The sequence below is a fragment of the Streptosporangium minutum genome, assembly GCF_002149035.1.
Classification (GTDB): Bacteria; Actinomycetota; Actinomycetes; order Streptosporangiales; family Streptosporangiaceae; genus Streptosporangium; species Streptosporangium minutum.
This window is the reverse complement of record NZ_NGFP01000034.1, coordinates 1-49,335: the sequence shown is the minus strand read 5'-3', so window position 1 is coordinate 49,335 and position 49,335 is coordinate 1. Positions and strand designations below refer to the sequence as shown.

The following is a 49,335-nucleotide window of genomic DNA, read 5'->3' as shown; positions in this document are numbered from 1 at the left end:
CCGTTCATCCCACCCAACCCCCACAGACGGAGCCGGCCTCTTGATCGGGCCACGACACGGGCCGCCGTYCGGGGCGGGGGAAGAATGGGCCAGGAGTCACCCGGTTGACTCCTGGCAGGCGGGGCGGTGCGCGTCCCTCCAGATCCCACACCACCCCGCCCGTCTAACGGGCGCTTCCGGACAGCAACGCCGTCCAGGTCGCCCGAGCTTCAACGATGGGCATGGGAGAGGTCTCGTGGATGTCGGACCCGCCGTCGAGCTGGACCGTCCGCCGCAGGAACGCGCGGCCTCCGCCCACGCACAGCTCGTACACCGTGGCCCGGCACCAGCAGGTCCATGCGACCAGCCGCGCCCGCTCCAGCGACGGATACGGCCGCTGCCACACCAGCCGCACATGCACGCGTTGGAGCATCGCCACATGCGGGCTCATGCACTCATCCAGGACGATCACGGCAGGTTCTCCTTGGAGCGCTTGTGCTTCCTGCGGAGATCGCTGTAGCGGAAGGCGAGCCGGCGAGCGGCCCGAGCAGGGTCTATCGCCGGATGCCAGGCGTAGGTGAACCGCTGCCGTCGATCGTCCCAACCCGTGCGCCACCAGAAACGCTCTCCGTCGCACCAGACGACGAGGCCGATCCAGACCGACACCAGCGCCAAGCCGTGCCCGGCATGGACATCGGCCGGGATCTCGTGCCTGTCCAGGGCCTTACGGAGCTCCTCGGCCGCATCCACCGGTCCCGCATCACCAAGGAAGGCCGCGGTCATGCCTCGCCCCCTGCCGTGTCCGTCATCCGTCTTATGGCATCCAGGCCCCAAGGTCGGAACCGTCCGAGGGGAGCGGTCAAGCTTGAAAGCTTCCGCCTTCCTCTCTGGTGCGGGTCCTTGTCGTCAGCCATGTCCGCATCATAAGCACACCATGCTGTAGTACACCATAGAACACCGCAGTATGTGTTGGTGGAGGGGCCTGCACTGTGGGCTTCTAGCGTGTTCCCATGACCGAGCTGCGCGACGATCTGCCCAGGTGGCGACAGGTGCGAGACATCATCGTCAAGCGCATCGAGACCGGCCAGTACAAGCCGGGCCAGCGAATCCCCTCGGTCGTCGATCTGACCCAAGAGTTCGGGATCGCCACCCAGACCGCACAGAAGGTCATGAACGCCCTCCGCAAAGACCGGTGGATTCGGACCGAGCGCGGCATGGGCAGCTTCGTCACCACCGCCGAGGAGCGGACAGCCGAGGCCGGCGACGCTCCCGAGTAGCCACTACAGGCTCAAGATCACCGGAGGTCGCGCAGATCATGAGACCTGACACGGAGGTCGCGCACTCCGGATGAGAACTTTCTCTACGTCTTTAAAGGCGGCCCGCTCCGCGGTCCGCCGGGCGCGCCGGTCGGCAAGCGTGCCCGGCTGCGGCTCTTCGGCCGGTCCGGGCACGCACCGCCCTGCGCGCCCTGATGCCGTCAGACGTGACGAATTAAGACGGGCACGATTTGTCATTTCGATCTTCGCTGTGAGGGGCGGGGCGATCGCCGCAGCCCTTCCATGTTGGCCTTGCCATCAGCATGCGTGGAACTCTCCCAGGCTCGCGAGTCTCACCGGCAACAGCAATTAAAGGGGGCACTCCAGTGCATCCAAGGGCAATTGTCAACCCCCTATGACGACCCGATCCTCCGACAGAGCGCTACTGGGAAGAGCCCTGCCTAGCCTGACTTGTTCCGACTGAAAAGCGAAAACCGGCTGCCGCGCCACTTCCGGTGCTCGGGCCTGGCGGCCCTGCGCTCCGGATCAGCTTGCCACTGAGCATGAGAGCTGAGGACTGCTCCACCAAGGGCCCACGCTGACTCCCGTGCCTGGCAACTCGTCCACGCCCCGCCTTGCCGATGCCGTCTGTGTCACTGGAACGCTTCCTTTTTGGATATATTTCTTCGAGACCTAGCCACTAAAAGCGGTCAAATCCGGCGAAACCCCCGAGCTTCCCAAGTTGGTATTAATAGGAACAAACATCCCTTCACGGTACGGAGGGTCAGAATCATCTAGTGACCAATCTGTTGCTGATGCTAATATATAAAACATAGAGTAACGAGGTCCCCCTGTGAGTTACCGCAACAAAACGTATGTAGCCTTCGCCAGCGAAGACATCAGGTCCTATAGGCTAATGGAAGCCTGGCGCGAAAATAAGAATATCGATTTCAACTTCTATGATGCGCATGACCTGTACATCTCGCGCGACACCAGTAGTCGGGAGACGATTAAGCGTAATCTGCGAGAGCGGATGAAAAACGCCAAGCAGTTCGTACTGCTCGGCAGCACTAACGCCAAGAAAAAAGGTGGAGACGGTTATTCATTCTTGGCATATGAGATCGAGACAATAGTCAATCTCGACCTGCCGGTGGTAATCGCCAATCTTGATGGTGATCGGAAAGTTGATCGGAACTTCATTCCCAAACCGCTCTTAGACGTCGACTACTACACCGTGTCAGTGTCGTTCCAACCGGCGATCATCAAGTACGCCTTGGACGACTACACCGAGGCGTACGCCCGCAGTTCCAATACCGGGTGCTATCAGTACGAGCCAGGCGTCTACGAACAGCTCGGCCTATGAGCAGGGCACTGCTTAATGACTTAAAGGGTCAGCGCTTCTGGCAACACTTTGCGGTCCATGCCCTGTCGGCAGTTGGTCTTATAGCGGTGCTCGCTGGCCTCTACGATGTCTTCTTCCCTGACGTGGCTGAAGGTGTCGGGACATGGATGACCATCATAACGGTCGGAATCGCACTGATTTACGCTGCCGTCAGGTCTTGGCCTCGGCCGATCGAGCAGCAGTACGAGGCGCCGAATGTGAAAATAAGCCTAGTCCGGGGAGACATCCTTGAGCAGTATGCGGATCACCTAGTGATCGGTATGCAGACAACCTTCGATACGGAGATGCCGCGAATCATCGCTCGGACGAGCCTCCAGGCCCAGTTCGTTGACAAGATTTACGGCGGAGACGTGAAGCGCCTGGATGGTGAGCTAGATCAGGCGCTCAGTGATAAGGTCCCGGTGGGTACGATCACGAAACCGGGTAAGACGAAGGTTTACGAAGTGGGAACGGTGGCGGTATTGGAGCAGGCCACTCGGAGCTTCTTCTGTGTCGCGTACTCAGAGATGGACGCGAAGAACGTTGCGCGAAGCTCAATTGAGAATCTCTGGCGAGGTCTCGATCAGCTCTGGCGCGAGGTCGCCGATCGCGCGAATGGCGGTACGGTTGCTGTCCCGGTTCTTGGTGGCGGACTAGCGAGGCTATCGCAAATTCTGCCCGCCCAGGATTCGGTCCGGTTCATCATCTTGTCATTCGTGTTCGCCTCTCGCCGGGAGCGAGTATGCGATGAGCTAAAGATTGTGGTGCAATCAGAGCAGTACGACCGACTCGACCGCTTGGAAATCCAAGCCTTCCTTATATCGCTGAGGGCGTCGTGATAGCGGATTCAATTCAGCTCCCAGACGATGGTTCTTGTGCATTCTGCGCTTACCTCAATGGCACGCGCCCGTATACCATCCTGGCTCGCGATGAGGTCACGGCCATGTTGATTACACGGGAACAGCGCGGTGTAGCCCACTTGCTCGTCATCCCCGTTCGCCATGTCGAGACCATCCTCGATTTGAGTGACGAGGAGGCAGGTGCTGTGATGATCGCCGTGCGTGAAGCGGCTCGCGTGATCGACCGCGCCGAAAGACGGCCGGGCATTGCGGTCTGGCAGAACAACGGAGTGCCTGCGGGGCAGTCGATCGGCCATGTTCACTTCCATGTGGCTGGCACACTGCCTGGCGGGCGAACCGAGTGGGGTGACGTGCCCGAGTTGCCTATCAGCGAGACGGAAGCGCTCGCTGAAAAACTGCGGGCAGTGCGTGACGATCTAGCAAGCGGATAAAGGTAGGACGTTTGAGGGTTCGCGATCCTGCTTCGGAGCTTCTGCTTTTGGCTGGGGCGATCGCCAGCGAGGCCCCATCGTAGGGTCTTGTCATCGAATGCCTATGGCTCAGGTGACAGTAACGTTCCCCACGCTGACACATTCGCGCCACCGTCGACACGCGGCTGACTACGGTCTAAGCGGAGCAGGGCGATTGCTCGGCCTGAATAGCGGAGCCAGGCTGCCGCGGGGCTTCCGTTCCTCGGGCCTGGTAGTCCTGCGGTACGAGTCCCCTTACCACCGGATAGCTACCTTGATAAGCGATCACACTGCCACCTCATCGGGGTCGACACGCGTAGGGTGCTAGTCGTTGTCTGTCTCAAGAGCGGGCAGGTCGCAGGAATTGGGGGAACGTGATCCGTGATGATGTGGTTAGTGCCTTGCTGGGGATGAACGTTCCGGCCAGGGTTTTGGAGGACTTCCCTGAACTACCTGCGGATGCTGAGGGATTGTTGATCTACGGGAGTCAGGCCCGCCAAGACGCCGGCCCCGATTCGGACCTAGATGTGCTGGCCCTGGTGACAACTCAGCGACCCAGCACTGACGCCGGTTACGTACATGTGAGTTACTACACCCGAAAACAGCTCTCGACTGGCATCGGTACTCTTTTTGGGGCTCACCTCAAGCGTGACGCCAAGATTGTTTGGGACAGACATGGCTATCTAACCCGCGCTGTGGAGGACATGGATGAGGTCGACACTAAGCGACTCCTTGCCCGCGCTCGGAGCCTGTCTGAACTGTTCACGAGCTTGGAGCGAGACTTGCCGAAGTACCTCCCCGGCCTTTTGCGTCAGGCCCGGTACCTGCTGCGCAGCTGCTTATACGCGCAGGCCATCGCTGACGGTGCTCCCTGCTTCTCGGTGCGGGAGCTGGCCGTTCGGCATGAAGATCCTTGCCTGACCAGCCTCCTGGCCTCACGGCAGCCAGGTGAGGCGACTACATCGGACCTTGAGCAATGCCTGTCTCGGCTGCGCAGGATAATCGGCGAGTTCCCGCCCAGCGAACATGGTTCCCTTGAGGCCACAGTCGTCAATGAATGGGCACGTCCCAGTGACATCCTCTCGATGGCGTTCATGGCCCTGGGTGTTACCGGCAAGACCTCCGACTACGCCGAGGTGGAGAAAATCCTGTTGTGAGTGCCGAGATTGCATTTGTAGGCGACATCCACGGAAATCTGAGTGCTCTCCGGGGACTATGCGAAGTCCTTGCTGCGCGAGGTGGACCGCACGCGATTTTTCTTGGTGACTACATCAACAAGGGGGCACAGTCTGCCGAGGTGATGGAAGAGCTTCTTACGTATTCCGGATCCGGACGCGCGACCCTCCTCAGGGGGAACCACGAGGCAGCGTTGCTCGACGCGTTGGACACCGAAGACTTGACGGCCTTTCTCAAAATGGGCGGGGCGATGACCATTCGGTCGTACGTCGGTGCGAAAGTTGGACCCGACGTACTCAGTGACTTTCGCGCTAGGTTCCCAAGTGAGCATTTAGACGGGATGCGGCGTATGCCCGAAACCTACGAGTTGAATGACCTCATCGCCCAACACACCCCTCCGTCAGCCTCGACGCGCAAGTTCCGGGTGAGTGCGCACGTTACAGTCGGCCAGCTTCCAAGGATTGGTCCTAACTCGGCGCAGCTGGATACCGGCTGTGGGTCCGGTGACGGTCGTCTCACGGCTCTGCTGTGGCCCTGCCTCGACTACGTCCAGGTTGATGCTGATGGCGCCATCGTGACCAGCTGACCGGGCGAACCAGTGCTCGGTCACTCGTCCAGCTGATCGAGAAGCCACTGGGCTCGCTGCTCGCCCTCCTTGTTCCCCATCGCCCTGTTCACTTCAAGACAGGCGCGCGCGTGCTCTCCCGCCTTGCGTCCCATACCGGCCGCGCGGCAGCACTGCGCAAGCAGGAGCAGGGAGATGGCCTCCCCTCGTCTGCTCGCGATCTGCCGGTTTAAAGACAAAGCGCGCTCGGCATATGGCACGCCCTCGTCAGGCCGGCCTTGGCGGAGTCGCACCTGCGCGGCCAACACCTCGGCATTGGCATGTAGTGCCGACGGCGGTGTGCCACGTAGAGTCGAGACCACTTCGTCCGCATGGGAAGCCGCGGTCTCTAAGTCCCCCACGCCAACCTCAAGCCTTGCCAGATTAACGAGAGACTGACACACGTTTAGATGGTCTTCCGAGCTGCGCCTTGCATCGAGAGCCTTTTGGAAGGCACGCCGAGCTAGCTCCAGTTCGCCGATTCGCTGGTGCGCAAGGCCGAGGTCGTCAAGAATCCGACAGCGGACTTTCTGTGCATAGGCATCATTCTCGTCTAGAAGGGTCAATGCCTGATCGAGCCGTCCTATTGCATCGACGTCGCGTCCCTGCCTGCGCAGCACCCCTGCCTGGGCAGCGAAGGCTTCGGCTGCGAGCGGTGAGTGCAGGTGCGAGGCTGCACTGATGAAGTGTTCGATGGCACGCTGCGTCGCGGCGTAAGCCTCGTTGAGCTCACCGTAGCGAGCCATGGACCGAGCGTAGGCCAAATGTTCGGCCGGACCGCCCATCGCGGCTGCCTCTCGGAGGTTTGCCCGTCCCGCCTCAGCCTGACCGAGGTCGATTAACTTCTCACCGCGTAGGCGCAGGTTCGCAGCCCGCAAGACATCTTTTCCTGACGACGGCAGCAGGTCGACGTGCCTAGGTATCTTCGATCCGGCCAGCGCTTTCCACGCCTCAAGACGCTCAGTCAGCTTCGTCTTGAGGTCACGCATGTCCGCAATGGACTCGTACATCATCGCGTGGTGCCGGGACATCTGCTCTCGGAGCTTCACGATCCGCTCGGCGGGCGCAGGATGTTTGAGGAAGGCTACCCACACATCCCGCATCGGCTGCTCGGTGCGACCGAGCTCAAGCAGGCCCGTGAACAGTTCCTCTTCGCTACCGGACGTGTATCCCCATGGACCGCCCGACTCGCTACCCCAAGATCCCTTGAACAACGCGACCAGGAAGTGGCTCTCCCCAATGAGTTCATTGATTGCCTCCTGCGGTCGCCGGGCAGTTCCTCGCGCGCGCTCCCAGCCGACGATTTCGTAGGTCACGTTGCTCTCGCCTCTGCAACGAGCGTTGTGCTCGTCGACACAGGCGCGAACACTTGCCCGCTCGTCCGGGAGATCGCCGGGCGAGGCCAGAAAAATGCGGAGCGGTAGCGCATCAGCCATGCTCCGACGATATCCGGTGTATTGACGGGACACTGGCGAGAAGCGAACGTGTGTAGCCTAGTTGAGGGCCTCGTAGTCCCAAGCCTCCCAAGAGCTGGGCACTCGCTCGCACGAATCGGTTTCCTCTCGCCGTTCGGGTAGAGTTCCGTGTCTTCGAAGGTCTCGATGACGAGGCCAAACAGCACTCCGTCGACGTCATGGCGGAAGGGCCGGATGGCGATGTCACCGAAGCGGAGGCCGGGAAGTTCGCTGAGCCATCCGTTCAACCGGTCGCGTGCGGTGGTGACGGCGGCCCAGTGATCGTCATCGGTCCCGGTGCACTCGACGTGGGAGTCGAGGTGGCGGCCGGCGGCGTCGAAGGTATGCAGGACGGCATGCCAGCGCTTATGCGGGTGACAGCAGCGCTGACAGTAACGTCCCCACACGCGGACTCACTTCGGCTACCGTCCACCACCCTCTGACCATGGTGTCCGCCACCCCACCAGGGTGATTGGTCCGACTGAAAAGCGGAAGGTCGTGGGCAGGATTGCGGCGTCGCTTCTGGGAATTTCGTACGACGTCCAGTCGCCTGCGGTAGTATCTCGGCAGGTGCATTCGGTCACCTGCCTGTGCTAGTGCTCCCGGTCATTCACTGGCGGTCAGGCCCACAACCGACATGAGTTGCTCCACGTAGGCCGTCGTTCCTGATTGCGACTGAGACCGGGCAGTCCTGATCGGTGTGCGATGGTTGCCAATCCGCAGCTCCCTGACCTTTTCCAGCCGCAGGCTATTCTCGCAGCGGCGTGGGCACGTACAGCTGTTGCTGTTTTCGCCCACATTCCCCTTGTTCTGATTATCCTGCCGATGCTTCCCGCTCTCGCAATTCTCCCTTTCATAGGGAGTCGGAGGAATGACCTCAAGGCGATCATCAATCTCCTCCAGGGGTGGAGCGCAGATATTCTGGACCGCTGCTCACAGGGAAAACCGCCACGACGATGAAGTACGTCCACATCCACGACATGGCGCGGAAGCGAGCCGCATACACAGGGGAGCCGTTTCGCGCGGCGCTTCAGTCCCTCGAAGGAAGCTCCCCACGCACTATTCCAATACCGTATGCAAATTCCCTCGATCAAGAAATTCTGGAAACAGATTTCTTGCTTGCCATGCGCAGAACGCTGTCAACCAGCATTTTCGCGAACGACGCGCCAGAGTCGAGTCGTAGCAATTTGGCCCTCATATCGTACGTGCAGCCGGAAGCTGAGCGTCTAACTGTAGCTGTAACTAGGGAGGATCTCCCGGGAGTTTTATCCGCAATCATCCCTAACGCTCAATCGGCAGACGATGACAATATAATTGGCATACCAGGTTTAAGATTTGAGATTCATGAGCGACATATGAGCCTCTACCGCCCTGGCAGCAACTCATATATATGTCTTCGCGGTGCTCGTGAGACGATCATGCGATCACAATGGCGCAAGGCATTGAGAATCGCGGAGGAACTTCTCCAAAGTCCCTACTACATTCATAGAGAGTCGCCGGATTTAGTGACGAAGCATGAAGCTGAGGCTATCGAGTTCTTTCGCGACGATCGTATAGGCAGTTCTCGCCTCTGTAGCGGAATTATGCGCAGAGTACATGTCTTCTATCCGGAACTGAGAGGCGATAAGAAGCCTAGATGGATTGATGTATGGGACAACGGCGGAATGAGGCATGGGGTGCTTTTGCAGCTTGAGTGGATTAACGGCAGAACAGCGCCGGAAGTCTGCAGAGAGTTGCTGGACGAAAAATTTGGAATGTCTTTTAAGGTCTCACGCAGTACATCTAACTGGACGACCAAGGACTGGATTATCTTAGAACAGCGTGGAAAGCATACGAGAATGCGCGGGAATGTATCGCTTCGCTACAATCGCGCACTGAACGACTGAAGTGAAGATGAAGTGTTCCCTTTACATGGAGGGCTACTCCAGCTCCAGTAACCGTTCTCTCTGTCCCAATGAGAACGGCAGCACTCCTTTAAATTATTGCGGATGAGGTTGAATGGGCGCGAGGCAGTTGGCCTCGATCTCGCTGATCGCAATAACCGGGCGACGTCTGACCTAAGAGGATTGAGACTTGGAACTTTCGAAATTCGCCGACGTGTAGACACGGTCGAACAAGTCCAGAACTCGAAATCCATCGAGATCATTCGCTGATAAACAGCCTGGCAGAGCGGACCAGAACTGCGAGTTGTTCTTTTGCGAGTACTGTCGATTCCGGAGCGCTAAGTGTTCCGTTTGCATGAGGATGCAGTCCGAGTAAAGCGCCCTGGATCGGGGCAGATAGTTGCCGCAACTCGTTGATGAGGCCGCGCAAATAATCTTCCGCAATGGTCAAGATATCCATACCCCACTGCTGGACTGCCTGCTCGCTGGTGTCGACAGTCGCGTGGTCGTCATCGCCGGTAAGCACACCATCGTCGGCCAGGAGATCGAGTATGCCATCGAGATGGGGCTTGCCATCGGCCAGCTGGAGCTGGCGGGTGATCGGATCGTAGGAGGCGGCCAAGCAGTGTACGCCTCGGCGCAGCAGCGACTGCTCCATGCCGCCTTCCCACGTCGCTCGCTCCAACTCAACCCAGCCGTCGCCCGATAGCTCCGCCTCCAGGCAGTCCAAAACGGGTTCCGAGTAATCATCGACGCCGCGAGTGCCATACAACTGCTGGTAGGTCTCTCCGGCCCAACCCTTGTCCTGGTCGGCCACACCGGTGACGTCGCCGATGGTGACGATCGACGCGAGCAGCGCGTCCGCTTCTGAGAACTCGGCCATGGGACAGCCGCCGCGGTGGCACCAGTGCTCCCCTGGACACGAGAGGATCGCTCGCTGCACCGTGTCGACTGTGTCCGTACCGTCGGCAGAGCGGCTCACGCACAGCAGGTAGCTGTGCAGTGGACCAGGAACGCCGATCAGACCCTCGGTGCCGTGCAGGGCCCCGCCATACACGTACACGATCAATCCGCTTCGGCCCTCACCCGCCCAGCCGGCGATGGCCGCGCGGGCGGTGGCAAGCGTGCCCACATCCATGCTGGAGTCCCATGCGTCAAGCAGCCAACGGGCGCTGTATCGCCAGTCGCCCGCGGCCCCGAGAGCGATGGCCAGCGTCTCGATGTCTTGGTGCGTGTTGTCGGTGACTGACAGCCCGCCAAGGCTCGTCGAGGTGGCCAGCAGCTCGCTTGCTACTCCTGGATCCTGCGCTGCTGGCAGCGGCTGTGCCGGTTCGGTCGACCACCAGCGCACACCCTCAGGAATCAGCGCCTCGTTGGCCTGCGCGTCGATCGCAACAGTCGCAGCGGGCCCTTGCTCGCTGGTGACACCCAGGACCGTGTACAGAGCCGCTTCCCATTCCCCGATCCCGCCGGGCATCATGGCCAGCTCCGGCCGCTCCCAGTCAGCAGCGGGAAGAAGGACTGTCACCTCCCCGAGTTCGGCAAGGGCAGTGACCGTCAGAGGCCGTCCGGGAAGAGCCTCCGCGTCGGACGAGTCAGTTTGTGGCTCCCGAATGGGCTTGCCGTGTCGGTCCAGGCGCGGGATCCATGGTGGGCGCCGCTCCTGCCGCCGGCGGATCCGGTCTGCCTGGTGCAGCAGTTCGTCCTTGGTCGGATATGAGCGAAGGAAGCCGTCGGCGGCCGGCCGTACCAGTGCGTCCAGATCGCCTTTGTGAAGTTCCTCGGGGCGCTCGGGAACGTCAATAAACAACTCTGGTTCGACCAGCTGAGCAAACCGTGCCTGTACCGCAGCGGTGAACTTCGCCGTGAAGTCACCCTTGGTGGACTCGAACGCCTTCCTGGCCGGCTCCAGGTCAACGCCGTCCCCAACCAGGCATTCCATCATCGACAGCAGCATGTTGTTCTGGCTGTATGCGCTGAGCATGACCACGACCATAGCGGCCAGCACCGACACGGACAGGGAAGTTCGCGCCACCGCACCACTGGTTGCCGCCTCAGGGCCCGGCGCTGCCACCCCGGGCAGCCTCGGGCCCTGAGCTGTACGGCCAAATATTCGGCACTCGCAACCTCATTCAAGGGGTTGGATGGTATAAGCGATGGGCCACTGAATGAGCTACATCACGGGTTGAATTCTCTGCATCCTGGAAGTTTTCGACAGACAGGGAGGCGCCATGCCATACCTCGGAAAGATCACGATATCCAGCGGGGGCCCAGCTCCGGTGGATGTAGATCGTTTGATGGATACGGTTGCAGCGGTCATCCGGGCAGGATGGGATTCGCCGCGGGTCATATCTGAGGATGAGCCGGACGACGAGCACGAGGAAGGCGGGTCGATCCAGGATTACCGCATCCTGGGGTATCCGGGTGGGGCGATCATCTACGTCTTGCTGGTGGGGGCCGAATTCGAGCAAGCCGCGCTCGCGGTTGCCGCGTTCGGCCGCCACCTGACCACGTGGAGCCCTGAACTGCTCGCCTACTCTGTCGCTGAGATGAATGTTTCTCGATACGACGAGCCCTATGACGCTGACAACTGGCTACCTCCATTCGATGACGACGAACAGCAACCTCGGCCGCATTGGCCACCGGAGGCGCTTCTGGACAAGGACCTTCTGGCGATGAACGCTCGATACCTTCTCGCCGGTGCCGTTCGGTCACTGTGGGAGCCCGGCCGGCGGGTGGGCAGTCCGGCGGTCGATCCGTACGACATTGCCGCAGGTGCCGCTGAGCATCCATGGGGAGGTGCTTTCGTTCAAGCTCTGGGGACGCTGCTAATCCGTGCTGCCCGGCTTGACGCGCGGTTGGGCGCTTCCACCAAACTGACCGCCCAAGGGGCGGGGGACCTCGTACTCGCTGCCGACCTGTTGCGCAGAGCTCGCAGAACGGCTCGTGGGAACGCAACGGAAGGTTGGACCGACGACGATATGCGTGGTCACCTGCTTATCGAGAGGTTCATGGAAAAGCATGAACTCGACTGGAACCGAGTCCGCGAGGGTGAGACATCCAGGCAGGTTGACAAGCGCAGTGCCGACCAGCTGAGACAGCTGCTGTGGGCAGGGCTGAGAACGCTGGCGACACTCGCCTCCCCTCTTGCTCACGTAAGCAATGCTTGGGAACTGCTGAATGATCTGGGCGACGACGATGTTGTGACACTTTTGGCCGAGCTGGAGACCGAACGAATTAGCGCGGTCATCGACCATGATCAAGAGCAGCTGGAAAGCGCGGCTGCTGCTCACGCCGCAGTTTGGCTTGCGATCAGCAGACCCGGACTGTTGAACACCGAACAGGGCCGGTGGCTCATCAACATCGTTGTGAGTGACATCGGCACCTTTCATCAGCTCGTGTATTCGGCACTGGTGATGGCGGGGGCAGGGCCGGTCCGGGCAGCTGTTGACGGCGTTGACATGCCAGCGACTACACATGCTGCCATGAGGGAATTCGTGCGTGCGCAGGTGCTGACCGACCCAGATGACGGGAGTTCGTACTCTTTTGATGAGGACGGCGATGCGTATGATGATATGCACCGCGCACTTGAAGCGGCTCTCGACGGTGACGGTGATCTCTATGGGTCGGTGCGCGGGATCTTGAATGTTGTCGGTCAGGCAGCCGAGCTGACGTCGACCAAAGTGAACGCGCATCTAGGCAAAGACGGTTATATCTGCACGCCACGTGAACTGGCCAGAGGATTGCTCGAAAGAGCCGGAGAACATGCGTCTATCATTATCGGCGAGGAAGAGCAAGACGATGACGGGAGCGTCCGGCTCAAGGCTTTGTCGATCATTGCCCAGATCGCTCCGGACGGGACAGGCGAAATGGCAGTAGATTTTCCAGACCTCGTCAGCGACGATCCCCGCGATGAGCCCGCAGCCCGGTCGCGGGCACGCCAGTGGATCATAGACGCGCTGAGGGCGGTGCGGAATCATGGCGGCAGCGATCGACAGATCCAGGTTAATGGCAGCCCAGACGCCAGGATAGTCATCAATGCCATCATGGCGAATCAGAAAATTCCTGAGTGGCCAATTCAAAGAATGGTAGCCGCATCAGCCGACGCAGCAGCAAACCTGCTGAAATCCGCCGCTCTCTCCAGTTTGGCGGCCGAGATTTTCATGCGAACATGACATCTCACGGCCGCCGATTGCGTCGAGCGGCAGACGGGGCGAAGACCGGCGCGTACACGCCGCGGGCTTCTACCTCCTTCGCGCCGACCTCCTCCCACCGCCGCCACGGCGGCCCGGAGGGTTCCGGGTCCACCGCGTAGGTCCCAGGCTCCATGAGCACGGGAAGTAGTTCGTGGCCGTACTTCCGATGGGCGTGAGCGGGGAGCGCGACCTGCGACACGGGCAAGGTCAGCGAGGCGTCACAGCCCGCACACGTGAACACAATCATGCGCCCTCCCACGTCACGGTGCTTGGATCATCTTGGCTCAGAGCCGGTCTTGGGGGAATCGCTCGACGCCGATTCGGCGTAAGGCCACGCCGCATCTCACGAGGGATGAGGAATGCTGTACAGCAGTCGATACAGCAACACCGCCTTACACGATCACCCTCCACCGACCCGCAACCATCACCTGAACAGGGCGAGACGCCGCTGACCAGGCATCTGCCCTTGCCTACGGATCAGAAGGTTGGGGTTTCGAGTACCTCCGGCCGCACAGCGCGAAGGCCCAGGTCATCACCATGATGACCTGGGCCTCTTCGTATCTGCGATCAGTTCTGATGTCCGACTGTGCCCGGTCGTCCCCGAGTAGCGGCGGTTGATCCTTCCCAATGCGTTCCCACGCTCCAGAGATCGCAGTAGCGGCACGCTGCGGTACAGTCCTCGGTCCGCCGGCCGGGTTATGGCGTGGACGGCGTAGATCATCGCTGCTGTGACCTGCCTGCGAGCCCTCGCGTGGCAAGTAGCTTCGGCAGACAGCACCGTGGTGTGCTGTTACACAGATAATTGCCGAATTGTTCTTAAGGGGTATTCAAGGGCGCCGCTGCGCGCCGCCTCGCGGCCTCCTGCCGCTCGGCGGCCGGGCATGCGGCCTGGGGGCCGGTCCCGGCCGCCGGACGGCCCGGCCGCACCAGCGACAGGATCTTGACCGCATTACTACTTGCGACACCACCGAGACAGAGCGCGGATCACGGCTGGAATGTCCTCCGGCTGAGCTCTCTTCAGCGCGTAGAACCCCAGGATCAACCACACCAGCAAAAATCCGATCCCGACAGTCACACTTGCAGTAGCGAACCATGCAAGAAGTCCAGGCATAGAGCACTCCGAAAGACCATGACGATCTTTCGGGCTCTCGTGTGGGTCACGATCCCCGCCTTGCCCGATGCCCTTCGGGTGGATTCCATGGCTACCTGCGGCTTTATGATCGACCCCAGGACACGGTACCCAGCCGTTACGCATAGTCCTGTCGTCCAAGATGGACGAACTACGGTCGTCACTTTCAAGGTACCTCAATTGTCTTCGGCAGGGGCGCTCCGGCTCCGGGATGATTGCCGCGTGGGCCCGGGGTTCGTAGATGGCGGACGGGATGATCAGGCGGGCGAGGTAGCGCAGGAACCCAGGCGAGTGCTGCCGGGCTCGGCATTATTAGGCCCTTGAGCCGTCCACCCACGCCCAAACGATCACCAGCGCTTCAGGATTGGTCGCTGCCCTGTTGATGGCTTCCAGAATCTCCGGCTCGTTCTCCAGGTACATAGGGTCGAATGGGTGCAGAACGAGTTCGTTAGTTTCCCAATTGGGGGATTCCATGGTCACGGACACGGGGAGGTTGTCATCGGTCGTTTTCCACCCACGGCCGCCCAAGTGTTTCATGGCTTTCTTGACCGAGTCCGTGCCGTTCTTGCCTTGGGTACCGACTACAAGTGTGGTGATGACATCAGTCGTGCCCTCGTAGTAACCGTCTGAGGTCGACTCGCCCAGGACTCCTCCGATGCTGCGCGCCTCATTAAGTACTGCAGGGTCTACCCGAAGAGTCGTGTGAGTGAGCCCGCAGCTTGAAACCAGCACGCCGCCGATCAAGAGGGCAATGGCCGCCATCCGGACATGGCCTACCTGTCTCCGATGGAGGCGTACGCGCTCAGATAATGACATGGCAGGCGTGCTCGCTTCCGACGGCGCTACAGGAGAAGGGAGCACGATCATCTCGTGCGCCATCGACCTGGACAAGCCACTGGAGCGCGAGGCCAACGCCTGCTCGGTACGGCTGACCCATTGGCGAGCAGGTGATTCACCGAGCTTTCTGGGAGCCATCTTGGGAGCCACCGGAACGGACGATCATGAACTGCGGCGAACGGCGACGTACGATGAGGATGTCACCAGACGAGGTGGCGGAGCCTACGAACGTCTATAAAGATTGTTTGGGGACCTACGGATCAGAAGGTTGGGGTTTCGAGCACCTCCGGCCGCACAGCAGGTCAAAGGCCCTCCGGGATCATCCCGGAGGGCCTTTTTCGTGCCGGTACAGCAGTGAAATGCAGCAACGGGGTCTGACGGCCGCTATCGATCGAGTGCCCTGGGTTCTGCTCCACATGAGAGGTATCCGCCGCAGAGGAGAGGGAGAGCGTGACCGGGACTCGCATCCTCACGTTCAAAGCCTGGCGAGAGAAGCGCTATGTCGGCCTGGCGGAGGTTCTTACCTCCCTCGGTCCCGTGCTCGAAGGCTACCGCTGGGAATTGGTCATCGACTGGCTGGTCTCTCCGCAGGCTGAAGCGATCACCGGGGCCACGGCGGGCTCGCTGGTGACCGCGGGGCGTCTCATCGAGCTGTTCAGCGTGGAGTGCCAGCTCATCGACGGAGAGCTTGTCGGCCACGGCGACAGTCCGTCGGCGCCGGAGGTGAAGATCCGAGCGTTCGACAGCGGCCACTGGGATGTGCAGACAGGCAGCCCTGAGCTGTTGGAGAAGATCGTCACGCTCTATCCCGACGCACAGGAGCTCCCCGAGTGGTGAATCCGCGAGACATGCTGCGGAAGGCCCTCCAGGAGCGGCGCGGCGGTTTCAAGGGGCCTTTTGCCAACGCCCATGCCAACGCCGGTGGATCCACTGGCGTTGGTGGCATCGTCGCCTGGATCGAGTTGGGCACCTGCTTCACGCCGCCACGCAAAGCGCAACGCCTACGGGCGCCGACTGCGTGTTCACGCCACGGGTGATCCTGCTCTAGGGAGGAGGCGAGGCCTCGCCGCGTGTTTTGCGCCGCGAGGCTTCATCTCATCTCATTCAAGGAGTGAGTGGTTCCGCTGAGGCCGGACACCGGCCGTCCCGGGCAACTCATTTGAAGTCCTCACAGCGCACCTGTCCCTGGTCCGGTACGGTCACCCGCACGTCATCCACGTCCACGCCGCGCTTGGCGGCAGTGGCGGCGGCGATCGTGCAGACGAGTTGCCCGGTCGCCATCCGCGACAGGCGGGAGACCGGCGGCAGCCATCGGCCGCCCACCAGCATCGAGACGCTCTTGTCCAGCGCGAACCCGTCGTCGTTCACCCGGACGGCCATGTTCTTGGACAGGCGGGTGACGAAGGAGCGCTCGCTCTCCTTCGAGGTGGGCCCGCCGGCCAGCAGCTCGACGGCTTCGGCGGCCTCCAGCGGACCTTCGGGGCGGCTGACGGAGACGAGGCGGTCGTCCTGCACGAAGTACAGACGGGTGCCCTGGATGAAGCCGCGGGCGGGCTCTCCGGCGTCGATCACGCCGGTGGGGCCGACTCCGCAGGCCGTACAGGCTGCCAGGAGCAGGGCGAAGGGCCAGGTTCTCATGGGCGGTTCCCCGGTGGGGTGGTCATGACGGGCGGTTCCCCGGCAGGGTGAGCGTGAAGACGGCTCCGGGGCCGGGGGCGACGGTCAGGTCACCCCCGTGCAGGAGGGCGTTCTCGCGGGCGATGGCCAAACCCAGGCCGCTGCCTTCGGAGCGGGCGCGGGCGGCGTCGGCCTTGTAGAAGCGCTCGAAGACGTGCGGGAGGACGTCGGCGGGCAGGCCCGGCCCCTGGTCGGCGACCTCGATGGCGACGGCCTGGCCGGTGGCGCGCACCCGGACCGTGACGGGCGGCGCGCCGTGCCGCAGCGCGTTGCCGACGAGGTTGGCGACGATGACATCCAGGCGGCGCGGGTCGAGGGGAACGCGGATGTCCGGCGGCAGGTCCGTGGTGACGCCGGAACTCCAGCCGCGTGAGCGCAGGCAGGCGGCGACGGCGGCGCCGACGTCCACGTCGTTGAGGTTGAGTACGGCGGCTCCGGCGTCGAAGCGGGAGATCTCCATCAGGTCGTCGACGAGCTTGGTGAGCCGGGCGATCTCGGCGGTGACCAGCCGGGCGGCGGTCCCGGCGTCGGCGTCCAGCCGGTCGGCGCCGGCTTCGAGGACGTCGGTGACGGCGGTGGCGGCGGCCAGCGGGGTGCGCAGCTCATGGGAGACGTCGGCGACGAACCGCCGTGACCTGGTCTCCATCTCGCGCAACTCGCCGACCGAGCGTTCCAGCGCGGCGGCGGTCTCGTTGAACCGTCCCGCCAGCCGTGCAAGCTCGTCGCCGCCGCGCACGGGCAGGCGGGTCTCCAGTCGCCCTTCGCCCAGCCGCCGGGCCGCGAGGTCCAGGTCGGCGACCGGGCGCAGTACGCCGCGCGCGGCCAGCAGCCCGGCCAACACCGCCAGCAGCACGGAGGGCAGGGCCGCCGCCTGCGCGGCGCGCAGCACGGCCGCCTCGTCGGAGGCGGCCTGCGCGAGCGACTCGACGAGATAGACGGTGATCCCCGACGGCGTGCCGCCCGCGAGGAGCATGACCCTGCTGCCGCCCACGAGGTACGGCACGCCGTCGCGGGCCACCCGCTGCCAGGCCAGCTCCGGCCGGCGCAGAACTCTCGCGCGCAGTTCGGCGGTGATGCGGGCGTCGCTGGGGATGGCGCCGTCCCTGACCACGTACACCTCGCGGTCGCCCACCTCGAGGTCCTCGGCCAGCAGGGCGAGCTCCGCGTCGCCGGCGGGCAGCGCGACGTCGCGCGACAGCAGCAGCACCCGGTTCTTGAAGTCCTTCAGCAACCGGTTCTGCACCCCGGCCAGCAGGTTGTCCTGCGCCTTGTAGTAGGTCAGCCCGGCGGCCCCCACCGCGCTCAGCCCGCCCACCAGCACGAACGTGATCACCAGCCGGGCCCGCAACCCCCGCAGCCAGGTCATACCGGCCCGAAGCGGTAACCGAATCCGCGCACGGTCTGCACGTACCTCGGCTCGGCCGGCACGTCCTCGATCTTGGCTCGCAGCCGCTGCACGCACGCGTCCACCAGCCGCGAGTCGCCCAGGTAGTCGTGCTCCCACACCGACTCCAGCAACTGCTGCCTGCTGAAGACCTGGCCGGGCGAGGCCGACAGGTACAGCAGCAGCCGCAACTCTATCGGCGGCAGCGCGACCTGCCGTCCGCCCCTGCTCACGGTCAGGGAGGCGCGGTCCACGCACAGCGCGCCGTAGGTCTCCACGGGCGAGGGCACACCGTCGGTACGGCGCAGCACCGCCCTGATCCGGGCCTCCAGCACCTGCGGCCGCACTGGCTTGACCACGTAGTCGTCGGCACCGGCCTCCAACCCGCCGACCACGTCGAAGTCGTCGCCCCGCGCGCTCAGCATCACGATCGAGGTGGAGGAGGCCGCGCGGATGCGCCGGCAGACCTCGAACCCGTCGATGCCGGGCAGCATGAGGTCGAGCACGACCACGTCGGCGGCGAAACGTGCCAGCCGTTCCAGCCCATCCTCCCCGGATGCCGCCGATTCGACCTCGTGATCCCTGCCCTTGAGGGCGAGCGTCAGAGCGTCTCTGACGCTCGGGTCATCCTCGATCAGCAACACGCGGGCCATGCGTTCCAGTATCGGCGGCTCCGGCTTGCGATTTGTTCGGACTTGGAAGCTATTACAGGTTCATGACATGGCGCGGACAGTCCGCTCACAGGGGCGGGCCAGGGTGTTGGGCAGCCAGCCGACCCATTGGAGAAAACCGTGTTGATCACCAAGCGACGCCTCGCCGTCCTGGCCGCCCTTCCCACCCTGGCGCTGAGCGCGGCGTGCGGAGCCCAGAGCTTCGCCAGCGCGTCGAGTCCCGCTCCCGACTCCGCCAAGCCCAGCTGGCACGAGACCGCGGTGAAGTTCGCCGGGTGCATGCGGCAGAACGGGATCGACATCCCGGACCCGGTCAAGGGCCAGGACATCGACACCAGCGCCGTCACCAAGGTCACCCAGGCCAAGCTCGACGCCGCCATGAAGGCGTGCAAGGAGTGGGACTCGGTGCTCCTCGGCAGCGCCGAGCCGTCCTCACCCGAGGACGACGCCAAGTTCGCCGCGTGGGCCGAGTGCCTGCGTAAGGGCGGCGTCTGGCAGCCCATCGACAAGGACGAGGAGAAGCCGGCCGGGTTCAAACAGGTCAAGCCCGGCTCGGCCGCCGAGAAGCGGGTCTTCGACGGGTGCGCCTCCCTGCAGCCGCCCGCGCCGTACGAGGAGGACTAGCCACCCCCGCGCTCTCGCCAGGCCATGCCCTTCCCTCCGCGGGGACGAGGGGAGGGATGGCGGGAACGCGGGCCGGTCCCGGCTCCTCACGTCAGGAACCGGGACCGGCCGAGCACTCCTGACAGGAGTTGGAGCTGTGAAGAGCCGTGCACACCGCCGCGTCCCTGACAGGAGTGCGCCGCCTTCCGCTCATTCAGGGGTGACGCCGAACGGCGGACGCGGCCCTGAAGGCGAAGCCGCCCAGTAGGCCATTGCGGTCGGCGATCAGGCCGGCCAAGGTGGCGACGGTGATCTCGGGAGGAATGCGCGACCGGCGCCGGCAGCAGCGGCCGGCGCTGCCTGACCCGGTCAAGGGGGCTGAAGTTCGATTTCCCAAGGCGGCTCCAGGTCGAAAGGCTCCCACCGGGTTCCGGTGGGGGCCTTTCGCTGACACCCTCGCCAACAGCATTCAATTTGGTGTGCCCCTGGTCCATGAAACCCGGCGCGGTTCGGAGCCCTATCTGCGGCTGGGGTCCGGAATCACCGGGGAGGCGGCGGCGGGGGCCTTCGAGTTCGGTCGGCCGCGTTGCTGAATGAGCCGGAAGCCCGAGTAGATCTTTCCGCGCCATAAGTGCCAAGATCTTGCGCATGAGGAGCTCACTTGTATTTGCGGCATTGGCCTGTGCCCTGCTAGCACCAACCGCCGTAAAAGCGGAGAGCGTGGATCCGGTGGCGGCAGTGAAGCGGCTGATGGCCGGCCAGTTCACCGTAAAGGTGACCGAGGTGGGCAACATCAGCCCCGGTTCGCTCTCGCGGGTGGTCAACAACACCGCCAAATGGTTCCAGTACGACGTCAAGCGTGCGGGCTCGATCCAGCTCGGCAGCAAGGGAGTCGTCGCCTCCGATCTCACCAGGCGCGTGATCTTCACGCGAGAAGACTCCACCGTCATCCTGAAAGACCTGGTCAGCAAGGGTGATCCCGTTGGCCGGAGCCTCCATGTCCAGAGGCGGACACACCGTTCCGTGGCGGCGAACGGCAAGCTCTACACCACCGGACCTCTGTACACGAAGGGGCATGGCTGGGCGCTGCGCGGCCCGGTGCACGGAGGGGGAGCCTTCAACGACCAGATCATCAACCTCTTCGAACCGACCACGCTGCAGCGGCTGCTGGCCGATACCGACAGCAAGAAGCGGTGGCCGGGCCGGATGGGCGGTGCCCCCGGGCACAAGTACGTCATGGTCTACGGCGGGACGCTCACCTTCGCCGACCTCTACGCCGCATCGCCCACCTTCCGGGCGACCATCGGACCAGAGCTCGATGCCATCCTCGCCAAAGCCACGGTGACGTGGTGGCTGACGACCGGCATGGACGGCAGGCCGCTGAAGATCAGCTCCATGTGGGACACCTGGATCGCCGGCCGGCCCATCCAGCCGAAGCGGGTCGAAGGATCAGCGACGACCGAGTTCCTCTCCTGGCGTTCCGGCGTCACTATCAAGGCACCGCAGAAATTCACCAAGGTCGACGGCCCGGCAGGCGGCCTCCCCGAGTTCGACGACCCGATGGAGGTCATCCGGGAGAGGGAGAAGCGTGAATAACCATTGACCTGGGTGAGGGCTTGAGGCGCTCCGCCCTTTTGGGGCGGGTGATCCTGGTTCTTGAAGGCGTATGCCTGCCTGCCGAAGGTCGTGCCGTGTCCACGAGCGGCTTTCGGGCCCGTCGGAATCCTGCTGTCTGCTGCCCTCCTCATCGGGGTGGCAGTCGAACTGCAATAGGGGACACCGGCCCCTTCGTAGTAGCGCTCGAAAAACCTGTAGAAGTTGCGCGGCTCGACAGGGGACCGTTCCTCATGGTGAACACGGGATCGGAGTACTGACACCTCGCCCCGGCGTCCTGGCGGCTTCCTCCTGAGTTCACCGGCGATTCGGCCCTCGCAAAATTGTCGGCCGGCCTGGCTAGCATCTTTTCCTCCAAGGGAACGGGCTGATCCGTTGTTCCTTGTACGTCCAGATCTGTCGTCGCAGATCGCAGGAGAGGAATATTGTGGGATTATCAGGTAGGGTTGGGCGCCGAATCGGAGTGCTGGTAGCCGTTATTGCCATGGCGTCCGGAGTCTTTGTTTCAGGAGCGCAGGCCGCCCCGAATCCGGTTGTTTTCGGTACGGCTTCCGCTTCACCAAAGGCTCATACCGGTGCCTGCCCGGCGACCGTGACGCTGTCCACCACCGTGAAGGTCAAGGCGCCGGTGGCGCTGAAGTACGCGTGGACCTTCAGCGATGGAGACAGGAGCCGCGTCAAGACCTACAAGGTCGGCGGCAAGGGCCTCAAGACCGTTCGGCTGTTCACGTCGATCAAGGTCACCGGTGACGCTCGTGGCTGGGGCGCGGTTCGCCTGGTCAGCCCGGTGAAGAAGACCTCCAGGAAAGCCTCGTTCGCCGTCACCTGCGCCGGTGACGTGGAGAGCACGGGCGACGTGTGGGACAGCGTGGCCACCTCCGCTGAGGGATCCGACACGCCGGCTGACTCGGCTACGCCGCCTCCTGCCGGGCAGGACGACGACAAGCCCGCTCAGAACTCGGTGCGGAAGGCCACCATCGTCTTCGAGCGGACCACCGCCTCGAAGTGCCCGGTGACCTTCAAGATCCACGGCCACTTCGAGGGGCTTCCCGCCGGCGCGCAGGCAGTGCAGTATCGCCTCGTCGGCACTCAGGAGTGGAAGACCGTCAACGTGCCGGCCGACCACGGCGCCGTCTTCACCACCGTGCTGGAGACGCTCAACTGGGACTGGGAGACGGACGAGACCTCGGTGCAGATCCAGATCAGGCAGCCGGACGGCCTCACGTCCAACACCCTCTACTACTTCAAGTGCGGTCCGCCGAGCAACAGGGAGGGGTTCGGCGCCACCGCCGAGAAGATCACGCTGACCGCCGCCGGCGGCCCGCTCGTCGAACTGGTCGCCGACGCCTACCTGGACGCGGTCCAGGCCGTCTCTGGCGCACAGGTCGCCCTCGTCAGCAGGCACGGGTTCCGCACGGAACTGAACGCGGGTCCGGTCACCTACGAGGAACTGTGGGCCACCCAGCCTGACGGGCTCGCCGTCGACGTGCACGCGATGACCGGCGCACAGCTCAAGAAGCTGCTGGCGCACCCGAACCCCTCGGGCTGGGTGCTGACCCCCTCGTCCTCGCTTCGCTACACGTTGCAGGGCGGGGCGGTGACCGAGATCACGCTGAACGGCGCTCCGGTGGCCGACACCCAGGTGATCAAGATCGCGGCCAACTACATACTGATGGGCGGCTGGCAGGGCTTCCCGAAATGGGAGGGGAGCACCAGCGTCTACCACGGCGGGCCGGACGATACGGGAGCGCTGGCCTCCTACATCGTGAAGAACTCGCCGGTCAGGGCGCCGAAGGGGGACCGCGTCACTGTTCGATGAGTGACCCGACCGGCCGGGCGGCATGACGCCGCCCGGCCGGGCCGGATCACGGATTTTCCCGGTGCACGGATTTTCCCGGTGCGCGGTCAGGTGATGGAGATCCTGTACGACGAGCACTGACCGAGAGGCCAGGGGCGGCGATCCTCCATCGCGCCCATGCTCAATGAGCCTCCGCATCGCGCCCATGCTCAAGCGGGAGAATCGCGCCATTGCCCGAGCGGGAGAAGTGCCGGAGGCCTTTCCCCAAGGCTGACAGATCATCACCTTGAGGGGGATCCATCTTGGTGCGCTCCTTTCCGCGGACCCCCAGCGCTCCGTCGTGGGGGGTGCGTTCCCGTGACCGTCAGGGCGCCTCAGGTGTTCTTGTCGTCTGGGGGAATGGGCGTGTTCTGGATGCGGATGTACTCCAGCAGATCATCTTCGTCGATGACCTCGCCCGCGGGCGGGGCGGTGATGACGAGACGGAACCCCCACCTGGTGTAGCGCGTGTCGCTCCGCTTGACCAGCGGATCTTTCCCCGCTCCCACGGTGTCGGTGGTGATCAGGCGCTTGAGCAGACCGTCACGGCCGGCCCAGAGCTGCCAGGAGATCTTGCCTTTGGTCTTCTCGCCGATGGGCCGCCCCGAGGCCCAGTTGATCAAGGTGTCCTTGGAAACCTTGCGTAGTTCCTTGTAACTCATCGTGCCCCGGTAGAGGAAGCCGCCGGAGACGGGCTTGCCCGCCGAGCACTTCAGCACGGCCTTCATCATGAACGGGTCGTACACGTCGATCGGCTGCAGGCTGGCGTCCCGGGCCATGTCCCGGTTCATCTGCCCTCTGTGCTTGTTCGGGAACCGGATCCACTTCTTGCCATCCGGAACCGGCCCGGGATACCGATCGGCGGCGTCGTACACGTTCTTGCCGACGCGGATCACACGGTAGGGGTCCGGCTTCTCGGCCGGGGACCTCCCGCCCGTCGGCCGGGGAAGGTCCCACCAGGTGAGATCCGCAGCCACCGGACCCGATGGGGACAGCTGGAGGCTGCCGCTGCTCCGGGTCCCGCTCCCGGAGACCGTCGACTTCGCGCCGAAGAAGTAGCGGTTGGTCTCGGAAATCCGAACGCCATGCTCGTTTCGGAGCTGCCGCTTGAGCGCGCGCGCCGGATCGGGAGCTCCCGCCTGCGCGGCGGCGGGATTCGTGGCAACCGGTACGGACGCGATCAGTACGGCGAGCGTCAGAGCAGCCCATCGTCTCATGGGGGATTTGCCCTTCTTGTTGAGCTTTTGGGGCATTCAACGGAAAGGTGAGCTCAAATGCGATGGTAACGGCTGCATTCCATTGTTGTCTTTGTCCGCTCAGGTGTTGGCCCCGTGCTCCACTCCGTGGCCGGCTCCTCCGGCCGAGGAGGTCTTCTCGGGTCCATCAGGCGCGACGGACCATCTGCCGGGAAGGGATGGCCAGGGCCAGCCAGACGACCACGGTGATGGTGAGGACGACGGCCGGCGCGAGCCAGACAGGACCCGCCGGCCAGGGCCGGGAGAGAAAGCCGATGCTCAGCATGGTCAGCGGGGCGGTGGACAGGAGCAGCCCGGATCCGGCGGCCGCGGCGGCGATGACCAGGGCTTCCCAGCGGATCATGGTGCGGAGCTGGCGGGGAGTGGCGCCCAGGTTGCGCAGGGCGGTCAGTTCGGCGGTCCGCGCGGTGGTGGTGGCGACCAGGCGGTTGACGACCGCGACCAGGACGTAGCCCAGGAGTACGGCGAGGACCGCGATGTTCACGAGGATCTCGCCCGAGGGCCTGCCCATCTCCGGGGCGGCGGGGTCGCCGGACAGGACGGTGCCCGGCCACTGCTTCAGGAGCTCGGGAAGGGGCGACGGACCCGGCGCGAGCCGTACAAGGATCGTGGAGTCCAGACCTGTGGTGGTGTGCCCGGAGGCGAGGTCACGGGAGACGGCGACGGGCCCGAAGCCGAGCGCGCGGGTGTAGGTGGCGACCACGCGGGCCGTCACCGCGGTGCCGTCGCCCAGGGTGAGGTTGACGTGATCGCCGAGCTTTCCGGCGCGTTCGTCGACGGCGATCGTGTCGCCCTTGAGCGCGGCCAGGCTGCCGCCTACGATGCCCAGATCCACCAGGCCTTCGGCGTCGGGGCCGAGCACCATGGCCGGCCGGGGTTCGAGCCGGTGGGAGTCGTCGCCGACGGCCGGCGAGCCGGTCAGCACGGTGGTCGTGGTGAACGCGGTGGCGGCGGTGACGCCCCGGGTGGCGCGTACGTCGGAGAGCAGGCCGTGCGGGATGCCGCCGAGGACCGGCGCGGTGATCGTGGCGTCGGCGCGGATGCCCTGGGCCGCCTCGTCGCCGGAGGCCTTCGCGATCGTGGTCTGGGTCAGCACGACGCTGAGCGCCAGGGTGACGACCATGCCGAGGGCGGCGATGGCACCCGCGGTCCTGAGCGCGTAGCCGTGGGTGTTGCTCACCGCGAGCCAGGCGGGCGCGGACAGACCGGGCGGCAGCCGCCTGGCGAGCAGGCCCGTCGCCCGCTGGACCAGCCAGGGGCCGGCCATGGCGAGCCCGATCACGGCCACCAGCGCCGCGGTGGCCGGGCCGACGGTGGCTATCTCGGTGCGGATCAGCAGCGGGGCCGTGGAGAGCACGACCGAGGCCAGTATGAGCAGCAGCCCGCCGTTCGTGCGGATGCGGGAGGGCGTGCGCGGCTCGCTGGCCGACTCCGCGACGGCGGCCACCGCCGGCATCCGCGACGCGCGCAGGGACGTGCCCCACGTCGACATCCTGACCACGCCGAACAGCAGCAGCGCGGCGGCCACGGCGGGCAGCGGGCTGTAGGAGAGCGGGAGATCGCCGGGCAGCGTGCCGACCGACACCAGCAACTCGCCGAACCGGGCGGCCAGATAGTAGCCGAGCGCCGCCCCCGGTGCCATCGCCGCCAGCGCGGCCACGGTCCCCTGCACGGCGACCAGCTTCCGCACCTGGCGCGGTGTGGCACCGGCCGCACGCAGCAGCGCCAGGTCGCGTCGCTGCCTGTTGATCGACAGAGCCAGCCCGCCGGCGACCACGAACCCGACGACCATCAGGCTGATCCCGCTGATGGAGGCGGGCAACGCGATGAGCATGCCGCGGGCGGCGGCCGTACCGGGGGCTTCGGCGTCCCCTCTGGCCCGGCCGGTGGAGATCTCGTACCGGTCGCCGAGCCGCTTGGCGAGCTCGTCGGCGAGCGCGGCCGCGGTGACGCCGTCCTCGGCCCTGAGCGCGACGAGGTCCACGGTCTTCGCCCGCGGCCCGGCGTCCCTGGCGGCGAGCTTGACCGCGGTCTCGTCGCTGAAGTACAGGCCGGGCGCGTCGACGAGCGCGGTGACGCGGTAGTCGCCCGACGTCCCGCCCGCGATGACACGCACCGTCTGCCCGATCCGTGCTTTTTCCATGCTGTACGGCAGGGCGATCTCGTCGCCCGTGTCCGGCGGGGTGCCGGTCACCTTCCTGCCCGCGTCGGCCAGCGCGGCAGAGGACCAGCCATGACCGGACGTGCTTGCCGTGATGGGAAGGACGGTGGCGGGAAAGCTGAGATCGCCGACGGCGGCCGCGACGCCCGGTACGGCAGCGAGCTGAGCGACCAGAGAGCCGGGCACCACGGCCCGCTCGGGCAGAGCGACCGGCAGGTCGTCCTTCTGCGGAATGGACTGCCTGGCCGAGACGATCACGTCGGCACCGGGCAGGCGCTGGGTGGAGACGCTCGACCGCAGGCCCGACTCGATGATCACACCGGAGCCGGTGAGCAGCGCCATCCCGCCGAACACGGCGAGAAAGGCCACGACGAGGCCGCTGAGCCCGGCCAGGGAGAGTGCTGTCCTGATCACCTGGCTCCCTCCGGTACGGCGGTGAGCTGCGTGAGTCGCTGCGCCAGATCCCCGGCCGTGGGGGCGGACAGCAGGTCCACCACCCTGCCATCGGCCATGACGAGCGTGTCGTGTGCCCTCGCCGCGGCAGCGGGGTCGTGCGTGACCATGACCACGGTCTGACCGAGGTCGTCGACCAGCTCGCGCAGCAGGTCCAGCACCTGGGAGGCGCTGCGCAGGTCGAGAGCGCCCGTGGGCTCGTCGGCGAAGACCACGTCGGGGCGGGCGGCGAGCGCGCGCACGATCGCGGCGCGCTGCTGCTGACCGCCGGAGAGTTCCGCCGGCCGGTGCCGCAGCCGTCCGCCGAGGCCGACCCGCTCGACCAGTTCGCGCAGCCAGGCCGGGTCGGGGCGGATTCCGGCCAGGCGAAGCGGCAGCGTGATGTTGTGCTCGACGCTGACGGCGGGCAGCAGGTTGTAGGACTGGAAGACGAAGCCGATGTGCTTCCTGCGCAGCTCGGTGCGCTTGGTCTCGTTGAGCCGGGTGACGTCCACGCCGCCGATGGCGACCGCGCCCGAGGTGGGCGTGTCGAGCCCGGCAGCGCAGTTCAGCAACGTGCTCTTGCCCGAGCCCGACGGTCCCATGACGGCGACGAACCGGCCGCGCGGGAAGGTGAGCGACACGTTGTCGAGCGCGACGAGCTCACCGTGCTTCTTGACGACGTCGGTCAGGGTGACGACTCCACTCATGACCGCCGCCGGAGGAAATGGTGGGTGATGAGGCCGGCGATGCAGGCGACGGCGACGATTCCGGCGACCGTGCCGAGCACAGTGGCGGTCTCGCTTCCGAGGGTGTTCAGGACGATGTTGATCGAGGCGCTCACGATGAGGACGACCCACAGCAGCGCGCGAAGCGCGGTGCCGCCACCACGCGGCCTGGAGACGGGTGCGGACGGACGGCCTGACAGATCGAGGCGGTGGGGATCGTTCATACCGATCACTCTAGGAACCCGTCTCACCTGCGAAAATCCCGTCAGCTACCCAAGGCTTGGTAGTGCAGGCCGGAATGCCCCCGTATGCCCACCCTGAGGTGACGGGGTGACCCGTGACGCCTTCGAGGCACTCGAACGCCTGGCGGGCGGACTCGGCACCGCCTGCCTCGTTCTGATGACCCTGGTCTGCCGGGTCCTGGTCGGAGCCGGTGTGAACAAGGGGGCCGGGGGTTCGATTCCCCGAGGCGACTTCAGGTCGGAGGCCCTCCCGGTGACTTCCATCGATGATCGCATACAAGACGGCGCCGATTCGTCGATGCGTGCGACTCCATACTCAAGGTCGAATACGTGCATCGGCATCGCTTCCGCACGCGAGCCGAGGCCCGGCTGAAGATCGCCACCTGGTTCGCCGACTTCTGCAACGCCCACCGGCGGCACAGCGCCGCCGACGGGTTACCCCCGATCGTCTACGAGCAGCAAGTCATGGCCGCGCGAACCGTGACCAGGGCGAGGCTTCGGGAAGCCATCGCCGCATAACGGAGTCTCCACGTTTTCAGGGAATGGGCACTCACGGACCCTGAATTCGATGCACGCGATCGATGATCACCGCTTTAACCTGCACGGATGAACTATCGGCACCCAGAGATCCCAGTCCCCAGCACGAGACGTCACAACGGCATAAGAGGTTGATATGCACATCAAGGCGAACAAAAGAAAACCCCCGCCCGTGATGGGCGAAGGCTCTCCGCGTTGTACGGCTACAGGCAGTTGACCGACTCGACCCGGGAGCTGTTGTACGAGCAGGAGTCGATGAGCTTTCCAGACGGGTTGCGGATGTACCCCGTGTCCGAGGCCTGGTTCCAGATGTACGCGAACGTCCCCCCGGACCGACCCCAGTAGCGGATGGTCGAGGTGTTCGTACCCTTACCGGTCCGCACCGTGACCGTCTTCCCAGCGCCGAGGGTGAACGTACCAAACGTGTAGACGTGATCCGACGCAGACGTCTTGTCGCGGAGGGTCCACCCCTCGAGGTCGATCGCCTTCCGGGTGGTGTTCTTGAGTTGCGCCCACTCGCCGTTCAGGCTGCTGTTCGCCCCGTTGTCCGGTGACCCGGGCGAGTTGTAGTAGATCTTCACGAATTGGACCACGGGGAGCACGGTGGCCTGCGCCGGCACAACGGGGACGAGCGCCACAGCCAAAGCGGCAGCGGACAGAGCCAAGGGGAGGGAGCGCACTGGTGGATCCTTCAATATGTGAGATATGGGGCAAATGTGAGACGGCTGGCCTGCGGTGCAGGTTGGCATGTGAATTCGGTTTCCTTGGCGCGCCAGGACGTGACGACGCCCCATCTGATCGAGGAGTGAGGGCGTCGGCGTAGGTGCGCAAGAGGACTTCCACGCTGTTGCCTGCTCACTCAGCCACCTGCTTCGGTGGGACGCCCGCGTACAGCCAGATGGACAGGCATGCGCGCCGAAGGTCGTAAGGCCGTTTGGCCAGCGGAGAGCCGTACTCCTCTAGGGTTCGCGCGAGCTGTCGGGCTTCGCCCTAGATCCGTAGGGCCGGTGGCCGAACTCCTGCTGTGCATAGGCGGTCATCGCCGCCGAGGCGACTCATGAAGACCTACGGCGCGCCGGTCACCGGAGTGGCATCTCACCGCTCGGCGACGAGGTTCAGGAGAGAGCGTTGCTCGGGGGATCCCTCCAATCGTCCTGCTCCGCTGTCTCGTCGGCGGAAGGGACGGGGAGGTCGGTCTTGGCGCCCCAGCCGGTAAGGCGAGCGTCAACGACATGGAAAACCCAGACACTGGCGCCGTTGGCGAGCCACTCGGCCCAGGAGGTCTGGACCCTGCGTACCAGCTGATCCTTGCCGAGCCAGAGCCGCCACGAGACCTTGGTCTTCGCGTCTCTCCCGGTGGGCGGCTTCCTGCCGTACTGGTCGCGGAACGCGGGAGAGGTCTTGTAGAGCTGGGCGTAGGTGATCGTCCCCTGGTGGATCGTGGTGGGGGTGCCGTCGTAGACGCCGCCCGGGCGTTTGGCCTCGGTCGTGGTCAGCACCGCCTGCAACGCGGCCGGATCACCGAGATCGATCCCACCGGACTCCAGGAAGGGACGGGTCTTCTCGTCCTCGTAGAACAGGACCCAGGTCTTCCCCTCGGGAACGGGGCAGATCCAGCCCTGGCAGTACGTCCGGCCCGTGAACGTGAGGAACCGCATGGAAGGCTGGGGGTCATCGGATCCGGCGACGTCTCTGACATCGGTGGCCGTCACCGTGCCCTTGCCGAACTCGGCGCGGGTCTTTTTCCGAAAACTGTTTTTCTCTCCGTCTCTTCTCCAGGTGGTGACCTCCGACATGGCCACGCCCCGGTTCTCGACGAGCTGACGCCTGAGCGCGTCGATCGGGCTGATCGGGCCTGTCTGAGCGCCCGCAGCGGTACCGAGTCCGGTGACCGCGATGGACGTGGCCACCGCGACGGCCAGTGGGGCGATCCATCGCTTCATCCGAGTGGTCCTCTCTCGATGTCCCGTGCCGGAAAGGCATCGCTGATCTTCTCGTCCCGAGGTCTATTTTCGATCACCGGATTATGGAGGAGCCAAGCCAATTGGTTCGGCGGCCGGCAATTCAGCGAACGCCGTGCACGTTAATCACCGCGCTTGTCACGGCTGGCAGGTGTTCGTAGCACGCCAGTGACGCATGGTCCGAATGCTTGTCAAGATGCTGAAGGTATTGCCGCAGCGCTGCGTTATGGCCCCCTTGAGTGTTCTTGTTGTGCTCCCATCCTGGCGTTTGGATCTAGGGGTGCTCTTCTGCGGTGTGTCACAAGCGGCGTGTTCCAGGCGCCTCACCCGTGCCGCCGCCTGTTCTGCCCGGCCTGGTCCTCTCGTAGTACGCAGGGCATCGACCTGTGCTGTCTGCCAAGAGAAGGAGTCGTGACCTTGACTGCGCTGACCTACACCATCCTCACCGACCCGACATCCCTGGAGGCGTCAGTGGACGGGCGGTCTCCGTCCACGGGGACGGCGTATCTGGTGGTCACCAACACCAGACAGACAGTGCCCTGGTTGAGGATCGAGGTGAAGGTGCCCGTCGGTGACGGCGCCGGCCACCTCACCCGGGACATCAGCACGATCAAGCCGAGGGGCGAGTACACCGACACCCAGTCGGGCCCCCAGGCGGCCACCCAGCCGGTGATCGTCCAGCCACAAGGCACCGATGTCTTCCAGGTCACCACCCAGAGCGGTCGCTTAGAAGGTTTCGCGCCCGGTGACTACATGGTGCTGACACTGGAGAACGTCACCGTCGCTCCCACCGCCGGGTTAGCCGTGCTGACGGTGACCGAGACCACCAAAACCAGTAGAGGGTGGCAGACCAGCCACGCGGCGGTGCCGGTGGTGAAGGCCGCTCCCAAGGAGATTCCGGCACCGCGCGATTTCCGCCCGGACAAGGCCCTGCTGGACGCCGGAGAAAGCCTCAGGCTGAGCTGGGATGGGTCCAACGACTTCAGCTACGAGATCCGGTTCCCCGGCGGGCATGCGGCCATCCCCGGGGGCACGCGCACCTGGTCACCAGCCGAAGCCCCGAAGCGGGCTACCACCTACATCTTGGTCGCCACCGACCCCACCACTCAGAAGCAGCACTTCCTCACCACGACCGTTCAGGTGCGCTATCCCGTCCTGGAAACCCTCACCGCCACGACTGGCATCGACACCCCCTGGGTCCAGGGAACGGCGGACAAGGGGCGCGTCACCTTCACCGGCACAGGGGTGGGAATCTTCAACAACTCCGGCGGGCAGGGGACTGTGACGGCCGACAGGGCCGATCTCAACGGTGTGAACACCGAGTGGGTGCAGGGGAGAAGCACCGACGACGGGAAGGTCACTTTCCCTAAGGATGGGCTCGATGTCCGTCAGGGGAGTGGGGCGTGGGGAACCGTACACGCCGACAGGGCCGATCTCAACGGTGTGAACACCGAGTGGGTGCAGGGGAGAAGCACCGACGACGGGAAGGTCACTTTCCCTAAGGATGGGCTCGATGTCCGTCAGGGGAGTGGGGCGTGGGGAACCGTACACGCCGACAGGGCTGACCTCAATGGTGTGAACACCGAGTGGGTGCAGGGGAGAAGCACTGACGACGGGAAGGTCACTTTCCCTAAGGATGGGCTCGATGTCCGTCAGGGGAGTGGGGCGTGGGGAACCGTGCACGCCGACAAGGCCGATCTCAACGGCATCAACACCGAATGGGTGCAGGGGAGAAGCGCCGACGACGGATGGATCAGCTTCCCCAAGGAAGGCCTGAACGTGCGCAAGGGGGCCGGACAAACCTGGGGAACCGTGTTCGCCGACAAGGCCGACGTGAACAGCGTGATCACCAGTCAGGTCCAAGGATCAGGCGAAGGCAAGGGGTATATCCAGTTCCTGGAACAGGACAAGGGCGTGCGGATATTCGGTGGTGTGTCCGCCGGTTGGATACGGGGACTTAACGATGACGAAGCCTGGATCCGCTTCAATGAAAAGGGTATATGGGTGCTCAAGAACCAGAACGGCAAGCGTGAGAGCGCGAACGTGGGTTGCGCAACGGTCAATGACCGGCCCGCATGATCACGGTGTAATCAGCGCTGTCGGCGGATGACGGGGACAGGGGTCAAGGTTGTTCGGACGTAGGGTGCTCCACCTTGACCCCTGTTGTTGGCCTGCTCCCTGGAGGGGTGGGACGACGGCGACGGGATGATCGGCCAGGGCGGGCTTCCGAGTACCTCCGACCGCACAGATACAAGCGGGCTCCTGAGTAGAGGCGCGGGCTCCTAAGTAGACGGGCTGACGCGCAGCAAGACGCGTCCGCGGTATCTGTGGGCCTTGCCCTGGGCTGCGGTCTCCATGTCCTCGTGTGCCTTGCGGGCCTGTGCCAGTGGGAGGACCGTGGTGTCCAGGCGGAGGTCGTTGCGGGACAGTCGCCGGTTGATCCAGGCGGCGGCCTCGGCCAGTTCCGTAGTCGTGGCCAGGCTGATCGCGAAGCCGACCACGGACTGGTCGTGGACGTAGAGTCGGCCGACGTCGAGGGAGTCCCCGCCCGGCGCGCTCGCCAGCCCGGCCATCACCAGGACACGTCCCCGGTCGGCGAGCGCGTCGACCGCGGAGCCGACGGAGCCGCGCCCGGTCGTGTCGCAGTAGACGTCCACGCCCTGCGGGGCCGGTCCGCGCAGGGCGGCGACCGGGTCGGCCGCGGTGGAGTCGATCACCTCGTCGGCGCCCGCCTCGGCGCAATACTCGGTGTTGCGGGGGCCGCGGGCGGCGGCGATCACGCGGACGCCGAGGTCCTTGGCCATCCGGATGAGGCATGTTCCGACGGCCCCGTTGCCGCCGGCCACGAACAGGGTCTCCCCCGAGCGCATCCGGGCGTGGTGGACCAGGCCCGTGTAGGCGGTGGCAGCCGGATGCAGCACAGCGACGGCGACGAGCGGATCCACCCCGTCGGGCAGCCGGTAGAGCCGGTCGGCGGGCACGCACGCAAGTTCCGCCGAGGCGCCCTGGCGCCCGCCGTACCCGAGGCTGTTGGACCAGACGCGGGTGCCGGGCGCGAGCCCGGAGGCGCCGGGGGCGGCCACCTCGCCGACGAGGTCGCGGCCGAGCACCAGCGGCAGGGGGATCGGCGTGTGGTAGGCGCCGGAGCGCACGAACGTGTCCACCCGGTTGACGGCCGTCGCGGTCACCCGGACCAGGACCTCGTCGGAGGCGGGCACCGGGTCGGGGAGCTCGCCGTACCGGATCGAGGACGCGGGGCCGCGCTGTTCGACGTAAGCGGCACGGATGGTCGTCGCCTCCTTCGTTGATCTCCCCATCGTCTCAGATGTCGGTTTTCGGGTATTTCTGTGACCCAGGTCGGGCGTGCTCGTCGACGCCGGCCGGTGAACCGGCCGCGGAAGCGAACCTGGGATTCGCCGCCGGGGTGCTGTGCGGAACCAGTACCCCGTCCAGCCGACCAGCGCGCTGAAGAACTCCTACGCTGCCGGACCAGGGGCAGCAGGAAGTGGGGCCGGTTCCACACCCAGTTCGCCCATCGCCTCGATGTACATTCGGTACCGCCTGCGGGCTTCCCCGTGACGGCGAGCCATGGTCAATGTCCGGACCAGATCCAGGTGCGCCCTCTCGTCATAGGCGTCCCGTTCGAGAAGCCGCAGGAGATAACGGACCGCCCTGTCGTGTTCTGCGGTCTGCTGTGCACGGGACGCCAGTGTCCTCAGCAGTGCCTGGTAGACGGCTCGAGCCTCCTCTCGCAATGGCTCCAGCCATTCGGAGTAGGGGGAGTCCTCGCAGACGTCGCCTGTGTACCGCGCCTCGGCAGAGGCGAGTTGATCGTCATCTTGCGTGGCAAGCGCTTCGGCGGCAGCAGAGAGGAACTCCTCGACGTCCACTCGGAGGCCGACAAGCTGGATGGTGTGCTTGTCCCCTCGAACGAACTCCCCGGCGCCGAACTTACGCTGCGGATCAAGGACGGAGCGGACGGTCGACAGGGCGACCGAGAGCCGGTTGGCGCATCGGCCGGGGTCTTCCCCCGGCCAGAGAGCCTCCATCGCCACCTCCCGGGCGACGGATCGCCCCCGCTGGCAGACCAGCCATGTCAGCAGATCGCGAGCCTTCCGTGACTGCCACTCGGCGGCGGGGACGGAACGTCCATAGCGGCTCAGCCGTACCCCGCCGAGCACACAGAAGCGCACCGCGCCGGGGTCCAGGAACGTGACCGCCCGCAATAGTCCTGCGCCGGAGTCGTGCGGACCACGGATCCCAGCGCGACGCAGCTCACGCTCCGCCTCGCGGAGGCCATCACGCCGGCTGACAGGATCGGTGCATCTGAGGGCCGCCCGGGCGAAGCCGTTGCGTGCCGAACCCAGCGGGCTGCCGATCTCCACCCAGACCTCGCCGGCGGCCGCGAGCAGCTCCTCGCGATCTTCAGGCGAACCGGCCACTGTGATGGCCGACAGTTCCAACGCCTCGGCCGTGGCCGCCTGATCTCGTCGGTTGGCGGCGGCCACACGGGCGGACCGCGCGTAGGCGGCGGCCTTGGCCCGATCGCCGGCTTCCGCCCATACCCAACCGGCGGCTATAAGCGCCCCGACCTGGCTGGATCCACCGCCTACGGCTACCGCGCGTTCGGCAAGCCGGACGGCTCGCTCGGGGTCGTCGACGACGTGGATTCGAGCCAGCCCGGCCAGGGTGGATTGGATCAGATGCACGTCCTGGAGTTGATCGGCATGCTTCAGCGCGTTCTCATAGCTGAACTTGGCGCGCGGCAGGTCTCCGCGCTCCAGGTAGACCTTGCCGAGGCCGGCCAATGGATGGCCCAGCTTGTCGCTGCCGACCCGTCCAAGGATTTCGCACGCCTCTCCGAAGTCGGCCAGGGCTTCGTCGAGCCTGCCGAGTCCCATGAGTGCCTCCGCGCGGTTGTGCAGGGCGATCGCCCCGTTGACCGGCGCGCCTGCCAGCTCCGCCCGCCGTACCGCAAGCTCCAGGTCGGCCAGGGCCTCGGCGTACCGCGCCTCCTCGGTGCGGTGCGAGGCTCGATTGGCCAGGACGCGTACGGCCAGCAGCAGGTCACCCGAGCTCTCCGCGGCGGCGAGCGCAAGCGTGCTGTGTCGTTCGCTCGCGGCTCGGTCACCCTCATCGTGGGCGGCCATGGCCAGCGCGGTGTGCGCGCACGCCGCCGACCGTTCATCACCACAGACCGTCGCGATGGAAAGGGCACGTTCTGCCAGATGCGCCGCGGCCGAGAGGTCGCCGACGAGCCAGCGGGCGCTGGCGGTCCAGGCGAGAAGCATGGCCTCGTGGGGGGAGACTTCATCGGTGAGGACACCGCGCTCGAACGCCTTCAGCGCGGCCCGGTAGTCGCCGCGATGATAGTGAATCATCCCGATCCGCCACGCCACGGCGGGATCTGCGGCCGTGGCATGGCGTAGACACTCCAGTGCTCCCGCCCAATCGCCCTGCACCTGCCGAGCTTGGCCTTCGGCCAAGTCGACAGTGGACGTCCGCAGCTCCGCCGGAACCGCGCGGCAGGCCCGCGCCACCTCCACGGGACGCCCTTCGGCCAGCAGCGTGTCCCACCAACGTTCGATCATCGTGACGAGGTGGACGGGGTCGCTCGAAACGGCCAGGGCCTCCCTGATGAACCCGCGTTCTTCATACCAGCGGGCTGCCCGCGACGCGCGCTTCCGGTCGGCGCCTCCGACGCATTCCCGGATCAGGGTCGTCACGACATAGCCGTCCTTACACTGTGTGATCAGGATGTGCTGGGCGGCCAGAACGCTGATCTCGTGGCGGGAGATGTCGAGGCCGATCGCCGTGCACAGCTCCGGGGTGAACCAGGGCAGTGCCGCAGCCGCGCGTAAAAACTCGTTCATTCGCACATCACCGTCATTGAGCACCTCTTCGACCAGGTAGTCGAAGAGTGGCCCGGCGGGCGCGGCGAGGCGCTTCAATCGGTCCTCGGCCGGCAGGCCACCGAGCCAGCTCAGTGCCAGACGCACGGCGACCGGCCAGCCGATAGTGAGCTTCTGGACCTCCTCCGCCAGCACGTCGGCGTCTTCCGCCAGTACGAGGCGGGCCAGCGATCCCGTCTCCTCAAGCGTGAAGGCCAGGTGTTCCGCCGAGACCTGGAACACATGACCCAGGCCGCAGAGCCGCTGAATCGGAAAGGGCGCCCCCGAACGCGAGATCAACACCAGATGCAAGTTCTCGCCCCCGTGCCGGCACAACCCCTCGAGCAGGCGGCTTCCGACCGTATGCGGGGCGAGCCGCTCTACCTCATCGATCACGAGAACCGCGGAGTACGGCAGCGCAGCACCAAGTTCAGCGGCGAGTGCAGCCGTACGGACCGGGTCGTCCGCGGCGGGCCCGATCGATCGGGTCCATGCCGCAGGTGCCCCCAAGCCCTGGCAGACCTCTTCGACCAGGGTTGCGTCGTCGGCCTGTGTCACCCATGTCACAGGCACATCCGGCCGCGTCCGCGCCCATGCGTGGACGGCCGACGTCTTCCCGCCGCCCGGTCCGGCGGTCACCACCGTGAGGCGGTGCCGCATGATCTGATCCAGGGAGCGCATGAGCTGGGGGCGTGGCAGCAGGTGCTCGGTCGCCGTCACAGGCGCAGTATCCGCCGAGCTCACCTTTAAGGCAACTGAAAGATCAGCTCTTACCGTTGTCCCTGTTCCCGGTCTCCAATACACAAGGAGAGATCATGAGATTCACCCCAGCCCTGCTGGCAGGAATTGCGGGCACCCTGATTCTCGTCCCTACCCCAGCCACGGCCGGCGACGAAGAGGCCGACGTGGATGTACGGCTGGCTCAGCTTGAATACACCAGCGGCATGATAGTGACCTTCACCGACAGTCGGCCGTCGGATGACATCGGAATGGTTCAAACCGGAATGATCGGCCGTACCCTGCTCATCGCCCGTGATGAGGGCGACACCTTTCTGGAGACCTATCTGAAGATCACCCCAAGGGATGTCGCGGTTCCGCGGCGTCTCGTTGATGATCATGGAACCGATACGCCGCCGGAGCTGCAGCTTCGCAGGATCACCGCGTCGCCGGTCGTCGCCGACAGTCTGGCCCCGCCGCGGAGCGCGGTCATCTCGGGCGCGGCCGCATGCAATTTCTCCCACTTCAACTGGTTCGACTGGCATGACGCGGGGGTCCCGGGAATGGCTCCCAAGTCCTACCTCGCCTCCCAGTTCGGCGGCAAGAAGCGCTATTCCGATAGCTATGTCGCCAACTGCACCCCGGAAGGCTCGCCAAGCTATCTCTACGCCAGGCATCGGATCTACTACATGAACGCGTTGGGGAACTACGTCAAGCACTTCGACTCCAAGCTGGCGCCGTGGCAGCACCAGGCGATCGAGAAAGGATCCATTAAGCGCTGGCGCAAGGTCCATTACGACGACGGCTGGAACTCCAGCCCGAGCTGCGGCGGGGGCAACTGCGTCTACACGCGAGAGGGACGCTTCCACGACTGACGGTGTGGGTGCCGAAAACTGGTCCACCCGCGTTGAGCCGGAGTCACCCAAGCGCGGGTCACCACCGGCTGAGCGAGCGTTCAAGGGGTTGTCGTCTTGGCCGTGCCATACGGAGAAGCCCGGGCCATCAGTCGATGGCCTGGGCTTCTCCGTGTTTCGGATCAGTCGCCGACGCCCGGCTGCCGTCTGTTGACTCTGGTCGGTCGTGCCGTATACGTGCCGAAGTCCAGCCCAGGAGAGGCGTCCTCCGGGGTCGGCAACCGGGCTCTTGCCGTGTATGAGGCGGTCACCGCTGCCGGGCCGGCTCATGAAGATTCACGGCGGGTCGGTCACCGGAGTGGTACTTCACCCCTCGACAACCAGGTTCAGGAGAGAGAGCTTTTGGGGGAATCCTTCCACTCGTCCTGCTCCGCTGTCTCGTCGGCGGAAGGGACGGGGAGGTCGGTCTTGGCGCCCCAGCCGGTAAGGCGAGCGTCGACGACATGGAAACCTCCGACGCTGGTGCCGTTGGCGACCAACTCGGTCCAGGAGGTCTGGACCCTGCGTACCAGCTGATCCTTGCCGAGCCAGAGCCGCCACGAGACCTTGGTCTTCGCGTCTCTCCCGGTGGGCGGCTTCTTGCCGTACTGGTCGCGGAACGCGGGAGAGGTCTTGTAGAGCTGGGCGTAGGTGATCGTCCCCTGGTGGATCGTGGTGGGGGTGTCGTCGTAGACGCCGCCCGGGCGTTTGGCCTCGGTCGTGGTCAGCACCGCCTGTAACGCGGCCGGATCACCGAGATCGATCCCACCGGACTCCAGGAAGGGACGGGTCTTCTCGTCCTCGTAGAACAGGACCCAGGTTTTCCCCTCGGGAACGGGGCAGATCCAGCCCTGGCAGTACGTCCGGCCCGTGAACGTGAGGAACCGCACGGGAGATTGGGGGTCATCGGATCTGTCGATGTGTCTGACATCGGTGGCCGTCACCGTGCCCTTGCCGAACTCGGTGCGGGTCTTGCGCCGAGAACTGTCTTTCCCCCAGTCTCTCCCCCAGGTGGTGACCTCCGACATGGCCACGCCCCGGTTCTCGACGAGCTGACGCCTGAGCGCGTCGGCCGGGCTGATCGGGCCTGTCTGAGCATCCGCAGCGGCGCCGAGTCCGGTGACCGCGACGGACGCGGTCACCGCGACGGCCATCGTGGCGATCCATCGCCTCATCCGGGCTGTCCTCTCTTGATCCTTCTCACCTCGAGAAGGCGCCGTTGATCTTCTCGTCCCGAGGTCTCTTTTCGATCACCGGATCATGAAGGAGGCAAGCCGACCGGTTCGGCGGACGGCAATGTGGTGGCTATCGCTCACGTGCCGTCACGGAGCAGACCACCAGCTCGGCAGATCTTGCCAACGCCGCTGCCGACGACGGCCCTGGACATCGGTGTACGTCTCGTGGACGTCGTGCTTGCCGTCGAATTGGACCGTCCGCCGCAGGAACGTACGGCCCCCGCCCACGCGCAGCTCGTACGAGGCCGGCCGATCACCACTTGTCCCACCCCGACCATGCGTACCAGGGACCGGAGATCGGATCGAGCCGATCCACGTCGTCCTCGGGCATCTGACCCGCCGGGCTCCATACGAAACCTGCCGATGTGCGGACCAGCCAGTCGTCGATGCTGAATCGGGCTCCGCCGCCAGGCGTCGCCTCTGACCAGCAGACCGGATAGAGACCCACCCGCCGGCACTCGTGCGAGGAGGCGCCGCTTCGAGCCACGGCCTGGGCGTGCTCGGCCAGGGCGGACTGCGACAACGCGAACCGTACCCGGAACGGGACGTCGGCGGTGATCGCCAAGAAGGTGCAGCCGACGATGATCCATGGCATCAACCAGCGGAACTGGTTCGCGGACACCGCTTCGAAGTCGGCTACAAGCGCCACGACACTCCGCATGATCCCCAGTAGGCAGAGCGAGCCGCCCACGAAGAACGCCCAGAGGAACAGTTCGACGTACAGGTACGGCGCGCTGGCCCACCACAGGCACACGAGCGCCGCGAGCGAGAACGCCGTGAGCAACGGCCATCCCGGCGGCTTGGTGATCACAGCGCCACCTTAACCATCAGATGATCGAGTCCACGGGGGTTTGGCCATGTTCGGCGGTCATGGGCGATCAGGGATCGTTTGATCGGCCGGCCGGTCCTGTCGTTGCGCCGGATCGCGGCGGTCAGCGCGGGGGTCCGGATCAGGAAGCGAATGACGACGCCCGCAGCCGCGCGGCTACGAACCGCGGTACACCTCCCGGGACCGCTTGGTGATGCGCCGGTCCGCCTCCGGCGCCCGTTGCTCAACCGCCGGTCACCGTCCGTTTTCCCGTGCTGACAGTCAGGAGCGGGCCAAGGCGGGCTGATTGGTGTTCTTCGCGGGCATCGGGGAGGCTCTTTCCGGCACCTGACAAGCATCCCGCGAAGGATTCGGACGTCGTCCGTCGGCACGGCGCGGATCGCACCGGTCAGAATCTGCCAGTAGGCCCGCGTCGGGTGTGAGGGTGGCGCGGTCGGCGAAGGAGGCGTGTGGACGAGAGCGTGTCGTTGGCCCAGCTTGCCCATCGGCTGGAGGAGGTGGTCGATGAGCTACGCGGCATCCCCGTCGACGTCGAGCGGCTGGAGGACAGCGAGCTCGTCCGGCAGCAGATCGCGCAGGCCACCCACTCGGCGGGCGAGCTGCGCGCCATGCATCCGGTGGGCTCGCGGGAGAAGGGCCGCCAGGAGCAGAAGAGCAGGCGCAGCGTGCTCGACGTCCTGCGGGACGGCATGGCGATGCGGACGATCGTTCACGCGAGCGTGCTGGACGACCCTCGTAAGGCGGCCCGGATCAGGGAGCTGCATGCCGCGGGCAACCTGCACCGGGTCGTCGACGAGCCGATCCAGCAGATGCTCGTCTTCGACCGCACGGTGGCGTTCATCCGGATCACCCCCGTCGCCTACTCACCGGGCGCCCTGATGATCAGACAGCAGAGTCTGATCACCATCCTCATCGACCTGTTCGAGCAGACCTGGGCCAGGGCCAGGGAGGTCACTGAGCCGACGCACCGGCTGACCCCGCGCGAGCGCGAGGTGCTCGCTCTGATCGCCGAAGGGCGCTCCAACGGCGCTATCGCCCGCGCGCTGTCGATCACGGAGGCGGCCGTCGGTAAACACGTGGCCAGCCTGTTCGTCAAGCTTGAGCTACCCGCGACTCAGGACGACAACCGGCGGGTGCTGGCGGTGCTCGCCTATCTGCGCGGAGCGGCGCGGTAGTGCCAGACCGACCTCATCCTCGCCCTAGCCCCCGTGCCGACGGAGTCCGGCACGGATTTCAATGGCGTCATGCAACGAATGACTGGATTACTGGTTGGTGCGATCTTCGGTGCGGTCTTCGTCGTCGTCAACGCGCAGAGCCCGCTGAACACCGTGACCGTGAACCTCCTGCGGGTGCTCGCCTGCCTGGGGGCCGCGAGTGTCATCGCCATATGGTTCGCCACAGCGCGGAAGGAGCGGTCCACCGCGGGCCCGCGACGGAACATGTTCGGCCGTGGCTACCTGATCATCGTCGCCGCCGAGGCGATCCTGCTCTTCGGCGGGATCCAGGTGCTCGCCGCCTGGGGACGTCCTGAGCAGACCAACGTGGCCTGGGTGGCGTTCGTGGTCGGTGTGCACTTCATCGCGTTGGCGCCTGTCTGGAAGGACTGGAGCATCGCCGTACCCGGTGTGGTTCTCACCCTTCTCGGCGTCGCCGGTCTTGTCATGGCGTCGACGGCCGCTGTCGCCTGGGTGCCGTTCGTCAGCGGTGTGCTGTCCGGGATGGTGCTCCTGACCGGCGCCGCCACCTTCGGCTGGCGCACTGTGACAGCTCGGACGGCCTAGCCGGGCCGCGGCCGTGCCGCCCGGGTCGCGGACGGCGATCGACGGCGCCGGTGCGGACGGGGGAGTGGCCATGACGCCTGAGCTGGTGTGATCGGCGGCCCGGAGCGTTGTCGCCGGGCCGCCGGAGCTTCATGTACGGAGACGTCCTCCGCCGCTCACGCCACCAGGGGCTGCTCGGCCAGTTCGGTCAGCTTCACGGTGTACAGGCCGCCGCGCGCGGCCTTCACGTCGGTCACCTTGAGCTGCGTGCCGGGGGCGAGGATGAACTCCTCCTCGCCGGTGAACGCGGAGAAGCCGCGGATGCCCACGGCCCGCATGGGGAGCACCTCGAAGAGCGTCCGCTTGCCGCGGCCGAGGAACGCCTGGGCCACGCTGAGCTCCGACGTACACGAGGACACGCCCCACCACGTCACGGTCCGGCCGAGCGGGTACTGCGCCCGCAGGTCCAGCGACACCCCGCGCCACAGCGGCTCCTTGCGGGCCGGCAGACGCGACACGGCCGAGAACAGGAGGCGCAGGTACGACAGGTACGGGACGATCCGGGTGCGGTCCGGGTCGCGCAGGACGGCGTTGATCTGCCGGTAGAACGCCGACTCGCAGGTGTAGAGGTAGAGGGCCGCGATCTCGTCGGCGGACAGGCCGCCGGCCGCGCCGTCCGCCTGCTCCTCGCCGAACCGGTGCGACTGCTCCGTGTGCCGGTCGAGACCCGACAGCAGCTTGGCCACCGGGGCGACGGCCTCGCGGAAGTCCATGAGCGGGGTGTCGAACACGCCGGTGATCGCCGGAAGTTCCAGCCCCTCGTCTTTGACGCCGGCGAGCCGTTCGAGGTAGAGCTTGTGCAACTCCATCGTGGAGGCGATGAACGCCCCCATGCGGTCGGCCGTGTCCGCGTCCGCCCCGCCGGCCTGCGCCGCGAGCGTGTTCCACCCCTTGCTGGGCAGCCAGTCGATCTCGTCGGTCCCGAGCGCCTTGAGGGCCGTGTTCACGGCGGCGAAGTGGTTCCCGTCGCAGAAGATGTCGCCCTGTGCCGCGGGGTTGGGGTGGTCGATGTGCCAGACCTCCACCCCGGGGTACTTCTGCTGGAGCCGGAGTACGACCTCTTTCAGGCTGCGGGCGTGCGCTCCCCACCACGCGAACACCACGCCCCGATCCTGCTCGTCGGCGTCCTGTTTGGCCTTCAGGATCTCCTCGACGAGCTTCTCGACGACCGGTCGCCAGAACGCGGTGTGCCGGTCGGTGGCCATCGCCCCGTCGCCGCTGGCGGTGAGTGCCGCGTTCAGAAGCAACACGCCCTGCGTGAGCATCGCCTGGAACCATTCCGGCGGCTGCACGGTGTCGTGCCTCTTCAGGAGCGCGCGGATGTCGGCGATCGGCGTCTTCTTGGGGATGCCGTGCTTCCACATCGCCGCCGCCTTGATGATGCAGCGGATGGTGATGACCTTGCCGAACTGGCTGTCGTCCCAGTTGTGGAAGGTGTTGTCGAACATGGCGATGCCGGTGGCACTCTCGGCCCGCGGGTACGGGTTCTGGCCGAAGACGACGACCTTCCACTTGTGCGGCGGGTGGGGTTTGAGCGCCTGGAAGGTCAGTTCCCGGACGGGCACGACCCCGGGGCCGCGGCCCGGGCCGATGAACGCGGCCGCGGCCGGTTGCGCCTCGATGACCGGCTTCAAGGGCGGCAGCCATGGCTCGCCGCCGCCCTTGAAGAGTTCGGTGAGAGCCAGCGGGTCATTCGGGTCGGGCGGGGTGGGGGCGTTGGCGTCTCTCATCGTGAGCTCCCGGATCGGCGAGCCGTACCGGTGACGGCACGGGTGGTGGAGGTGGGGGAATTGTGCCGTGCGAAGACGCCGGACGCGATGTCGGGGAACCGGCGGGCCCACCCGCTGGAGTGGGCGGGCTCTCCGGTATGAGGGGCGGCTCGCCGTAAGGCCTGGTCCGCGGGAGGTTCAGGGCGGGGCGATCCGGAGCTGGTGCGTCCGCGAACGCGAGGATCGTCCCCAGATCTCCAACCAAGATCCCGTTCGCCCGCGTGGCACGGTATCTTCGTGGACGTTGGAAACACCCCTCCCCGCGCCCGGAGTGAGCCATGACCATCAAGCATGTCAAGCCGCTGCTCAAGGTGGTGCTGGTGGACATCAACACGGAGGTGGTGCAGGCGGGACGGGCGGCGTTCGCCGACACCCCCGAGGTCGAGATCCACGAGGGGTCGATCCTCGCCCAGCACGTCGATGCCTGGGTCAACCCGACCAACTCCCGCGGGCGGATGGACGGCGGGGTCGACGCGGCCATCAAGCGGCACCTCGGAGCGGGTATCCAGTTGCGCGTCCAGCGGGCGATCCGCGATCAGTTCGGCGGGTCGCTGCCGGTGGGAAGTGCCATGTGCGTACCGTCCGGGGCGACCAACCCGAAGTTCCTGATCTCGACGCCGACGATGGTGGAGTCGGTGCAGGACGTGAGTGAGACGCTGAACGTGGCTCTGGCGTGCGCCGCCGCGTTCCAGGCCATCCACATGCAGAACGAGAGGGAGCCGGGCAGCATCGAGTCGGTGGCGCTGGTCGGCATGGGCGCGGCGACGGGCGGGGTGCCTCCGCGGGTGTGCGCCAACTTGATGTGGACCGGCTACACCCTGTTCAACGACTACTACTTCCGGGACTACGACGACCTGCGGAGGACGATCCGCGAGCAACTCGACGACATCGACAGCCGCCCCGAGGAGGAGCGGGTGCGGATCAATCCGCCCGCCGCCCCGTCCCGTGGTTGACAGGGGGAACGCGACCCGATCGAGCGGAGCCTGATCACCTCGCGCGTCATCGACCCGGGCAAGCCCGACGAGGGCTCACTTCGGTTCATGTACTCAGACGAGGGCTCATTTTGGTTCATGTACTCAGACAGGGTGGGTACGCGTACTCAGGCGTCCGGCCGGCTGGTGCCGGACCCTTGACGGCATGAACAAGCCACTCCAGCCCGTCATGACCGCCGCTTACTTCGCGCAGTCCGTCATCTCTTTCGGCGTGGCGCTCGGTAGCGTGGCGCTCGGCATCGTCTTCCTGCCGATCGACCCCTGGGTGCGTGCCTTCCTCGCGGTCGCCGTGCTGTACACGGTGACGTCGGCCTTCGGCCTGGCCAAGTGTGTGCGCGACCGGCAGGAAGTCGTCAGCGTGTCAAGCCGCGTCGACCAGGCGCGCCTCGACAAACTGCTCTCCGAGCACGACCCCTACAAGGTCGACAATCCCTGAGCCGCCCCTCCGGACCACCTATGCCTCGTCGAGTCCCCGCTCGATCGCGTAACGGACGAGCTCGACCCGGTTGTGGAGCTGGAGCTTGTTCAGGGTGTTCTGCACGTGGTTCTGCACGGTCCGGTGGCTGAGCACCAGCCGCTCGGCGACCTGTCTGTAGGACAGTCCCTTGGCGACGAGGCGCAGCACCTCGGTCTCCCGGTCGGTGAGGCATGGTCCGTCGTCGGAAGGCCCCTGCGTGGCGAGGCGGCGATACTCGCCGAGCACCAGCCCGGCCAGGCCGGGGGTGAAGACCGGTTCCCCCTCGGCCGTGCGCCGGACGGCGTCGAGGAACTCCTCCCGGCTCGCGGACTTGACCAGGTAGCCGGAGGCCCCGGCCTTGACCGTCTCGAGCACGTCCTCGTGCTCGCCGCTCGCCGACAGCACCAGCACGCGGGGCGGATGGGCGGATGCGGCCAGCCCTCTGGCCACCTCCACCCCGGGCAGGTCGGGAAGCCGCAGGTCGAGGATGACCACATCGGGGCGGACGGCGGCGGCGACGCGGAGCGCCTGGCGGCCCTCGCCCACGGTCGCCACCACCTCGTACATGGCGTTCTCCAGGTCGCGGGCGACCGCGTCCCGCCACATCGGGTGGTCGTCCACCACCATCACCCGCAGAGCGCTGGTCATGCCGTAACTGTAAACCGGCTAGGCCGTGTGGGTCTGCTCGTGGGCGGGAGGCCGTGCGGGGACGGGGATGATCAGCTCGACCTCGGTTCCCTGGCCGGGCACGGATGTGAAACCGGCGGTGCCGCCAAGGCCGGCGATCCGGCCCCGGATGGACTGCGCGATGCCGAGCCTGCCCTCTGCCTCCGCCTCCGGGAGACGTCCCTCGGGGATGCCCGGACCCTCGTCCCGGACCGTGACGGTCATGGAGACGTCGTCGTTCTCGGCGAAGACCCAGGCCCTCGCGTCTTCGCCGCAGTGCCGCCGGACGTTGTCGAGCGCCGCGCCCACGGCCGCGACGACCTCGTGAGCCTGACCGGCGGGGAGCGGCAAAGGGGTCGCGGGTGTCGACACGGTCACCGTTGCCGTGGTGTACCGGCGTAGACGGGCCCCCACATCGACGAGGCCCGCGCCGTCCTGCCCCGCCATGGCCGGCCCGCTACGGATCATCTCGCGCAATGCCGCTTCCTGCTCTCCGGCGAGCCGCCCCAGTTCGACGGCTTCCCCGCCGATCTCCAGCCCGCGGCGTTGCACCAGCGCCAGCACCTGGAGAACGGAGTCGTGGATGCCGCGGGCGAGCCGCTCGCGTTCTCGGCCGGCCGCCTCTATCTCGACGGCCCGTTGCAGCCGTTCTTCCGCCTGTTTGGTGAGCCGGGCCACATGGCCGACGACGGTTCCGGCGAGGATCAGCAGCACGGATCCGTTGACGGGGACGGAGAGATCGAATCCGTGCCGACCACGCAGCCACAGGTCGCCGAGCGACAGCACGACCGCTGCGACCCCGCCCGCCCGCCGCCCGCCGTACACGGCCCAGGCGAGGACAGGTCCCCCGATCCAGGTCGCCGTGACCGGCATCACGCCTGCCGGCCCGGCACCAGGTCCCTGGACGTACGGCGAGGCCAGCATGCAGCCGAGAGTGACGAGAACGTCCATCACCAGCAGAGGGCGGCTTCTCGCGGTCGAGTACGCGATGGTGGTGGCCGCGGTCCAGACCGTCATCAGGCCGAGGACGAGCCAGCCCGCGACGGGACGCTGGTAGCCGCCGGCGCTCGCCAGCAACAGTGCGGCGTAACCCAGGGAGGCGATGCGGTAGACCGCGATAGCGCGCCAGAACGACCCCTCGATCCCCATGCGGCCCCATCACGCTCGATCGGCGCTGTTCCTGGTGAGCCCGACTATACGGCGGCTCGCGCCGGCCGCATGTCCCGCTGGAACGGCGGCTCGCGCCGGCCGCACATCCCGCTGGACCCGGGGTTCCGCTCGCTGCCCGCCAACCGGCCGGCCGAGCGGACGTGGTGGTCGATGCAACACTTTGCCCGGTAATTCCATCTGGGAGGTGACAGAGCCGACGGAAGGCGGGGGCAGTTGGAAGTGGATCCGCGGTTCGCGGAGTTCGTCGCCGAGCGTGGTGATGCGCTGCTGCGATACGGCTACGTGCTGGCCGGGAACCCGCATGACGCGGCGGACCTGGTGCAGGAGGCGCTGCTGAAGCTCCGCGCCGCCTGGCCGAGGCTCCTGGCCAAGGAGAATCCCGAAAGCTACGTGCGCACCATCATGGCCAGGCTGCACACGGCCGCCTGGCGGTTGCGCCGTCGCGAGCTGCTCAGCTGGGAGTTGCCCGAACACGGCCACCACGACGCGCTGCCCAGCGGTGACGAGCAGGCGATGTGGGAGGCGCTGGCCGGGCTGCCGCGCAAGCAGCGGGTGGTGCTGGTGTTGCGGTACTACGAAGGGTTCAGCGACGCGGAGATCGCGGCGACCCTGGGGATCTCCCGGGGAACCGTGCGGAGCCAGGCGTCACGGGCGCTCGACAAGCTTCGCTCCGCCGTACCGGCGGACAGTCACGGCATTTCTGAAGGCGTCAGGTCGGAGCACGGGGAGCGGCGATGAGCGACTTCGAGGACACGTTGCGCACGACCTTGGGGCGTGCGGCGGAACACGCGCCCCGGCTGCCCGGCGCGGCGGCGGGGCAGCTGGAGATCGGATACCGGCGGCGCAGGCGACGCCTCCAGGCGCTGCTCGCGGCGGCGGCCGTGGTGGTGGTCGCGGGCGGGGCCGCGGTGGGTCTGCGTGCGGGCGGTGGTGAGGGAGCGCCGCCGGCCGTCAACCCGTCCGGCGTTCATTCTGTGGTGGTCACCCTCCCGGAGGCCGCGCCTGAGCCGATCGAGAAGGTGTGGCCACAGGCCGTGTGGAAGATGCCCGCGAAGGGGGCGGACGGCCGGGAGCTGTGGCCGGTCGCACTGATCGACGACCGGACGTTGCTGGTCAAGGCCTGGCGTACCTTCGAGAAGACCGACGTGCTCTACGCCTACGATCTGATCGGCCGGAACCTGCGGAAGATCGCGGACGTGCCCGCGCCGAAGGGAACCGTCCGGTTCGCCTCGGACTTCAGCCTCGGCGACGGGCAGGTGGCCTGGTGGACCACCACGAAGGGCGTCACGCACATCTGGGCCGCCGCGCTGGACGGTGGAGAGGCCCGGCTGGTGGCCGACCGGAGAACCGAGGGCGACGATGTCTCCCCTCTCGACGGCCTCGGCGTGGCCAACGGCAACGTCGTGCTCTCCCTTTCCACGGGCGGGGTGCTCAGCGTTCCACTGGCCGGGGGGCCGGTGACGCCGGTCCAGACCGGCGCCGGCCTGCACCTGCTGTCCTGGCCGTGGGCCGGTTCGCCGGGCACCGGCGGGCCGCCCGGCCGGCCGCCCTTCAGCAAGCTGGTCAACCTGGAGACCGGGCAGACCAGCACGGCCGCCGTCCATCAGGGCGAGCAGGTGTACGCCTGCGGCGTGCGGTCCTGTACGGGGACGACGGCCGACGGCCGAGCCTTCACCCGGCTGCGTGACGGCTCACAGCAGAAGGACATTCCCGTGGGCTATCTGATCCCGGAACCGCCGACGCAGAGCCGTTTCCATGTGCGCAACATCAGGAGCGACGGGCCGGGGCTCGGTCTCTACGACGTGGACACCGGTACCTTCGCCGATCTGGGCATCCGGGAGGAGGCGGCGACCCGCGGCGAGGTTCCCGTCGCGGACCGTTCCGGTCGGCTCATGACCTACCGGCTCAAGAACGATCGATACGTGATCGATCTGTCCAAGATCCCGTAGCCGCCGCGGTGGGGGTGCGGCCGGACGTGATCGGGGGTGGGCGGATATTTACTGTTAGTAAAGTTTCCTTTATATTTGGCCTAACCCCCCAGCAAAGGAAGCACGACATGCGCAAATTGATCACAGTCTTATCGGCGACGATCATCGCGGTCGCGTCCGTGGTGTTCGTCGCCTCGCCCGCCCTGGCGCACGGTTACATCACCTCCCCTCCGAGCAGGCAGGCCCTCTGCGCCCAGGGGAAGGTCGCCAACTGCGGCCAGATCATCTGGGAGCCGGCCAGCGTCGAGGGCCCCAAGGGGCAGCGGAACTGCAGCGGCGGCGATGCCCGCTGGGCCCCGCTCGACGATGACAGCAAGGCGTGGCCGGTCACCAACGTCGGCGACTCGGTCACCTTCAACTGGCGGATCGAGGCCCGTCACGCCACCAGCACGTGGGAGTACTTCGTCGGCGGCACCCGCATCGCGGTGTTCGACGACCGGGGCAAGCTGCCGGGCTCCACGGTCTCGCACGCGGTCAGCCTGGGAGGCCGGACCGGGCGCCTCAAGGTGCTCGCCATCTGGAACGTCGCCGACACCGCGATGGCCTTCTACAACTGCGTCGATGTCAATGTCGGCGGCGGCGGCCCCGACCCGACCCCGAC

The 49,335-nt window shown here is 65.8% G+C and carries 44 protein-coding genes; 22 read left to right on the top strand and 22 right to left on the bottom strand.

Going from position 1 to position 49,335, the window contains the following annotated elements; translation table 11 throughout:
- Positions 1–163: 163 nt before the first annotated feature.
- Both CA984_RS10515 and CA984_RS10510 read right to left on the bottom strand, forming a co-directional pair.
- Entirely contained in the window at positions 164–451 is a 288-nt protein-coding gene (locus CA984_RS10515) for a hypothetical protein (protein WP_086570716.1), read from the bottom strand.
- A complete protein-coding gene (locus CA984_RS10510) occupies positions 448–762 on the bottom strand; it encodes a hypothetical protein (protein WP_086570714.1) in 315 nt (104 codons plus the stop codon). Before CA984_RS10510 ends, CA984_RS10515 begins: the two co-directional genes overlap by 4 nt.
- A 227-nt stretch (positions 763–989) precedes the next feature.
- Between CA984_RS10510 and CA984_RS10505 the strand changes: the two genes are divergently transcribed.
- From CA984_RS10505 to CA984_RS10480, 6 genes are all read left to right on the top strand, one after another.
- Complete coding sequence (locus CA984_RS10505; protein WP_207620811.1) at positions 990–1,256, top strand: GntR family transcriptional regulator; 267 nt, start codon at positions 990–992, stop codon at positions 1,254–1,256.
- An 832-nt stretch (positions 1,257–2,088) separates the two neighbouring features.
- Positions 2,089–2,598: a TIR domain-containing protein gene (locus CA984_RS10500; protein WP_086570712.1), complete on the top strand. Its 510-nt coding sequence runs from the start codon at positions 2,089–2,091 to the stop codon at positions 2,596–2,598.
- Positions 2,595–3,455: a macro domain-containing protein gene (locus CA984_RS10495; protein ID WP_086570709.1), complete on the top strand. Its 861-nt coding sequence runs from the start codon at positions 2,595–2,597 to the stop codon at positions 3,453–3,455. The genes CA984_RS10500 and CA984_RS10495 overlap by 4 nt, the downstream gene beginning before the upstream one ends.
- Positions 3,452–3,907, top strand: a complete 456-nt coding sequence (locus CA984_RS10490) for an HIT family protein (protein WP_207620810.1) — start codon at positions 3,452–3,454, stop codon at positions 3,905–3,907. The genes CA984_RS10495 and CA984_RS10490 overlap by 4 nt, the downstream gene beginning before the upstream one ends.
- Positions 3,908–4,299: 392 nt before the next feature.
- The gene (locus CA984_RS10485) at positions 4,300–5,082 is read left to right on the top strand and encodes a nucleotidyltransferase domain-containing protein (protein ID WP_165781193.1); all 783 of its coding nucleotides are present in this window, start codon (positions 4,300–4,302) and stop codon (positions 5,080–5,082) included.
- Positions 5,079–5,687, top strand: a complete 609-nt coding sequence (locus CA984_RS10480; protein ID WP_086570707.1) for a metallophosphoesterase — start codon at positions 5,079–5,081, stop codon at positions 5,685–5,687. Before CA984_RS10485 ends, CA984_RS10480 begins: the two co-directional genes overlap by 4 nt.
- 20 nt (positions 5,688–5,707) lie before the next feature.
- On the opposite strand, the gene CA984_RS10475 is transcribed toward CA984_RS10480, so the two are convergent.
- On the bottom strand, positions 5,708–7,141 hold the full coding sequence (locus tag CA984_RS10475; RefSeq protein ID WP_086570706.1) for a tetratricopeptide repeat protein: 1,434 nt from the start codon (positions 7,139–7,141) through the stop codon (positions 5,708–5,710).
- 923 nt (positions 7,142–8,064) lie between these two features.
- Here CA984_RS10475 and CA984_RS45415 point away from each other — a divergent pair.
- Positions 8,065–9,045 (top strand): hypothetical protein, encoded by a 981-nt coding sequence (locus CA984_RS45415; RefSeq protein ID WP_133061613.1) that lies wholly within the window; start codon positions 8,065–8,067, stop codon positions 9,043–9,045.
- Positions 9,046–9,301: 256 nt separating this feature from the next.
- On the opposite strand, the gene CA984_RS10470 is transcribed toward CA984_RS45415, so the two are convergent.
- The gene (locus tag CA984_RS10470; protein WP_133061612.1) at positions 9,302–11,026 is read right to left on the bottom strand and encodes a hypothetical protein; all 1,725 of its coding nucleotides are present in this window, start codon (positions 11,024–11,026) and stop codon (positions 9,302–9,304) included.
- A 247-nt stretch (positions 11,027–11,273) separates the two neighbouring features.
- Between CA984_RS10470 and CA984_RS45410 the strand changes: the two genes are divergently transcribed.
- Positions 11,274–13,217, top strand: coding sequence for a hypothetical protein (locus CA984_RS45410; RefSeq protein WP_133061611.1), 1,944 nt, complete (start codon positions 11,274–11,276; stop codon positions 13,215–13,217).
- Positions 13,218–13,221: 4 nt separating this feature from the next.
- Here CA984_RS45410 and CA984_RS10460 read toward each other — a convergent pair whose 3' ends face one another.
- Both CA984_RS10460 and CA984_RS10455 read right to left on the bottom strand, forming a co-directional pair.
- Positions 13,222–13,485: a hypothetical protein gene (locus CA984_RS10460; protein WP_242675857.1), complete on the bottom strand. Its 264-nt coding sequence runs from the start codon at positions 13,483–13,485 to the stop codon at positions 13,222–13,224.
- 1,194 nt (positions 13,486–14,679) lie between these two features.
- The gene (locus CA984_RS10455; RefSeq protein WP_133061610.1) at positions 14,680–15,354 is read right to left on the bottom strand and encodes a hypothetical protein; all 675 of its coding nucleotides are present in this window, start codon (positions 15,352–15,354) and stop codon (positions 14,680–14,682) included.
- A gap of 300 nt (positions 15,355–15,654) precedes the next feature.
- Here CA984_RS10455 and CA984_RS10450 point away from each other — a divergent pair, with 300 nt between their 5' ends.
- Positions 15,655–16,041 (top strand): hypothetical protein, encoded by a 387-nt coding sequence (locus CA984_RS10450; protein WP_086570697.1) that lies wholly within the window; start codon positions 15,655–15,657, stop codon positions 16,039–16,041.
- A gap of 318 nt (positions 16,042–16,359) precedes the next feature.
- Here CA984_RS10450 and CA984_RS10445 read toward each other — a convergent pair whose 3' ends face one another.
- From CA984_RS10445 to CA984_RS10435, 3 genes are read right to left on the bottom strand one after another with little or no spacing between them, the layout of a single operon-like run.
- Positions 16,360–16,842 (bottom strand): hypothetical protein, encoded by a 483-nt coding sequence (locus CA984_RS10445; protein WP_086570695.1) that lies wholly within the window; start codon positions 16,840–16,842, stop codon positions 16,360–16,362.
- Positions 16,843–16,864: 22 nt separating this feature from the next.
- Complete coding sequence (locus CA984_RS10440; RefSeq protein WP_086570693.1) at positions 16,865–18,247, bottom strand: sensor histidine kinase; 1,383 nt, start codon at positions 18,245–18,247, stop codon at positions 16,865–16,867.
- On the bottom strand, positions 18,244–18,918 hold the full coding sequence (locus CA984_RS10435; RefSeq protein ID WP_086570691.1) for a response regulator transcription factor: 675 nt from the start codon (positions 18,916–18,918) through the stop codon (positions 18,244–18,246). Before CA984_RS10435 ends, CA984_RS10440 begins: the two co-directional genes overlap by 4 nt.
- Before the next feature lie 138 nt (positions 18,919–19,056).
- Here CA984_RS10435 and CA984_RS10430 point away from each other — a divergent pair, with 138 nt between their 5' ends.
- The 3 genes from CA984_RS10430 to CA984_RS10420 all read left to right on the top strand — a co-directional run bounded on the left by CA984_RS10430 (position 19,057) and on the right by CA984_RS10420 (position 22,972).
- Positions 19,057–19,560, top strand: coding sequence for a hypothetical protein (locus tag CA984_RS10430; protein WP_086570689.1), 504 nt, complete (start codon positions 19,057–19,059; stop codon positions 19,558–19,560).
- A gap of 627 nt (positions 19,561–20,187) precedes the next feature.
- The gene (locus CA984_RS10425; RefSeq protein WP_133061609.1) at positions 20,188–21,135 is read left to right on the top strand and encodes a hypothetical protein; all 948 of its coding nucleotides are present in this window, start codon (positions 20,188–20,190) and stop codon (positions 21,133–21,135) included.
- Positions 21,136–21,745: 610 nt separating this feature from the next.
- Positions 21,746–22,972 (top strand): 5'-nucleotidase C-terminal domain-containing protein, encoded by a 1,227-nt coding sequence (locus CA984_RS10420; RefSeq protein ID WP_165781192.1) that lies wholly within the window; start codon positions 21,746–21,748, stop codon positions 22,970–22,972.
- Positions 22,973–23,325: 353 nt separating this feature from the next.
- On the opposite strand, the gene CA984_RS10415 is transcribed toward CA984_RS10420, so the two are convergent.
- The 4 genes from CA984_RS10415 to CA984_RS10400 form a co-directional block, all read right to left on the bottom strand.
- Positions 23,326–24,207 carry a hypothetical protein gene (locus CA984_RS10415; RefSeq protein WP_086570681.1) on the bottom strand — a complete coding sequence of 294 codons (882 nt, stop codon included), beginning with the start codon at positions 24,205–24,207 and terminating at the stop codon, positions 23,326–23,328.
- Between the two features lie 166 nt (positions 24,208–24,373).
- The gene (locus CA984_RS10410; RefSeq protein ID WP_086570679.1) at positions 24,374–26,821 is read right to left on the bottom strand and encodes an FtsX-like permease family protein; all 2,448 of its coding nucleotides are present in this window, start codon (positions 26,819–26,821) and stop codon (positions 24,374–24,376) included.
- Positions 26,818–27,549 (bottom strand): ABC transporter ATP-binding protein, encoded by a 732-nt coding sequence (locus tag CA984_RS10405; protein WP_086570677.1) that lies wholly within the window; start codon positions 27,547–27,549, stop codon positions 26,818–26,820. Before CA984_RS10405 ends, CA984_RS10410 begins: the two co-directional genes overlap by 4 nt.
- The gene (locus CA984_RS10400; RefSeq protein ID WP_086570675.1) at positions 27,546–27,791 is read right to left on the bottom strand and encodes a hypothetical protein; all 246 of its coding nucleotides are present in this window, start codon (positions 27,789–27,791) and stop codon (positions 27,546–27,548) included. The genes CA984_RS10405 and CA984_RS10400 overlap by 4 nt, the downstream gene beginning before the upstream one ends.
- A gap of 330 nt (positions 27,792–28,121) precedes the next feature.
- On the opposite strand from CA984_RS10400, the gene CA984_RS10395 reads away from it, so the two are divergent.
- On the top strand, positions 28,122–28,328 hold the full coding sequence (locus CA984_RS10395; RefSeq protein ID WP_108724554.1) for an integrase core domain-containing protein: 207 nt from the start codon (positions 28,122–28,124) through the stop codon (positions 28,326–28,328).
- Between the two features lie 221 nt (positions 28,329–28,549).
- Here the strand turns inward: CA984_RS10395 and CA984_RS10390 are convergent, their stop codons facing one another.
- Positions 28,550–28,939, bottom strand: coding sequence for a lamin tail domain-containing protein (locus CA984_RS10390; protein ID WP_242675856.1), 390 nt, complete (start codon positions 28,937–28,939; stop codon positions 28,550–28,552).
- A gap of 522 nt (positions 28,940–29,461) precedes the next feature.
- Entirely contained in the window at positions 29,462–30,289 is an 828-nt protein-coding gene (locus CA984_RS10385) for a hypothetical protein (protein ID WP_086570668.1), read from the bottom strand.
- 435 nt (positions 30,290–30,724) lie between these two features.
- Between CA984_RS10385 and CA984_RS10380 the strand changes: the two genes are divergently transcribed.
- The gene (locus tag CA984_RS10380; RefSeq protein WP_165781191.1) at positions 30,725–32,386 is read left to right on the top strand and encodes a hypothetical protein; all 1,662 of its coding nucleotides are present in this window, start codon (positions 30,725–30,727) and stop codon (positions 32,384–32,386) included.
- Between the two features lie 203 nt (positions 32,387–32,589).
- On the opposite strand, the gene CA984_RS10375 is transcribed toward CA984_RS10380, so the two are convergent.
- Positions 32,590–33,624, bottom strand: a complete 1,035-nt coding sequence (locus CA984_RS10375; RefSeq protein WP_242675855.1) for an NADPH:quinone reductase — start codon at positions 33,622–33,624, stop codon at positions 32,590–32,592.
- Between the two features lie 159 nt (positions 33,625–33,783).
- On the bottom strand, positions 33,784–36,918 hold the full coding sequence (locus tag CA984_RS10370; protein ID WP_086570663.1) for a tetratricopeptide repeat protein: 3,135 nt from the start codon (positions 36,916–36,918) through the stop codon (positions 33,784–33,786).
- A 95-nt stretch (positions 36,919–37,013) separates the two neighbouring features.
- On the opposite strand from CA984_RS10370, the gene CA984_RS10365 reads away from it, so the two are divergent.
- Complete coding sequence (locus CA984_RS10365; RefSeq protein ID WP_086570661.1) at positions 37,014–37,790, top strand: hypothetical protein; 777 nt, start codon at positions 37,014–37,016, stop codon at positions 37,788–37,790.
- Positions 37,791–38,155: 365 nt separating this feature from the next.
- On the opposite strand, the gene CA984_RS10360 is transcribed toward CA984_RS10365, so the two are convergent.
- Together CA984_RS10360 and CA984_RS10355 are read right to left on the bottom strand one after the other, a co-directional pair.
- Positions 38,156–38,983 carry a hypothetical protein gene (locus tag CA984_RS10360; RefSeq protein WP_086570659.1) on the bottom strand — a complete coding sequence of 276 codons (828 nt, stop codon included), beginning with the start codon at positions 38,981–38,983 and terminating at the stop codon, positions 38,156–38,158.
- Between the two features lie 313 nt (positions 38,984–39,296).
- Positions 39,297–39,854, bottom strand: a complete 558-nt coding sequence (locus CA984_RS10355) for a hypothetical protein (RefSeq protein ID WP_133061608.1) — start codon at positions 39,852–39,854, stop codon at positions 39,297–39,299.
- A gap of 467 nt (positions 39,855–40,321) precedes the next feature.
- Here CA984_RS10355 and CA984_RS10350 point away from each other — a divergent pair, with 467 nt between their 5' ends.
- On the top strand, positions 40,322–41,047 hold the full coding sequence (locus CA984_RS10350) for a helix-turn-helix transcriptional regulator (protein ID WP_242675854.1): 726 nt from the start codon (positions 40,322–40,324) through the stop codon (positions 41,045–41,047).
- Positions 41,048–41,125: 78 nt separating this feature from the next.
- The gene (locus CA984_RS10345; protein WP_207620809.1) at positions 41,126–41,653 is read left to right on the top strand and encodes a hypothetical protein; all 528 of its coding nucleotides are present in this window, start codon (positions 41,126–41,128) and stop codon (positions 41,651–41,653) included.
- Between the two features lie 155 nt (positions 41,654–41,808).
- Here the strand turns inward: CA984_RS10345 and CA984_RS10340 are convergent, their stop codons facing one another.
- Entirely contained in the window at positions 41,809–43,422 is a 1,614-nt protein-coding gene (locus tag CA984_RS10340; protein WP_086570653.1) for an ADP-ribosyltransferase domain-containing protein, read from the bottom strand.
- Between the two features lie 317 nt (positions 43,423–43,739).
- Here CA984_RS10340 and CA984_RS10335 point away from each other — a divergent pair, with 317 nt between their 5' ends.
- Positions 43,740–44,414 (top strand): macro domain-containing protein, encoded by a 675-nt coding sequence (locus CA984_RS10335; protein ID WP_086570651.1) that lies wholly within the window; start codon positions 43,740–43,742, stop codon positions 44,412–44,414.
- Positions 44,415–44,598: 184 nt separating this feature from the next.
- Positions 44,599–44,889: a YiaA/YiaB family inner membrane protein gene (locus tag CA984_RS10330; protein WP_086570649.1), complete on the top strand. Its 291-nt coding sequence runs from the start codon at positions 44,599–44,601 to the stop codon at positions 44,887–44,889.
- An 18-nt stretch (positions 44,890–44,907) separates the two neighbouring features.
- Here CA984_RS10330 and CA984_RS10325 read toward each other — a convergent pair whose 3' ends face one another.
- Together CA984_RS10325 and macS are read right to left on the bottom strand one after the other, a co-directional pair.
- On the bottom strand, positions 44,908–45,558 hold the full coding sequence (locus CA984_RS10325; protein WP_086570647.1) for a response regulator: 651 nt from the start codon (positions 45,556–45,558) through the stop codon (positions 44,908–44,910).
- A gap of 18 nt (positions 45,559–45,576) precedes the next feature.
- Positions 45,577–46,725 carry a MacS family sensor histidine kinase gene (gene macS, locus CA984_RS10320; RefSeq protein WP_086570645.1) on the bottom strand — a complete coding sequence of 383 codons (1,149 nt, stop codon included), beginning with the start codon at positions 46,723–46,725 and terminating at the stop codon, positions 45,577–45,579.
- Between the two features lie 240 nt (positions 46,726–46,965).
- Here macS and CA984_RS10315 point away from each other — a divergent pair, with 240 nt between their 5' ends.
- From CA984_RS10315 to CA984_RS10305, 3 genes are all read left to right on the top strand, one after another.
- On the top strand, positions 46,966–47,484 hold the full coding sequence (locus CA984_RS10315; RefSeq protein ID WP_242675859.1) for a SigE family RNA polymerase sigma factor: 519 nt from the start codon (positions 46,966–46,968) through the stop codon (positions 47,482–47,484).
- Positions 47,481–48,695, top strand: coding sequence for a TolB-like translocation protein (locus CA984_RS10310; RefSeq protein ID WP_086570641.1), 1,215 nt, complete (start codon positions 47,481–47,483; stop codon positions 48,693–48,695). The genes CA984_RS10315 and CA984_RS10310 overlap by 4 nt, the downstream gene beginning before the upstream one ends.
- A gap of 107 nt (positions 48,696–48,802) precedes the next feature.
- Positions 48,803–49,335 (top strand): lytic polysaccharide monooxygenase auxiliary activity family 9 protein (locus tag CA984_RS10305; RefSeq protein ID WP_086570639.1); only part of this gene is annotated, 533 nt, incomplete at its 3' end.

Excerpts from the sequence above, each read along its gene's own strand:
- CA984_RS10510 (WP_086570714.1), bottom strand. The coding sequence starts at position 762 with ATGACCGCGGCCTTCCTTGGTGATGCGGGACCGGTGGATGCGGCCGAG.
- CA984_RS10440 (WP_086570693.1), bottom strand. The coding sequence starts at position 18,247 with ATGACCTGGCTGCGGGGGTTGCGGGCCCGGCTGGTGATCACGTTCGTG.
- CA984_RS10365 (WP_086570661.1), top strand. The coding sequence starts at position 37,014 with ATGAGATTCACCCCAGCCCTGCTGGCAGGAATTGCGGGCACCCTGATT.
- CA984_RS10360 (WP_086570659.1), bottom strand. The coding sequence starts at position 38,983 with ATGAGGCGATGGATCGCCACGATGGCCGTCGCGGTGACCGCGTCCGTC.
- CA984_RS10325 (WP_086570647.1), bottom strand. The coding sequence starts at position 45,558 with ATGACCAGCGCTCTGCGGGTGATGGTGGTGGACGACCACCCGATGTGG.
- CA984_RS10385 (WP_086570668.1), bottom strand. The coding sequence starts at position 30,289 with ATGAAGCGATGGATCGCCCCACTGGCCGTCGCGGTGGCCACGTCCATC.
- CA984_RS10415 (WP_086570681.1), bottom strand. The coding sequence starts at position 24,207 with ATGAGACGATGGGCTGCTCTGACGCTCGCCGTACTGATCGCGTCCGTA.
- CA984_RS10340 (WP_086570653.1), bottom strand. The coding sequence starts at position 43,422 with ATGAGAGACGCCAACGCCCCCACCCCGCCCGACCCGAATGACCCGCTG.
- CA984_RS10400 (WP_086570675.1), bottom strand. The coding sequence starts at position 27,791 with ATGAACGATCCCCACCGCCTCGATCTGTCAGGCCGTCCGTCCGCACCC.
- CA984_RS10445 (WP_086570695.1), bottom strand. The coding sequence starts at position 16,842 with ATGAGAACCTGGCCCTTCGCCCTGCTCCTGGCAGCCTGTACGGCCTGC.
- CA984_RS10460 (WP_242675857.1), bottom strand. The coding sequence starts at position 13,485 with ATGATTGTGTTCACGTGTGCGGGCTGTGACGCCTCGCTGACCTTGCCC.
- CA984_RS10330 (WP_086570649.1), top strand. The coding sequence starts at position 44,599 with ATGAACAAGCCACTCCAGCCCGTCATGACCGCCGCTTACTTCGCGCAG.
- CA984_RS10405 (WP_086570677.1), bottom strand. The coding sequence starts at position 27,549 with ATGAGTGGAGTCGTCACCCTGACCGACGTCGTCAAGAAGCACGGTGAG.
- CA984_RS10505 (WP_207620811.1), top strand. The coding sequence starts at position 990 with ATGACCGAGCTGCGCGACGATCTGCCCAGGTGGCGACAGGTGCGAGAC.
- CA984_RS10425 (WP_133061609.1), top strand. The coding sequence starts at position 20,188 with ATGAGGAGCTCACTTGTATTTGCGGCATTGGCCTGTGCCCTGCTAGCA.
- CA984_RS10310 (WP_086570641.1), top strand. The coding sequence starts at position 47,481 with ATGAGCGACTTCGAGGACACGTTGCGCACGACCTTGGGGCGTGCGGCG.
- CA984_RS10335 (WP_086570651.1), top strand. The coding sequence starts at position 43,740 with ATGACCATCAAGCATGTCAAGCCGCTGCTCAAGGTGGTGCTGGTGGAC.
- CA984_RS10470 (WP_133061612.1), bottom strand. The coding sequence starts at position 11,026 with ATGCTCAGCGCATACAGCCAGAACAACATGCTGCTGTCGATGATGGAA.
- CA984_RS10495 (WP_086570709.1), top strand. The coding sequence starts at position 2,595 with ATGAGCAGGGCACTGCTTAATGACTTAAAGGGTCAGCGCTTCTGGCAA.
- CA984_RS10375 (WP_242675855.1), bottom strand. The coding sequence starts at position 33,624 with ATGGGGAGATCAACGAAGGAGGCGACGACCATCCGTGCCGCTTACGTC.
- macS (WP_086570645.1), bottom strand. The coding sequence starts at position 46,725 with ATGGGGATCGAGGGGTCGTTCTGGCGCGCTATCGCGGTCTACCGCATC.
- CA984_RS10475 (WP_086570706.1), bottom strand. The coding sequence starts at position 7,141 with ATGGCTGATGCGCTACCGCTCCGCATTTTTCTGGCCTCGCCCGGCGAT.
- CA984_RS10345 (WP_207620809.1), top strand. The coding sequence starts at position 41,126 with ATGACTGGATTACTGGTTGGTGCGATCTTCGGTGCGGTCTTCGTCGTC.
- CA984_RS45410 (WP_133061611.1), top strand. The coding sequence starts at position 11,274 with ATGCCATACCTCGGAAAGATCACGATATCCAGCGGGGGCCCAGCTCCG.
- CA984_RS10435 (WP_086570691.1), bottom strand. The coding sequence starts at position 18,918 with ATGGCCCGCGTGTTGCTGATCGAGGATGACCCGAGCGTCAGAGACGCT.